Genomic DNA, 57,671 nt, shown 5'->3' on the forward strand with positions numbered 1-57,671 from the left:
GCCGCGAAAAGATATCTCGGCCTACGTCATCAGTGCCTAACAAATAGGACCAACTGCCACCATCCAGCCACGCTGGCGGCAACAGTAATGCATCACGCGCTTGGGCTGAAGGTGAATGTGGTGCCACTATATCGGCGAAAACCGCCATAAAACAGATCAAGACAATAAAGGCCAATCCAGCGACCGCGCCCTTATTGCTACTAAAATAATGCCAAAACTCTTGTATCGGTGTTCTTGGCGCTGGTGCTGATACGGTATTAGTCGTCATAAAGCGCCTCCTTATCGGTTGTGTCGAATGCGTGGGTTCACAACGCCATAAGCGATGTCCACTAATAGGTTCACGACAATAATAATGGTCGCAACAATCAAGATTCCGCCCTGAACTACTGGATAATCTCGACGGCTAATTGACTCGATAAGCCATTTACCAATACCGGGCCAAGCAAACACGGTCTCGGTCAAGATCGCTCCTGATAACAAGGTCCCCACTTGCAGACCAATAACGGTAATAACAGGAATCAGGGCATTACGTAACGCATGAATAACAATCACTCGCCACGGCGCAATGCCTTTCGCACGAGCGGTACGAATGTAGTCTTCACTTAGTACTTCGAGCATGGAAGAGCGTGTCATACGAGCAATAACGGCCATTGGGATGGTTCCCAAAACAATGCTTGGCAAAATCAGATGAGACACAGCCGATTTGAAAGCCCCTTCTTCACCCGACAACCAAGAATCAATCAACATAAAACCTGTGGTGTTATCAATCCAATAAACCACATCAATTCGCCCTGACACAGGCGTCCAGCCTAAAGTCACGGAAAACACCAACATCAGCAGTAATGCCCACCAAAATATCGGCATGGAATACCCTGTTAAAGAGAGGGTCATCACCGAATGATCTAACACAGTGCCACGCTTTACTGCGGCAAAAATACCGGCGGGCAAGCCAACGAGGATGGCGAATATAGCGGCACAGATGGCAAGCTCTACGGTGGCGGGAAACAGGGTTAAAAATTCATTCATGACTGGCTCACGGGTCACTAACGACTGACCTAGATCACCTTGTGCAATGCCGACCACATAATGAAAATATTGTTCATACAGAGGTTTGTCTAAACCCAGCTGAGCGCTTAACTCAGCATGACGCTCTGGTGACACACCACGTTCACCTGCCATCACTTCAATCGGATCCCCTGGGATCATATGAATCAAGGTGAAGGTTAATAAGGTGATACCGATAAAGGTAGGGATGACTAGACTCAAACGTCGGAATATAAATTGGAACATAAAGGACTGGCTCTCTTGCGATTTAACTCGATCGAGCGAATTACTCGGTCAGCAGAGTGCTTGCTTGCGTCCCAGCAAACAAACACTCTAGTAGGTCCGAATGGAACTTACTTCTATTTGCTTACGTTATAGAAGTAATGACCACCTAGTGGATCAATTTTGTAGCCTTTCACTTCCTTACGGATTGGCTCATAAACCACTGAGTTAGCAACAGGAATCCATGGTGCTTGATCATGGAAAATCACCTGAGCTTGTTTGTAGTAGTCACTACGCTCATCAATGTCAGAACTACGTTTCGCTTTCACTAACAAGTCGTCATAGGCCTTATTACACCACTGAGCATAGTTTGAGCCACCCACAGAGTCACAGCTTGTTAACACATACAGGAAGTTGTCTGGGTCACCATTATCCCCGGTCCAACCAATGAGAATCGTGTCTGGCTCACCAGATTTCGCACGCTTCAAGTATTCACCCCACTCGTAGGTCACTATGTTCGCCTTAACCCCTACTTTCGCCCAATCTTCTTGCATGATTTCTGCCATACGGCGAGCATTCGGGTTATATGGACGTTGCACTGGCATCGCCCAAATGGTGGTTTCAAAACCATCTGCATAACCCGCTTCAGCTAACAATTGCTTCGCTTTCGCTGGGTCATATGGGTAATCTGTAATGGCACTATTGTAAGACCACATGGTAGGTGGAATTGGGTTCTTAGCGACTTTACCTGCGCCTTGGAATACGGAATCAATGATTGCTTGCTTATCCGTCGCGTAGTTCAGCGCCTGACGAACTTTGACATCACCAAATGGTTTTTTCTCTACATTAAAAGCAAGATAGCCGACGTTTAAACCTTCTTGGCTCATCAAGTTAATGTTCGGGTCCGCTTTCATTTGCGCCAAATCAGCAGGGTTTGGATACGGCATTACGTCACATTCGCCGGCTTTTAGCTTGGCATAACGCACTGAGGCATCAGGGGTAATAGAAAAAACTAAACGGTCGATTTTCGCTCTGCCTTTCCAATAGTCTTTAAACGCCACGTAACGGATTAAAGAGTCCTTTTGATACTGAACTTTCTGAAACGGGCCGGTACCCACGGGTTCTTGGTCTAATTTTTCTGGCGTACCAGCTTTCAGGTATTGATCCGCTTGTTGTTTCGAAAAGATAGACGCAAAGTCCATCGCCAAGTTGGCAACAAAAGGGGCTTCAGGGTGGTTTAAGACAAATTTAACAGTGTAATCGTCAACCTTAACAATATCCTTGATCAAAGAACCCATCCCCATGTCATTGAAGTAACCGTAAGAGCCACCACCGACTTTATGGTACGGGTTACTGTCGAGACGCTGACGGTTAAAGGAGAAGAGCACATCATCTGCGTTAAAGTCACGTGTTGGCTTGAAATCTTTAGTCGCTTGGAATTTCACGCCTTGGCGTAGATGAAAGGTATATTCTAAGCCATCATCAGAAACGTCCACGCTTTTCGCTAAGCCTGGCTCAACCTGAGTGGTGCCCAGCTTAAACTCCATTAGACGATTAAAGATGGGCTTAGAAGAGGCGTCAAACGTAGTGCCAGAATAGTATAAAGAAGGGTTAAAACCTTCTGGACTGCCTTCTGAGCAATATACCAGTGTTGATGCCGCCTGAGCTGACGTGGAAATAGCGGCCGCGGCCATGACGGCAAACGGTAATGCTGCTAACCCTTTTTTCATTTTCATTCTCCATTAGCGTAATTATGATCGTGTTAAACACGTGGGAAGTAGAATCAAGGTGAATCGTTACTTTGTGATATTTGAGAGGCAAGGTGACACGACAATAGCTTTAAAACGACCCCACTTAGACAAGTATCTAAGTGGGGTGTCCTGCCTCATCCTTGAGCCCCCTTTGACTGTTAATTGCGCGCTAAAATGCGAACCCGCTCAAAACAGCCTCCTTGAAGACTACTTAAGCTTTCACAAATGACCAATCGAAATAACGATATGTCCCATACGTGTAATGAATAAGTAATTATCATGCATAGAGGAAGCACCCGAAATCAAAGGGATCGACGCTTTATTAGGTTTTTTTAGAGAAGATGAAAGTCAGCATTTTTTTAACAAATAAAATAAACAGCAGACAGATAATAGAGAAAAAGTCGTCTTTCACAGCAGACACATAAACAAAAAAGGCCACTGTCATTCCCTGACAATGGCCTAATTCACTGCGCACATTAGCTTAGTGCTTTATTATGATTCCGCGACTGACGGCTCAGCCCTTTTTATCTAATGCTTTAATAAGTACCGATGTATCTTGTCGGCTACGTCCGTCTGCCATTAAGTCTTGGTAATCTTCATCGACTGCTTTGGTCAGCGGAATAGACAATCCCATTTTTTCTGCTTGAGCCAAGCATAAGCTCAGGTCCTTATGCATCCATTCAATGGCAAAACCAAAATCAAACTCGTCTTTTGCCATTGTTTCACCTCGGTTTTCCAATTGCCAAGAACCCGCTGCACCGTGCTTGAGAGTCTCCACCAAAGTAGGGATATCTAAGCCAGCCCGTTGCGCAAAACTCACCCCTTCAGACAAACCAGATAAAATCCCACCGATCAGGATTTGATTTACCATCTTAGCTAATTGCCCATTTCCTACTGGGCCTAACAAGGTGGTCGATTTTGCATAACAATCTAATACCGGTTGAGCCAGCTTTAAATGCGCCGCCTCGCCCCCTATCATCACGGTTAATACGCCATTCTCCGCGCCTGCTTGGCCGCCGGAAACAGGCGCATCCAAAAACAGCAGACCTTTTTCCCGCGCAGCACAGTTCAACTCTTGCGCCACCTCGGCAGAAGCCGTGGTATGGTCAATAAAGAGTGTGCCTGGTTGCGCTTGCTGAAAAGCCCCCTCTTCACCGAGGTAAACAGCGCGTAGATCATCGTCATTACCCACACAGGTTAATACTATTTCTGCATCTTTAGCGGCGAGCGCCGGTGTTAAGGCAAAAGCACCGGCATACTCTTCACTCCAGGCCTGAGCTTTTTTTGTAGTACGGTTATAGACAGTGACATCATGGCCCGCCTTACTTACATGACCCGCCATTGGATAACCCATTGTGCCCAAACCAATAAAAGTAACCTTCATGATGACGCCTCCTTTGCTGAATGTTATATCGCTGTTTTTGATCATAGCGTGCCGCCATAAAATTTTGAGATACACAATTTAAAAAAACAAAGCATACAGAGCTGAAAAGTTAAAATTTCGCGCTAATATTACCTATTCTGTTTGTTTTTCGAACAGGAGAGAGCTTGTGGATAACTTTGTGAAAGCTTTTAATGATTTTGTCTATTTTGTACTTTAGCTATTGACATGCGACTCTTGGATTGATTTTTAAGCAATTTTTGCTATTTGGTCAGGATTGGTTAAAAAAACCGTTTAATGTCAAGGTAAGCAGGTGAAAAAAAGACTAAAAATACTGATATAACACTAACTTTTACTGCAAAAGAAAAAGCGTTTGTTAGCATCGAACTCGACGGATTATTTTTTATTCATTATAAATCAAAGACTTAAATAATATTAAATTTGATTTCTCGCAGTCGAGTCTCGTTCTCAAGAAGCTGCTAGGGATCAACAGTTAAAGACTATTAAACAGACTTATAAAAAAATCACAGGGAAACTTTTCGCTGTGCTTATCACCAGCTAATGGGAATCATCGGCATAATACGCGGGGCCAGAGAAAAGCATGGCCATTGGGGATAAAATAATTTCTCATGCTTTTTTGGCACCATTAACGTGCAAATTAACACTCACGTAAGTTACCTCAAAAATAATGCAATTTAGTAGCACGATGGGGGTCTTTTGTTTGTTCCCTCTGATGATTAGGCACTGAGTCATCATCCCAATATCATGTCTGTAAAGAATGCCCAGCCATTTTGGCGACTATGGAACCTTTGCGGCATCCCTCTGCAAACCCTGATAATTTGAAAAGAAGTCCGTACTGTAGAGAGCAACGATAACAAGCGGATTTACTTTATGAGTTTCAGTGTTCAAAAACTATTTGCTAAAAGCTTCTCCTATATTTTCTTTGTATTGGCGGGTTTGGTGGTTATCACCAGTTTTATTTCAGCGGCGGGTAATTATTTTAACGGTGAAGACATCACTCAAACTCTGATAAAAATCATCAACTCTAACATTATTGCGATTGCCGTTTTTGAGTTGGCCATGGTGATTAATAAAGAGTACGGCAATGATGATGAGCATGATGTCGTGGTTATGATGCGCCGTACTTTACCTCGCTTCATTAGTACTGTGTGCGTTGCCTTGGCGCTCGAAGGGCTCATTATGGTCATCAAATACAGCCAAATGGATATGGCGGGTAATCTTTATTACCCTGTGGCCATCGTCAGTTGTGCTGGCTTCCTATTAATCTCGCTAGGTATTTTCCTAAAACACGCCCCTAAAGAAATTGAATAATATCGAGCGGCTTAGCAAGCTGCTAAGCCGCTTATACGCTTTTTATGAAACGCTTATTAAATAGCCGCCGTTTTTACTTTAGTTTGGCTGGTTAATAAGGCGGCATAAACCAATGCGGCGACCAGCACTCCGATAACGGGAGGCAATACCGGAGTAAAATAAGCACAAAGGCACCCGATGCCATAAGACACCAAACCTAAGTAATTAAAATCAGCCAACTTGGCTTGTTCTAATACGGGGTAATGCCCTCGATGTTTGAGCCAAAAATCCGCCATAATCACACCGCCTAATGGCGGGATAAATGTCCCTAGTAAAATCAAATACGGGATCAGATAATGGTACATTCCACCTAAAGCTAATAGTGTGCCTATGCCTGCTCCTATCACAGTGACAAAGCGTCGCTTTTCGGTGCGAATCAAGTTACAACCAGCAACCGCAAAGTTGTAAATAGTATTGTCTTGGGTGGTCCATAGGTTAAGAAACAACATCAGTATGGCGAGTGAAATAGAGCCTTGCGCTATCATTACATCGACGATATCCGCTTGCTGATATAGCAAGCTGCCTAGGGCACCAGTGACCACCATCAAGCCATTACCTAGCACAAAAGCAAGTAAGGTTGCCCAAACCGCTACTTTCCCAGACTTCGCAAACCGGCTCCAATTTGTCGCTTGGGTGCCACCGCTAATAAATGTGCCGATAATAATAGTGATGGCCGTTGCCATACTCATCGTCGTGGTTGGTGTTTGCCCAAATACATCGCCTGCATCGGACAGATCCCCCATACCTTGATAAAAACTGATCAAGATGAACAGCAGCATAGCTGGCACGGCGAGTCGAGAAAGATAATCAAGCCCTTTGTAGCCGATCATGGCCGTGATACAAAAAGCAAAACCGAAGAAGATAATCAGAAGAGGTTCTAAGCTAGGCGTTAGCTCCAGAGTTTTGACCAGCACGATAGCAATAGTCGCGGTTCCCCAGGCATACCAACCTATTTGCGTGAAGCCTAAGATAAAATCAGACAGCTTACTGCCCTTCTCCCCAAAGCAAAAACGCCCCATTAAGATCGCATTTAAGCCGCTTTTATAGGCGATATAGGCTAACGCTGCGGCATAAATGCCGAGTAATAGATTGCCAATCACAATGGCTATCATCATCTCAGTAAAACTAAAGGCACTGCCTATTTTACCTCCGGCAAACATTGTGGCAGTAAAAAACGTAAAACCAAGCAGCACAATACTCGTTGATAGCAGACCTTTGCGATCGGTCTCTGGCACTTCGGTTAAGGGGTAATCGTTGCTTCCCATCTTGTATACTCCTAGCGTCTGGTGTTTTTTTAACCAAGCAAGGAATAAGCCAACATGAGCTTTATTGGCTGTGAGGACGCTCTGCGGATAAAACCGCTATCAAAGTAAGGCATAAGCTTGCATCCAAATTGGGGCATGCAAGCTTATCCGCACCAAGCTTTATACGACGGGGATTTCGCGATGCATCGCTGGGCGTATGGCCGCTCGTTCCCAATCACCATACTCAATCAGATCGACATGTTGGAAAGGTTGATTGTAAACATAGATCCAGCCTTTGCCATAAGGTGATTGCACCTGTTTTCTGACAAACAGTGAGCGCTCAACAGCATTCGGATCGTATTCTTCAAGACGATCCATTGCTTCCAATGTGCTGTCCGTCACTTTATACCACTCGACTCGCACTCGATGATTATGTTCATGGGTAAAAACCACACCTGGGAAGTCACCAAAATTACCCATTCGATAGCCTGTTAGCCAACCTTTTCCAATGGGCTGGCTGTTCGCTAATAATTCGTGATTATCAAAACCTGCTCTAAAAGAGCCATAAACGGCCACTATATTTGAAGACATTATCATTTCCACCTTGCCACATTATTTGCAGAGGATCCCCTTACCCACTCCTTATTTCAAGAGCAGAACCAAGCCCAACGCAATAAATTAAACTTTCATGACAAAGAGCAAAGACAACCTTTAACTTTTTGATAAAACCGTTACTAATGGTGCTTATCTTAAAGGACATCACACCTATACCTTAAGAAGACAGCCCTTACCGACCAAGCTTATTTTAATGCGAGTAACTCTTTCATTTTTTAATCAAATAAACGTATCTTTTTACGCCTCTTTGGCTCTAAAATCGCGGCCTATTTGGCCATTGATTATTGTTAAATGAACCTCATCTCTTTCGATGCTTTGCGCACCTTACATCTGCCGAATGTGCGCTACATAAAACCTGAATCTATGTATGATCACCTTGACGAGATTCAACAAGCAGACTGGCTCTTATTTCCGCAGTATTGGCAGCTCAATGCCTTAATATACGGTTTAAAAAAACGTATATTTCCAAGCATTGCATCTTATCGAATCGGTCATGACAAAATCGAGATGACGCGGACCTTTCGAACTATAGTTCCGAATCAACACCCTTATACCCTGATTACGGCCAACACGCCGTACGAGGCGGATAAAATTTGGGACACCATGGCATCACCTTTTGTTGCCAAAATACCGAAAAGCAGTATGGGTAATGGGGTCTTTTTAATCGAAACCTTGGGGCAATGGCGCGAATATCTGAGCAAAAGTGACGTTATATACGTTCAGGAATATTTACCAATAGACAGAGATCTGCGGATTATTTGGGTCGGCAATAAAGTGGTCAGTGGATACTGGCGCTTACAGTCCGATAACGGCTTTCATAATAACATTAGCCAAGGCGGTCAGGTCGAAGTCGCGTTAATTCCAAAAGAAGCCCAAGATCTCGTAACTTACGTCGCGCAGACCTTAGATATCAATCATGCGGGCTTCGACATCGCCATGGTAGGATCACAGCCTTATATTATTGAGATTAACCGTATCTTTGGCAATCAAGGCATTGCCAGCATTCAGAGCGATGTGAATACTGAGCTATTGAACTACTTAAACGAACAACACTTGCTGTCTATCACTCAGCCTATTGAACCTCTCAATCACTTTTTATAAATGTCATGGGGGTTATCGTCGCGGTCTAAAACAAGAATCTTTAGACCGCGATTAAAACAGTAACGCCTTTGTCATTTTTCTCTTCTATGCTGTGCAAAATTTCTGACAAGACAATGCAAACAAAACAGCAGAAGTCCTGTCACATTCGATTTAGATAAATCAATAAATAACCCTAAGCTTATGTTATTTATTGGTTTTTTCTATAAAAAGAGCAAGTAACAAAAGCCAATTATCATTTTTGAGCGCTTGATAGTTGGCTTTTCCTTATTGGACTACCTCATCCACAAACCTCTATCCTTGTCCTGAAAATACATTGGGCATAGAAAAAAGGATATTAGTATGAGATTCACCAGCAAAATCATTTGCCTCATTGGCTGTGTGTTAGTACCGACTCTCTCTTTCGCCAAAGGGGAGCAAGCAAACCATAATGCCGCTTGTTATAACCAGAAAATAAACTGTCAGACAAACAAGCATTCAACACACAAAAGCGTTTCACCCGCAGCTAAAAAACACCAAACAACGAGCCACGAAAAGAAAGCCGTTAGCAAGCATCAGAAACAACAGACAAAAAGAAAACCGACGGTCTTCCATAGCGGGCCACATATTGTGACGAGTAAGCAGCTTAATATGCGTGCACAACCTACCACCAACAGCCCAATTATTGGAACTTTACACCACGGTGTGAAGGTCAAAGTGATTAGGCAACACGGCGCATGGCGTGAAATTGTCTTTCACCAGAAACATGTTTGGGTCTATTCCGCTTACCTTAAAGCTTTAAGGTAAGCTTCCCTCCCCTTAGCACAACACTAAGGGGAGTATTATTCTGCTGTTCAGGAGTGTCGTTATAACCAGCCACGATGTTTAAAATACCAGTAAGGTGCAAAGCCAGAAAATACCATTAACCCTAATGCTCCCGGATAACCAAGACTCCAATTCAGCTCAGGCATGATATGAAAGTTCATACCATAAATGCTGGCGACTAAAGTAGGTGGCAAAAACACCACAGACGCAATAGAAAAAATCTTAATGATTTTATTCTGCTCAATATTAATAAAGCCTTGGGTGGAGTCCATGAGAAAGTTGATTTTGTCGAACAAAAAGGTCGTATGTGACATTAAGGTATCCACATCTCGCATAATGTCGCGCAAGGTTTCTGAATAACCCTGTTTACTGATTAAATGGCGTAATAGAAAAGAAATATCCCGTTGTGTATCCATCAAGCACAAGCGAATTTTACCATTGCTGTCTTCTAAGCGTGCTAACTTGGCAATGATATTATCCAGCTCCGTTTCATTTTCTTCCAACACGAGATGGCTTACTTCTTCTAACTGACGATGCAAGTCTTCTAGTATGTCGGCGTGGTTTTCAACCTTATGCTCAAGCATGGTCACCAATAACTGTGCTGGAGAATCTGCGGCAATTTGGCCCCCTCTTGCACGCATCCGTAACAAACGGAAATCGGCAATTTCCCCTTCTCGCACTGTCACTAATCGGTCTTTTTGTAAGATACAAGCCACGGTAGCCGTTTTATGGCGGCCTTCCGTTTGAGTCAAAAATAAAGAGTGAACATGTATTCCAACTTGGTCCACAAAACAACGTGCTGAAGCTTCGATTTCTTCTACATCATCCGACTCTGGTAAATCCGCACGCAGTAACATGCGCAGCTGCTTACGCTCTTCTTCGTCCGGCTCAATAACATCAATCCAATCGGCTTCGGCTTGCCGATGAGCAAGCGTGCCTTCACCCTTAGGGATTTCCTTGATTAAGCCATTATTAATTTTAAAATATTTTAACATTGATACCCCTCTGTAAACCGCTATCTCATGGGCCCGATTACGCTCAGGACCGATACTTTGCTTCAGCTTACCTCTGATTTATGGCAATTATTGTTACCCCTAGAATCGGGGCGAATGGGTTTGCTCAGTCTTTTCTAGATACTGAGTCACGACGCCGCTTTGGCTGGGTATTTCGACAAGAAATGAATAACAAAGCAAGATTCTAACTGACTTCTTAGAATTCGAGTGGTAAAAAGAGGCTCGTTTAAACAATAGCAAGGAAGTAGTCATGCCCCAGTCTTCCCATAGCGGCATATTTTATGCTCTTACGGCGTTTACTTTATGGGCCATTGCGCCAATTTATTTCAAATCAATGTCGTTCATTCCAACCACTGAAATACTCGCTCATCGGGTGATTTGGTCTTGTTTAATCGTGTTGATTCTTATTGTCGTGATGAGCAAAACAGCCAAGCTGAAGCAGGTATTTAGTGCTAAGAGCACCCTAGCAGCTATGCTTCTTTCAACCCTGCTGATTGGTACTAACTGGGGCGTTTTTATTTGGGCCATTAGCCATAATCAACTGCTTAGCGCGAGCCTAGGTTACTACATCAACCCATTAATCAGTATTATGCTGGGGATGATTTTCTTTAAAGAGAGACTCGATCCTATGCGCAAAGCGGCCGTTGCCTTATGCTTCGCCGCAGTGGCGTTTGAAGTGATCCAGTTTGGTTCATTACCTTGGGTGGCTTTGGCGCTAGCGCTAACCTTTGGTTTTTATGGTCTAGTGCGTAAAAAAGTTGCCGTCGACAGCTTTACCGGCATGGCTGTCGAAACCCTCTTGATGTTGCCTGTGGCATTGATTTACATGTTCACCATACACTCTTCTACCTCTAATATGCTGGCCAACCCTAGCCTCACCAATTGGTTACTGTTCGCAGCTGGCCCCATTACCATGGTGCCGCTCATGTGCTTTGCCGCTGCAGCGAATCGTGTGAGCATGGTGACGTTAGGTTTTTTCCAATACATCGGGCCCAGCGGTATGTTTTTGCTGGCCGTGTTTTTATACGATGAGCCACTTAGCTCTGAGAAATTGATTACCTTCGGGTTGATTTGGGGCGCACTGGCATTGCTGATTTTTGATTCTATCCGCCAATTACGCAATACCAGAAGAAAACGCCCATTAGAAACCCTTACGAAAACAGAAAAAGTTTAAACGCGGCCATGCAAGACAGAATCCGGACTAACCACTTAAACTGGACCGGATTCACTTTCTTCAAAAAGTGATAACCAATAAAGGAACCAATCAATAAGCCAGGGAACGCCATGACGCTGATTTTAGCGGTGCTAACCGACAATAATCCCAAGCTGATATAAAGTGGCACTTTCATCAAGTTGATAATGAAGAATGCCCAAGCTCGAGTGCTCACATAGGTGGTTTTGTCGAGTTTTTGCTCCAACAAAAACAAACTAAATAGTGGCCCAGCGGCGTTCGCCGTTGTACTAACAACCCCCCCTAAAAAACCCATACCATATGCCATAATGGGCTTACGCATAAACCCAGCGGGACGAAAGTCCAAGTACAAGCCTAATAGAATCATGGCGATTACAATCACCCCCAAAATATAAACAAATTGGCTTGCATCGAGACCAGCTAATAACTTGCCGCCGACAAACACGCCAAGAAAAGCCAACGGCAACAGACGCCACAATACTGACCAATTAATATTTTTCCGATAGCTGAATACGGCCATCAAATCGGTGACCACATACAATGGCATTAAGATACCTAAGGCTTCTGGCCCAGGAAATGCAATCATCACGATTGGCAGAATAAGCAACCCCATGCCGCCAACAGAAAACTTCGAAAATCCCGTAATCAAACCCGCAATCAATAAGACAACGAATGATATATCCAACATTTTCTCCTTTTAAATAAATACAGTTTCATTTGATATAGGCTATGATAAGCCAAACAATGAACTAAAAATAATTTCGTTTTATTATTGAAATGATCAGGTATTTCTATCATGAAGTTAGATCAAATCAGGGCATTTATTGCCGTTGTTGAAACCGGTAGCTTTCGCTCTGCTGCTGAGGCTATCCATAAAACTCAACCCAGTATCAGTGCCGCGGTGAAAACCTTGGAGGCACAGTATGAGATACAGCTATTTGATCGAGACAGTTATCGCCCGACTCTCACCACCGAAGGCAAAGCGTTTTTTTCACAAAGTAAAAAGCTCATGTCACAAGTGCAACAGCTAGAAACGCTGGGGCACAATTTGGCACAAGGCACCGATGCACCATTACGCCTTTGTATAAGCCAGAGCAGCTTTTCTGATGATGCGATGCAAATGCTTAAACACTTTCAATCCGAGCACCCCGAATGGTCGATCGATATCACCACGGATCATCTCTATGGGGTAAGTGAGAACTTACAAAAGGACAAATCTGAAGTCGCAATCGGGCCGCGCTATGGGCTCGATGATCGACACGCTTTTATTGAGCTGTTTCGCATTGAGGTGATTACCGTGGTGTCACCTGATCTACTGGCGAGCCTAAACCCAAAAGGTAACCGTTTGAAGCCCCCTCAGCTCTATTCCACCGCCCATATTCTGGTCAATAATTCCGCAATAAATCAGAATGAAAGCGGCCATCGTTATCTGTTGCCGACAGGAAGGCGCTGGTATGTTAATGACTACTTTGCAAAGAAATCACTGCTAGTGAATGGTTTTGGCTGGGCGCGTATGCCGCGCTATATGGTAGAAGCGGAATTAGCCTCTGGTGCGTTAGTCCCTATCGAGATCGAAAACTTCATGTCGCATAACCAGTTACCCATTTTCATGATCAAACTCAGGCACCAAACATTAAGCTATCAAGCCAACCTTTTTTGGCAAGCAATGAAAGAAAACGCGCTAAAGCGAATGCCTTAGCGCGTTTCAGTTATACCTATCAGGGCGTATGGAAAGGCTTGGGTTAGCCGCGACGCCAGGTGTGATATTTCTCTATCCAGGCCAATGCTCGCTCAGGAGTGTGCGCTCGCTTCCATTCACCTGCTGCGTATTTATTCGACTCAGCCCAGGTCGGGTAGGTGTGAATCGTCCCTAGAATTTTGTTTAAGCCAAGACCATGCTTCATCGCCAACACAAACTCAGCCAGCAAATCGCCAGAGTGCTCTCCAACTATGGTGACGCCTAAAATCTTATCTTTACCAGGTACGGTTAAGACCTTAACAAACCCCTTAGTTGAACTCTCCGCAATGGCGCGGTCTAGATCATCCAGGCCGTATCGCACCATTTCATATTCGATGCCTTGTTCTTTCGCATCCTGCTCGCTTAAACCAACCCGGGCGACTTCAGGGTCAACAAAGGTCGCCCATGGAATGACTCGGTAATCCGCGCGGAACTTTTTAAAGGTACCAAACAAAGCATTTACCGCGGCGAACCAAGCTTGATGTGCTGCCACATGGGTAAATTGATAAGGTCCTGCCACATCGCCGACTGCAAAAATATTTGGAAATAAGGTTTCGAGATAGTCATTCGTCACTATAGTGCGCTTGGTCTCGACGCCTAAGTTTTCTAAACCATAACCTTCAAGGCGCGCTTGGCGACCCACAGCGCATAACAAGGCATCAAATTCAATGACACTTTCAACGCCGTCTTTTTCCACAATAAGACGTTTGATGTCGCCGTCTTTCTCACAACGAATTGCATTGTGTGAGGTGAGAATAGTCACGCCATCCGATTCCATACTCTGTTGTACTAAGGCTGATACTTCTTCGTCTTCTCGCACCATGATGCGCTCAGAACGCTCAACCTGAGTAACATTAGAGCCTAGACGCGCGAAGCTTTGCGCCAGCTCTGAACCGATCGGACCGCCGCCTAATACCACCAGACGTTTTGGCGGCTCGTCAAACTTGGCAAACTCGCCCCACAGGGTATCACTGGTGTAATAACCGACGTCATCTAGACCTGGTAAATCCGGCACAAATGGACGCGCACCTGTCGCTAAAATAATACTTCGAGCCGTCAGGCGCTGTGTGCCACCATCGTTTAGCTGGATTTCAACGGTCCAAGGATCAATTATTTTCGCGTAGCCTTGAACAACATCCACGCCCAAGTCCGTATAACGTTCAACACTATCGTGAGGCTCTACTTTACTAATAACATCATGTACGCGAGCCATGACCTTCTTAAACGAAAACCTGGGATCAACATTTTCCAACCCATAGTGCTCCGCCTGACGCATTTGATGGGCCACTTTCGCACTTTTGATAATAGCTTTACTTGGTATGCAACCGTAATTTAGACAATCACCGCCCATTTTATGGGCTTCAATTAAGGTCACTTTCGACTTCACTGCAGCGGCAATGTAAGCACTCACCAACCCACCAGCACCACCACCAATAACGATCAAGTTACGATCAAAACTTTTTGGCTTGCTAAAGCCGGCGTACACTCGACGCGCCTTGATCACATCTAATAGTTTTTTCGCCACCAAAGGGAAAACGCCCAATAACACGAACGAGAACAACAAAGAAGGCGACAAAATGCCAGACAAGCTTTCCAATTGGCCAAGCTGGGTGCCTGCGTTCACATACACAACGGTACCGACCAACATGCCCACTTGGCTAACCCAGTAGAAGGTAAACGCACGCAACGCAGTAAGGCCCATCAATAAGTTAATTAAAAAGAAAGGGAAGACTGGAACTAAGCGAAGGGTAAATAGATAAAAGGCGCCGTCTTTCTCAACACCTTCATTAAAGGCTTTCAAGCGACTACCAAACTTAGCCTGCACCCAGTCGCGTAATAAATAACGTGATACTAAAAAGGCTAAGGTCGCGCCAATGGAGCTTGCGAAGGAAACGATTACCGTGCCCCAGAACAAACCAAATAAGGTGCCGGCAGCCAATGTCATTATCACCGCACCTGGCAATGATAATGCCGTTACGACAACATAAAGTAATAAGAAAGCACTGCCTACTAGCAGTGGTGCTTCTGCACGCCAGACTTCAAACTGCACCAGTCCTGATTTTAGCCCCTCAAGAGTTAATAACCGATCAAGGTCGTAATGGAAAAAGCCCACCACCAATAATAGGATAGCGATTACTAACCCGATTTTCTTCATTGCGAAACTCCAAAATTACATTAAGTTGATTTGCCTACTAAGCGGAGAGGTCTCACCTCTCATTACGTCTATATCAGTAACAACATAGGCATAAGATTAAGGCTACTAATCGTTAGACGCGCCCAACTCAAAAAACTTACAATGAAGATGAATTATTTTTAAATCGTTTTGCGATCAAACTTAAGCCACCGCCACAAACACAAAAAACCAACACGAGCGCAACCAAACCTTGAACGCCAAACAAGCTCAACATGGTCGCAAAACTCGGAGGCCCTATAGTGGAGCCTAAATTACCAAGTTGCGCCACTAAACCATAGGTTTGTGCTTGTTCATTAGGGTTGCGTGCTATCGCAGGAATCATTGACATGGAAGCACCTGTTACCATACCCGCAGACAGCACCATAACAGCCGCTAGAATACAGAATAAAACCGGCGCGCTAGTAAAGAAACTCAGCATAATCGCACTGCCAGCAATAACAGAATAGGCCATAATCGCCACGTTCTGAGGGCGCATCAGGTACTGCGACAAAGTCCCCGCTAAAAAAGTTCCAGCAATACTCATTAAAGGCAAACAGGTTCTAATAATGGAACGCAAATGCTCGTCTTCGACTAAACGCGGAATATAGGTTAACAGCGACACAAACATACAGGTGTAAAACAAAAAGATTGCCGCGGGCAATATATTTCTGGGGTTACGGTAAACCTGTGACATCTGGGCGAGGAGCTTACTCTGTTGTGTATTGCTTTGATTTTCATACAAAGTATTATTCCGCTCTAAGCGGAAAAACAACACACAGGCAACGCCGCCAATAAACAGACCATGGGCGAAAAATAAGCTGCCCATGCCATAATGGCGCAAAATCATTTCACCAAATAACCCACTAATGGCAAAGGCTACCCCGAAGAATGTCCCCCATAGCCCCATGGTAATGGACCTATGCTGCGGCGCACTTAACCGAGCAATCATGGTCGGCGCGGCAACCACTACCCCCAACTGAGAAAAACCCTCGATCACACGGCACACCATCATCAGTTCGAAGTTTGGCATCAAGGATTCCAAAAAGGACATCATAGAACCGAGTGCTAACGCCCCAATCAAAGAACGCCGATAACCTACCCGGCCGACAATAACACCTGCCGAGACCCCAAAAATAAGACCAACTACCCCAACCACAGAAATCGCGGCACCGGTTAACGTAGCACCTTCTTGGTAGTGAATCAGAAGCGCATCATACGCGATGGAAAACTTGGCAAATTGCATCGCGACAGAAATGCCAGCGGCCCACAGCAGCATCACTTCTAGCCATGCTGTTTTTGTCTCATATGGTGAGGTATGTGCAGTCATTCAACGACCTTATCAATAAAAGCAATGAGTTAAATACATATTAATTGACCTTTCGGTCAAAGTTTTTCATGATTTTACTGTAAAAATCATCTCTGCGATGCTCAAACCATAAAAAAAGATCCGCTCTCACTAGGCTGTTTTATAGAACGCAACACCGCGTCCCTCGTTCGAGGACTTCCGACTTATTAACATTGTGGGATAATGATTCTCATTTATTACAATAACCAAATGAGTCGGAGAGTTAAATGAAGGTAAAAAGTATCGTTGCTTCAAGTGCGTTAATCCTAGCCAGCCAAATCGCGATGGCAGCGCAACCTGAGCGTATTGTGAGCTTTGATTATGGTAGTTTGGACACGCTAACAGAGCTAGGCTTAAGCAGCCAAGTTGTCGCGGTTCCTAAACAAACGTTACCGGATTATTTAGCGGAATATAACACAGACAAATACACGGATGTGGGCAACGCTAAAAACATCGATATTAAAGCTGCAGGCAGCGCAAATCCGACATTAATTATGATCAGTGGCCGCCAAAAAAGCCACGAAGAAGAGCTTAAGAAAATCGCCCCTGTTGAAAATGTGAGCTTTGATAATAAAGATTACTGGAAAAACTTTACCGCCCAAGTTGAGCATATTGGTCAACAATTTGGCGTAGAAGATAAAGCGCAAGCCGCACTTACTAATTTGCATACCAATATCGATAAGTTAAAAGCCAAAGTTGGCCCTGACAAACATTTTGTTTTAGTTCTGCATAACAATGGCCATTTGATTATGGGTAATTACCCTGTCGTTGAGCAGGTCATGGGGCTTACACCTGCGAAACTACCTGCCGGTGTAGAAACGAAGAAACGTGGTAACCGTAGCTTCACACCACTAACACCTGCGAACATTGTGGCGATGAAGCCAGATGTATTGTACGTAGTAGATCGCAGTGTCGCCATTAATAAGCCTGAAGAAGCACTAGACCTAGCAGCACTTAAACAAAAGCTAGTAGAACTGGGCGGCAAAGACATTAAAGTCAGCAACCTGAACCCTGCTTTGTGGTACATCTCAGGCAACGGCCTAGAGAGCGTTTATCTGCAAGCAAAAGAAGTCGCTAGCGCCTTCTAACTCACTGGCAAACAGACAAAAAATCAAAAATGGCGATAAGGGCAACCTTATCGCCATTTTTTTCTCACAACGGCCCATTATTGATTTTATGCCACTGCTATTGATAGAAGAGATAAGCCATTCTGTTATAAAAAGATATGAGCTACATTACAGAGGAAGTCATACCGATTAGAAATTAACCTATCCCGTCTCGCGCAATACACAAATAAAAATAACAGGGAGAAAATATGTTTAAAACATTGTTCATTGCCAGTTCACTATGTGCCGCTCTCATGACTACCCCAGTCATGGCGACAGAACGAATCTCTATTGGTACTGGCGGTACCGGCGGTCTGTTTTATGTTATTGGCGCAGGCATTTCTGAAATACTTAACAAGTACATGGATAACACCACTGCCCGTGCCGAAGTAACAGGAGCGTCAATCGAAAACAATCATCGTGTTGCTGCAGGCCAGATGACGCTAGGGCTATCCTCTTCTTCCACACTATTTGAAGCAAAAAATGGCTTAGGCCCTTTCTAAGCAAGTGGCCCCTTAGACGTTGCAGCGATTGCTTATTTATATCCTGCCGTGTTGCAAGTAGCGACGACCTCTAACACCAATATTCATAGTTTTGAACAACTTAAAGGAAAGCGTGTCAGTGTAGGGCCTCCGGGCAGTAATGCTGCGGTCTTGGCAACGCGTTTATTGCAAGAATATGGGGTTTTCAGTGACATAACACCACGCTTCTTATCTTATACTGAAGGGGTAAAAGCACTGATTAATGGGCAAGTAGATGCCACCGTCGTTTTAGCCGGTGCACCTACCTCTTCATTGATCGACTTGGACTCACAAACACAGATGTCCCTACTTTCTGCCGCACCTGATAAACTTGAAAGTTTGATCGAGAAGTATCCTTTCTATCAAGCCTATTCATTGCCAGCCAATACTTACCCTGATCAAACCAAACCCGTCACTATGATTAATGATCCGGCTATTTTATTTACTCGTGGTAAAGAAGACCAATCAAGTATTTATCAGATCACTAAGACGGTTTTTTCTCACTTAACCGCATTAGGACAGATTCACCCTCAAGCTAAAGCAATTTCACTGACTACGGCAGAACACACCCCCATTGCTTTACACCCAGGAGCACAACAATACTTCGATCAAATAAACACAAAATAAATAGGAGTATCGGCCATGTGGAAAAACACTCTGCAAAGTTTGCTCATCCCATCACTAACAGCAGGAAAGCGGGAGAAGAACCTCGTTTCTTTGTTGTTTAGTCTTATTGCCATCAGCATTGCAGGGTTGGTTTTATATGGCGCTTATTATGGCGGTATTACCGCTTTACTATTGAGATCCTCTTTCTTTTCTCTTGTCGCATCTGCTGCTATGTTGCTTTATGGGCTGCGCTATCAACACGCTATTCAACGTAGTGTATTTTATCTGTTAGCTGTCATAGCTCTGATTCCTGGTCCTTACCTATGGGAACACTACATCGATATTATTATGCGCGGAGCTATGTCGATTGGGATGGATTTATGGATTTTTATCGCGCTCATTACCGTGATATTTATATTCGTTCGTATGGCGGTAGGCTGGGCACTAATTACATTAATGACGCTGGCTTTTCTTTATGCGTATTTTGGTTATCTCATACCAGGAAAATACGGCCATAGTGGTTATGACCTGAGTCGTTTAACCTCTACATTAATGCTCTCTACAGAAGGTGTTTACGGCGTGCCTATGGGAGTGGCAGTTGAGTATATTTTTCTCTTTGGCTTATTCGGGGCCATTTTAACCAAAATTGGCACAGGAGAAGTGTTTGTCGATATTGCACGAGGATTAACAGGCAGAGTTCAAGGTGGCCCTGGTTTATCTGCTGCTTTATCCAGTGCCTTACTAGGCTCTCTCAATGGCAGTGCCGTCGCGAACGTTGTCACAACAGGTACCTTTACTATTCCTCTGATGAAGCGAGTGGGGTACAGCGCGAAACTGGCTGGCGCGATCGAAGCTGCCGCCTCCTCGGCAGGGCAAATTATGCCTCCTGTCATGGGAGCGGCGGCGTTTTTGATGGCTGAAATGATCGGCATCCCTTACGCAGAAGTGGCTCTAGCGGCTCTGGTTCCTGCCCTTTTGTACATCCTAGCACTAATGATTTCTGTTCGTCTGGAAGCGGGTCGCCTAGGTTTAGAGCGCGACCCTGAAGCAGGCTGGAGGCTGTTACTCGCCACACTCAAAACGAAATTTTATCTGCTGCTGCCACTGGTTATACTGATTGCTCTCATGGTATCAGGAAAATCGCCAACCCAAGCCGCGGTGATGGGGATTATTACTGGACTGTTAGTCTGTCCATGGAAAAAAACTACTCGTCTGAACCTAATAGACCTCATTGCGGCCTGCAAAGAGACGCTTTTATCAACCTTACCTATTGTTGCCGCTGTTGCTGCAGCTGGCGTTATTATTGGCATATTGAATTTAACCGGCATGGGACTCATGCTATCTGGCTTGATTATTGAGCTAGGGGACGGCAACTTATGGGCCGTACTGTTATTAACCGCCTTAGCCTCTTTTGTTCTCGGTATGGGGTTACCCACTTCCGCAGCGTATTTATTACTCGCTGTCCTGGTTGCACCAGCAATGACACAGCTGGGAATGGCAACGCTTTCTGCCCATATGTTTATTTTCTATTTTGGTTTGGTATCAGCCATCACTCCACCAGTGGCTTTGGCGGCTTATGCCGCGGCGACTATTTCCGGAGCCAAGCCTAATGAAACAGCCATCGAATCTATGCGCTTAGGCTTTGTGAAATTACTGGTGCCTTTCTTATTTGTTACCATGCCCGGCATACTACTAATCGGCTCCACATCCAGCATCATTGCTGCTATCACCTTTGCGACACTGGCAACTGCTGCCATGAGTATCGGCTTTTCTGGTTGGCTGTATGAGCACTTAGCTTGGGGGGGTACGCTCTTTGTATATTAGCTCTGCCATTTTGATTGCGTGGCCTGCGGCCGCTACCGATGCTTCGCTTCTGGTTATTTTCGCACGCAGTATTGGTGTGACCATTTTGCTCGCATTATTGGTTAAAAACTATATAGATTCTAAGCTAAACCATTGCGCTAGAAACAGCCTAAACAACGCCAATACGAACGAAATATAATCTGCACTTTGCTGAGATCATTACGCTCTTGGACTTGGCGGTCTGGCGCCCACTAAGGTGGGCATAACTTCTCGGATGAGTTCAAAAAACTTTCTTAAGCGAGCTGGGTAATAGCTCGCATAAGGGTAAACAAGATAAACCGGTAACGGGTCGGCACGCCATTCTGGTAGCAGCTGTACGAGTTCCCCTGAAGCCAGATCATCATTGACCATCCAAGCTGATGAAACGCCAACACCAACCCCTGATAGCACAGTATTACGTAATGCATATAGGCTGTCTGTAACGAATCTGGGGGTAAATTCAAGGTCTCGGTTGATCCCTTGTGCAGCGCATTTCAAAGTGACCTTATTGCGATAAAAAGTACTTAGCGCTACCCAAGGCAATCTTGCTAACTCATCAACCGTTTTGACATCAGGATAATCAGCCAGTAACGCGGGCGACGCCACGACAATACGTGGCACTTCAGCTAATAAAATAGCCACCATAGATGAGTCGGTAATTTCACCCACACGAATGGCGCAGTCAATCCCATCATTAATAAAGTCAGGTGAATGGTCATTGAGCATCCACTCCACAGAAATTTGCCCATGCTCTGCAAGATAGCGCACTAAGGGAGCAATCAACTGATCTTGTCCGAACGCATGGGGAGCTCGAACTTTTAGCGTGCCAACCGGCTCATCATTGGCATTAATAAGGTCTTCTTCTAATGCATCCCAGCTTGCGATCAGCTGTTTTGCATGCTGATAACAACGCTCTCCATCGTCGGTCAGCTTCATCGCATGCGTTGTACGCATAATCAACTTAGCGCCTAACCTAGCTTCCAAAGATTTTAGACGACGGCTGACCGTTGGTTGTGTGGTATTAAGTTGTAATGCCGCCGCTGACAAGCTACCGCTTTCCACGATACGAACAAAAGTTTGCATCATTTCTATACGGTCGATGCCACCTGATTTGATTTTTTTCATACGCTTAACGTATATCAGTTTTACCTTTGCTGTGGCTACCAATTTTTTCCTAAAAAGGCTAAAAATAATCGAATCCTAACCGCTTCTTATCAGAACGAGATCCTATTATGTCTTTGCAAACAAGCTCTATTGGAACTTCCCAGCAGGAAGAAGCAGGACCTTCACGCTCGCTTCTTTTCAGCCTAGCGGTCGGCGCAGGGTTAAGTGTGGCTGCGATTTATTACAATCAGCCTATGCTCGGTAACATTGGCCAAGACTTTCACGCCAACGTCAGCACAACTGGCCTGGTTCCTACCTTGACTCAGATCGGTTATGCGTTAGGCATTTTGCTGCTGATCCCATTAGGAGACCGCTTTAACCGCCGCCATGTTATTTTAGCCAAAGGTCTAATGCTCACCCTAGCGCTCATTCTATGTTCTTTTATGCCTTCTTTAAATGGCATGTTAGTCGCTAGTTTGATCATTGGTATTATGGCAACCATGGCTCAGGATATAGTGCCAACCGCGGCCATATTAGCGCCCGACGCGCAGCGTGGTAAAGCCGTTGGTACTGTCATGACAGGATTGTTAATCGGGATTCTATTATCACGAGTAGTAAGCGGCGTAGTCACAGAAGTTGTCGGGTGGCGTGTTATGTATCAAGCGGCGGCGGCCAGCATTTTGGCTATTTCCTTGGTACTTTGGCGGGTGTTACCAAATCTAGAAGTCCAAACCCGCGTCAGCTACTTCAAACTGATGCGCTCCATGCTAACCTTATGGATCCTTCACCCTACCTTGCGTCGAGCCGCATTTTCACAAGGCTTACTGGCCCTTGCCTTTAGTGCATTTTGGTCCACACTGGCGGTCATGCTCCAGCAGAATTATGGCTTTGGCAGTGCGACCGCAGGAGCCTTCGGGTTAGCTGGCGCAGCTGGTGCTTTGGCGGCCCCGCTGGCAGGCAGACTGACGGATAAACAAGGCCCTTCTCGAGTCACACAAGTGGGAGCCGCTTTGGTTGTGTTTTCCTTTGTGATTATGTTCTACCTACCCTATCTGTCGGTTAATGGGCAAATCGCGTTAATTTTAGTATCAGCCTTTGGTTTTGATTTTGGCGTTCAAGCGGCGCTCGTCTCTCACCAAACTTTAATTTATGGCATAGACCCGACGGCACGCGGCCGCCTTAACGCGTTATTTTTCACCTGTATGTTTATTGGTATGGCGGTGGGCTCTGCATTAGGCAGTCTGGCGTTGATGAGTTTAGGTTGGAGTGGTGTCGTATCATTAGCGACGATTGCTGGCATTTTAAGCTTAATCATTCGTATGACTGAGCGCTCTGAATAAACCCAAACGCCCATCTGGCTAAAAACCTTGTGGGCGTTGGCTTCATCCTAGCTTAGTCGCGCAGCTAGCGACTAAGCCCATGTCTGAGTTTCTTATCAGTTATTAATGACTCGACTTAAATTTCTCTACCATACCTTGCAAATCATTGGATAACTTATTCAATGCGGTTGCGGTTTGTGATACTTGCTCAGAGAGGTTATTCGATTTCACAGTACCATCATGAATAACAATCACATTAGTGTTAATTTCTTCTGCCACCAAATGCTGTTCTTCGGCTGATGCACTGATCTGAATCATCATGTCTTTGATACTCAAAACAGACGCTAAAATTTGTTCGAACACAGTGTAAGTCTGTGCGGCAAGATCCACCGATCCTTTCGCGACATCCACACTATGCGCCATTTTACCTGCCGATACGTTCGTTTGCTGCTGCAAGCGTGTGAGTAGCTTATCAATTTCATCCGTCGATTCTGCCGTACGACCAGCCAAGGTACGGACCTCATCCGCCACTACCGCAAAGCCGCGTCCATATTCTCCGGCGCGCGCCGCTTCAATGGCCGCATTCAAAGCAAGTAAGTTAGTTTGCTCGGCAATGGCTTTAATCGTATCCAGAATACTAACAATGTTATTGGATTCTTCTGATAATGCTTTCATTGAGTCATTCGAACTGAGCAATTCTGTTTCTAGACCTTTCAATGAATCCATGGTTTCTTGAATCAGTTTATTGCCTTCTTGAACTTGCTGTTCACTGCTTTCAGCCGCACTCGCCGCTGTACTGCAGTTCGAAGCCACTTCATTTGCCGTCGCTACCATTTCATTGAACGCGGTAGACACATGATCGACTGAGTTCACCTGATGGGAGACGACTGATGTTAACTCAGACGATAAATCGTCAGAGCGTTGCGCCACGTCGCTAATCTGATGACAGGAAGATTTTGCATGACTAATGATGCCATCAATGGATGCCACAAACTGATTAAACGCGGCCGCCATTTGTGCCGATTCGTCATTACCTTTTACTTCTAAGCGCTGCGTTAAATCCCCTTCGCCTTGGCTAATGTCTTCTAGACGAGCGGCCATCACTTTAATTGGTCGAATGACGATATTGGCAAGCACGGAGCCAATCACCACAAAAATGACAATCATGACTAAGGCAATCAGCAGCGTCATCATTAGCAAGTTATTGGCTTCGCCATAAACGACTTTCGCAGGCACAAAGCCAATCAATTTCCAACCTAAAACAGGCGATATATGAACCCGTGCAAACCAGTCTTGCCCATCAATTTGAATATGCTGAAGCTCCTCACTTGAGGTCAGCTCGCCATACGGAATGGAGGCCTGATCCAGTGCTTTAAAGTTATTTTCAGGGTCTTTTGGATCCGCTAGGATGGTACCTGTGTCTTCCACCATCACGACATAACCCTCACCACCAAAATTCACTGTGGACAATAACTCTGTCAGCTTTTGCAAGGTCACATCAACACCGACGGTGCCTTCGAAGCCATCTTTACCGTCAAACCCCTGTACATAATCCACCAGTGGCGCACCTGTTGATAAATCCTTATAGGCAGGAATTCGTACGGCTTTATCCTTGCTATTAATAGAACGCTGATACCAATCTCTAACCAGTGGATTGTAATTATCAACACTGTTTCCTTTCGGCCACTGCAAATACCCCTTGTCGTTTGACCCTAACCAAATAAACTTCAAATCAGGATGGGTCTGGCCAAATGCATCCATTAAGGCAAAGGCTGCCTGCTCTTTTTCAGAGTTTTGATCTGGTGTCATTTGCTGTGATTTTTTACCGTAATAACTAGTAATGCTGCCTGGGGTAAGATCTGTCAGCACTTGGGTACGCGAAAAAAATGCGGCGTTTTCCGCTAGATTATTTAGGTACATGGAGAATAAAGAATCGACATGTCCCATTTCTAACTGGCTTTGACGCGAAAAGTCAGCCAGTGCATTCGAGCGGACGCTCCCTATAATTACCGCTGAAATAATAAACACAGGCAAAATTACTCCTGCCGCCACTAACGCAATAATCTTCGACCGAACTGTCATTGAGACCTCTCATGAACTAACCAAAAAGGGGGGGTAAGCTTTATAGAACAATCACTAAAGATCCAAAGACCCCCGGACTTTTTGCTGGAATAGAAATAAAGTTTGCGATTATCTCCCTTAATCGCTGACCGATTAACTTACTTATCGGCAACCTCTTTAATAGCATAAGGTAAAAATAATCGATTTTTTGCACATTGTCAGTTGATATTTACACTATTGAAAGAGAGACTCGATAAAGTTGGCGTATTCTATGCTTTCGGTTATCGTCACCCTGCTAATTTTTTATTCTCTTATTTGGAACCCACAAAACACCTTATGAAACGCACAGCTGCTTTTATATTAATAACATCGGCACTAACTTTTAGTGCATTTGCTCAAGCCGATCGTCTTGAAGAGATTCAGAAACAAGGCTATATCACAGTAGGAACAACGGGGGATTACACCCCTTTTTCGCATTACGACGGCAGTAAATTCACCGGTTATGACATTGATGTTGCAAAGTATTTCGCTAAAGAAATGGGTGTCGAAGTAAAGTTTGTTCAGACCACATGGAAAAACCTAGTTCCGGATCTACAAAACAACAAGTATGACATTGCAATGGGTGGGATTACACGCCGGACGTCCCGTCAAATGGCCGCGGACATTTCCCAAGGCTATATGACATTTGGTAAATGTTTCCTTGTTGCTAGTGGAAAACGCGACGCATTCGACACCCTAGCAGAAGTCAATCGCCCAGAAGTCAGAGTCGGCGTGAACATTGGCGGCACCAATGAAAAGTTCGCTGAGCAATACCTGCCTAATGCCACCCTGGTGCGCTTCGAAAACAATCTGGATGTACCCAAAGCCGTTGCGAGCGGCAAGGTCGATGTAATGATAACGGAAACGCCAGAAGCACTTTATTACCAAGTAACTAATAATAAACTAGAGGCGTCTCGGGCAGATAACCCATTCACAAAAAGCCAATTTGGTTATTTAATTCCAGCTGGTGAACAGCGTCTATTGAATACGGTAAATTTCATGATGGATGAAATGCAGTTAAAAGGCATTGATGAGCAAATAATGAAAGAAAACCATCTGCAATAAACGCGCTTTAGAACGCCTTTATTTGCTTTATATTGATTATAAAACCTAGTACCGCACTCTTTGCTTCACATAAAACTAGGTTTCTTAGTAGTATCCTTGCTCAATATTTTTTGTTTGCCTTGATTGATGTAAGGATACTCTTTTGGACTACAGCCTCTTCACCGTCTCGCTCTTGATCGGAACTGGATTTATTGCCGGTATTATTAATACACTTGCCGGTGGCGGCTCTAACTTAACCCTGCCCGCACTGATGGTCATGGGAATGCCGGCCGATATTGCCAATGCAACCAATCGGGTCGGTGTCTTCTTACAAAACCTCACTGCGGTAGCGGGTTTTAAAAAAGCGAAAAAGCTCGACAGTGCCGACATCATGCCAGTTATGATTCCGTCTTTACTGGGTGGCGTCGTCGGCGCATTTGCCGCCAGTTATGCCCCTGAAGCCTGGCTAAAACCTTTATTATTAAGCGCTATGATAGGCATGACCGTGATCATGATAGTGCGTCCCGCGTTAATCGCACCTCCTGCTGGCACAGTGCCTTTCAAAGTATCCGAAAAACCCAGCGCTTGGGTGGCACTATTTATTGCCGGTGTATACGGTGGTTTTGTTCAAGCGGGCGTGGGCTTTATTCTGATTGCAGCATTGGCTGGTACACTGCGTTATGACCTAGTGCGCACCAATGCGTTAAAAATGGTCTGTACTATCGGCTTTACTGCATTGGCATTAGGGGTATTTATTTGGAATGATCAAATCCTTTGGGTTCCTGGCTTGATCCTGGCCTCTGGCACCATGTTAGGCTCTCATCTCGCCGTTAAATTCGCCATTAAAGCCAACCCCAAACACCTTAAGTGGTTCCTGTTTGTAATGACTGTCTGTGGCAGTGCTGCGGCCTTGCTAAGTGACTAATACAGTAAGCTAAAGCCGCGAAACAAGCGCCGTCCCTTAGACGGCCCCTTTCTGCGCTTAAACACCAATCGTCCAAGCGAGGAAAAACATCGCCACCGCCACCACTAACGACAGCACCACCCCATACAACAAATTAGCACGTGCGAGCTGGAAATTATCCACAGCGTATTTACCAGCCACCGACAAATTAATCCCTGATAGTGGACTAATTGCCGTTCCCACCCCCCAAGAGCAAAGACATACAAAAGCCAGTAAGGTGTTATTCGCGCCTTCAGCGGGCACCAATGAACTCATTAAGGAAATACCCACAATCGGGTGCAAGCCTAATAAAGCGATGCCACAGATACCGATAAAACAAGCAAATGCCTCTACAAAACCAAACGAGTCAAACAAGGACCAACTCTCTCCAAGCGCACCAGCAAGTGCCAAACTCACCGCTTTCGTCAGCAAACCTGCAGATAAAAACAAAGACACTTCATTCGCCATATTAGGCAGGCGAATATGAATATGGTCTTCCAGCCTCTGTTTGGTATATCGAGAGCCACTCTTAACAAGCAACAGGGTAATAACCGAAATCGGGCTTAATAAGGTAACGATCGACAAAATAGCCAAATCAGGCATGATAAAATAATGAAACACCAACACTGAGCTGGCTAAACTAATAGGAAACAACAAAGCATGAAACGCCAAAGGAAAGCCCGCAAACTCTGCTAATGTGCCCTTCTTGTTAAACTCCCATAAAGAAATCAGACAAGACATCACTGCCATTGGCACACCAATAATGGCTAATTGGTGAAACTCCGCATTAGGCGCAACCGACAAGGCCACCGCCATAGAAGCAAAAAATGGTGACCAAAAGCCTGCACTGGTCAGGGCTCGTATCAATATAGAGTATTGTGGCTGAGACAAAGACCCCGTATTTCGTTGTAGTTTATCCCCTACCAAAAACACGGAAGACATATTAATAACAGCCCCTAACACATGCACACTAGACCAAGTGCTCAGCACGCCTTTTACACCGAGAATCGGCGTTTTTTGCTTAACCGAATCTGGTAATAACCCCAGTAAAGATACCCCTGAGAGCATGGCAACAATACCTAAATTACCCTCTATTAGGGAAAAGAAATCCAAATCTACATCATAAAAATAGGCGACAACCAGAGCGATAATAGCCACCCCAAGTAACAGCCTAATTTGCTTTTTATTACGAGGGTTTAGCCTTGGCCAAGCGATGATAAAAACAGACCAATAGCAGCAAGCAGATAACATATAAGCCCAACTTGCGCCTGGAATAATAGACACTAAAAACAAGCCGCATGCCAACGCAACACCATAGCCAGAAAGCTTGTGCAACAAAAGAGCGGAACCGTCTTGGTGACAAAACATAAGATGCCTTAATGAAAACGAGTAGGAGAAAATGCTAAAGCATTAATAAAAGTTGATTCGCCTGTCACCCTTCAGCCATGAGTCGCATGGCTGCAGCTAAAGCCACCTGCTGATGCCCAAAAGCACGCCAAATGACGGAATTGAGAACACTAAAGCTAAATGACAGGTAAATAATCAGGTAACGTCAGACGATGTCTCAGCCAAACGTGCCCTTCAACAAGTGGACCGAGTTCTGCCCCATCTTGTATAGACAATGCTACCTCTTCTCACTGAACTGGAGAAGCGAAAACAGCTGATTGAAACAAGGGCTTTTTCTAAAGCCTATGCAAAGGCAAAGTCTCTAATTATCACAGGCGAGTGTCCCTATATCAGATAAAACAGCGTAGTAAACAAGACCTGACTGAGGCGTTTTAGTTAGGCCGCTTTCTTTAAAGTCCTCTAGAGAGATATCAGGAGCGGTGAAATAGCCCCGAGATGAAATAGACGTACTGAAGTTTAATGCAGCCTCAAGCGCGATGTTCTGCTCGCTGGTTAATGCGTTTTTAAGCGATGCCAGCTCAGCAGGAGAGACAGCTAATGCGGCTTGTAAGGATAATGACGTATCTTGATTTGCATTATAGTAAAGCTCTTTGGCCGCCAATGTCATAGTCACAATCTTCATTCGCTTGTAACTTGGCAAATTCTTAAGCAGCTCTAACTCTTTACAAGAGCTTTGATAGCGCTCCAAAACCAGCCCATTAACAATCGTATAACCAGCGCTAGACCGCTCAGCTCCACCATTGGCTTTATTGTTTTCATTGACTACAGCTCCTGAAGTTAAGGTGTAGTTCTCTGACCAATTGTAAACCAGTCGATTCGGCAAGTTCATCAATAGCTCTACTTTACTTCTCGCCTCAATCAAATTCTCGTACGCCGTATTTTTCGCGACGCCCTTTTCTGCACAAGCATCTCCTCCTTGATCTTGTTGGCATTGGAGATCATTTAATACCGCTGTAGCGTATAGAACAGCTTGTGTTTTTTCTGTATTAACAGTGTTCATTAATTCCATGATGGAGTCTTTCGGAAGCGCCTCTTCAGTTATGGCATTCGAGTCCTTTTGCAGTGTTTTTACCAACTCAGCAGTAGGCTGGTAGACTTCTCTGTAGATCTTTCCTTCTCGTAATTGAGTATTGCCCTCTTCTTTGACCTCTTTATCTTCTTTGTCTAAAAACAAACTTCCAGCCAATAAGCAATTACTGTTAAAAGGGGAACGAAATCGACTTGCAATACAAACTTGTCCAGCGCGAACACCAAGCTGTCCATTCATGGACACATAGGTTGTCTGCAAAGGATGCTCTGTTACCATCCAACGAGAAGGCGTCATCAACACCCCATCATTTTTAGCTGCCACAGTGAGGCTGTCGACCACTGTTAGCTGCGTGTTTGAGCAAGCCACGAGAAAAGGAAATATAACAAGTATTGAATGCTTCATAATTGACGTCCATTTTATAGTGATCCATTCCCTTCGCCTTAACTCATTTTTGTTCAAACATTAATTCCAGTTTGAACAAAACAGCGGATGATCAAGAGAAGAAAGCTAATCATTGCCTTAGGCACTCACTGATAAGTGCCTACTGAGAAATGCTTGCTAAGGTTTCATTTTATCAACCATTTCAACAAACCTTTGTACGCCTTGCGTTATCTCATCTAACCCTCTTGAGACATCTGTAATACTCTCTTTTCCATGTAAAGCGATACCAGATACAGAGCCGAGAATTTGATCCATTACGCTGATCAACTCATGGTTTCGCTCAACAACCTTTGCGATTTCAGCGGTCGCTTCGGAGGTGTTGCTGGCTAAGTGACGAACCTCATCGGCGACCACCGAAAAGCCTCGCCCAGCTTCCCCTGCTCTGGCCGCTTCAATGGCGGCATTGAGTGCTAGTAAATTAGTTTGGTCAGCAATAGATCGAATGGTTACCACTATTTCGGCGATGCTTTTAGATTGTGCTTTGAGCTCTTCTCCAGTCGTTGTTGCACTGCTTACTTTGTCTGCAATATCAATGGAGGTTTTTACCGACTCATTAAGCACTTGCACCGCATTTGAAGCCACTTGGCTGGTTTGCTCTGACGTTGCGGCCGCTAAGTCGATCGCATTGAGTGCCATGGTCACTCGCTCCGTGATATCAGAGGCAAATTTAATGACTTTATAAACTTTTCCTTGTTCATCAAAGATAGGGTTGTAAGTCGCTTCCAACCAAATGAGTTTACCGTTGCCATCAAACCGCTTAAAACGCCCAGAAAAATGTTTGCCATTCGCTAACTGCTGCCAAAAATCAGGGTTATCTTTATAAAAATGCTCATCACAGAAGATTTTATGATGCTTACCTTTAATGCTCTCTAAGTCGTAGCACATGGCCTGCTGAAAGTTTCTATTTGCGGTTAAAATAGTGCCATCAGGAGAAAATTCGATAACAGCTAAAGAACGATCCAATGCACTCAATACAGCATCCTTGTTGTTCAGGTCTGCTTGGGTGTCGGTCACATCATTGGCGATCTTGATGATTTTAGAGACTTGTCTATCTGGCCCAAGAACAGGGAAATAGCTCGCTTCTAAATACACAGGAGTTTGGTTTTTCTTAAAACGTAGAAAATTACCGGTAAAGGATTTGCCCGCCTTTAAATCATCCCAGAAGATTTTATATTCAGGGGATTTTACATACTCTGGCCCGCAAAAAATTCGATGATGTTGGCCGACTATCTCCTCTAATGAAAACCCCATTGCCTCAAGAAAAATAGCGTTCGCATCTAATATAATTCCGTCAGCGCTAAAACTAATGTAAGCCGTGTTTGATTTAATCGCATTGAGCTCATCTTGAACCTGCTGCTGTGCCCCTTCAGGGGCGTTCAATGGTTCGGATTTTACTGTTGCTTTCCGTGTTCCGAATAACATTCCTGTTGCTCCTATTGCCTCTGCATTAATCTACCGCAACCTGAATGGCAACGGCTTAAATCTCCTTTTCAAACTTAGTAAATGAATGCACTAATTGCGAGCAGCTGAAACGACATTGATAACCGAATAGGCGATTTCGCCATGGCTATTACTTCTGCTAATATGAATCAACGACGACCAAGTAGGGACTCAGTATGCTGGCGCTTCGACCAAATTGTGAATGCTGTAATAAAGACCTTCCTCCATCCTCTACTGAGGCCATGATTTGCTCTTTTGAATGCACTTTCTGCTCTGCTTGCGTCGACACGGTATTACATGGGGTATGCCCGAATTGTGGCGGTAATTTTGCCCCTCGCCCGATTCGCCCTGCCAATAAACTTAAGACCAATCCCGCTTCGATTCAGCGCATCCATTCCGCCTGTTAAAGCACTAAATTCACTGTGACTGCAGCGAAATCAAACAAAGCGCATTTTTCACTTGAGAAATCCTTATTAAGGCCATATTCTCCCGATCCATCATCTAATAAAGATATTTGTTAATTTTGGTAACTCGTCCAAAGCACACCACATAAACAGTGCCCAAATAACATTTGGCCGTCTTTATTACTGACTAATTCTCACGCCATCACAACATCAGGAAGATACTGTGTTCAATAAAATGACGCTCAAAACGCAATTTGTTTCTATCATCGCCATTCCCTGTGTCGCTTTACTATTGGTTAGCTGGTGCAGTTTAAGCGGCTTATCCGATATGCAAGATCAAGCAGAGGAGCTCGCGGATAATACCAATATTCCAATGCGCTCTCTGGCTGAAGTGGCTTCACGCATTCCTCGGATGCGCGTCGGTATTGATGTCATTTTGCTGCAAGAAATCTCAGCCATGAAAGACACAAAAGGCGTACAAACCCGCGTTAATGAGACGCGTACTGAAGACATTCCGGAAATGGATCAGGCGCTCCAACAAGCACTAGGCGCCCAGGTTGACCCGCAGATTCAAGCCAAGGTACAAAGCTTAATTGACACCTTTGCCAAGGTGAAACGCAATGAACTGGAGCCTATGCTAAACGCCATAGAAAATGGGGATTTAGCCACGGCACAAGGCATTTATCGCAATCAATACGCCAGCAGCTATGGCGTGATGCGCAAAGCCGTTAATGAGCTTTTAGACCAGCTATTAGACCAAAGCCAAGCCAGCTATTTGGCAAGCAGCAGCAAATATAAAGTCACCCGTAACGAACTCATTAGCGTCATCATCATTGCTTTGGCAGCATCGATATTGCTTGGCTTGATCATTTTACGTAGGTTGAATAAGCGCGTCCGTCATCTACAACAACATATCACTCAAGCCAGTGACAACCTTGATCTAGGCTCTACCATTGAGCTGCTAGGTGACGATGAATTGGCAAACATTGGCCGCCACTTTAATACATTTTCGGACAAAATCCGCAGCGCCATTGAAGCGGTTGCGGAGAACTCTCGACAACTTGCAGACACTGCAAACAATGTGGCTAGCAAGGCCAAAGAAACTCATGATAACGCATTAAACGAGCGCGATCGTACGACCCAAATTGCTACCGCGATTCATCAAATGGGGACCACGGTTGAGAGCATTGCGAGCAATGCCTCGGATGCAGCAAAAGCAGCACAAGAAGCTGACTCGCAAGCAAATCAAGGTGCCAGTTTGGTAGGTCAAGCACGCCAAGGTGTGGTCTCGCTGTCAGAGGAAATCGAACATATCAGTATCGACATCAACTCTTTAGCATCGCAAACCGACTCTATTGGCAGTATTTTAGACACTATACGGAGTATTTCTGAACAAACTAATTTACTCGCCCTTAACGCAGCGATCGAAGCAGCACGGGCCGGCGAACAAGGTAGAGGTTTTGCTGTGGTCGCAGATGAAGTTCGTAACTTAGCCAGTCGCTCTTCTGCCTCCACCGATGAAATACAAAAAATGATTGATCAACTGCAAGCCCAGTCCGCAAAAACGGTATCGACAATCAGCAGTGGCCAAGAGCAAAGTAATTTTGCAGTGGAACAAGCCGGCGATGCAAATAATGCGCTAGTGCAAATCACTTCTCACATTGGCAAAATAAGTGAGATGAACATTCAGGTGGCAAGGGCAACAGAAGAACAATCCCTTGTGGTGACGGAAGTAAGCCAGAATGTGGAAGAAATTAACCAACTTACGGCTGAAACGGCCAACATTGCCGACTCCTTAACCGCTGCTAGTCGCAACTTACAAACTTTATCAAACCAACTCGATAATCTAGTCACGCGATTCAAGCTCTAGGAAAGTTAGCCTATCGTTTAACTCAAACACCCCAAGGTGCTATGCCCTGATCGTAGGGTAAACCTCCTTGGGGTGCTTGCACTCCACTAGCTTGGTTGTTATCACCACGGGACAACTTATTTAATCAGGTCATGCTCAATCGCATATTTCACTAACCCAGCGGAAGAATGGATGTCTAATTTGCGTTTGATATTTTGGCGATGCGTCTCGACTGTACGCACACTAATATTTAAGCGCACGGCAATTTCTTTATTAGAAAAACCGCTCGCCACTTCAACCAACACCGCACTCTCTCTCGGAGATAGGGTTTCTTCTTCCGAAGGAATTTTGGCACTCTCTCCAAATAAGGCATCGGAGGCTTTTGAACTAAAATAGGTGCCACCTTGATGCACCATATTAATCGCCTGAACCAGCTCTTCAGACGACACATCTTTTAGTACGTATCCATTGGCTCCCGATTGAATCAACGACAAAATATATTCTTTATCATTGTGCATGCTGAGCATCAGGATTTTAATATTGGCTTGTTCACTACGAAAGCGCTTGGTTGCTTCAAGTCCATTCAAGACCGGCATAGAGACGTCCATTAACACCAAATCTGGCTGCAATTGCTGTGCTTTTTCAAGCGCCTCAAGCCCATTAGATGCGGTGCCAATAACCTCAATATTTGCTTCCATTTCCAACCGTGCTTGCAGGCCATCTAATACCAACATATGGTCATCCACCAACAACACACGTATTTTCAATGGCTCAATTGTCATTCCAATCTCTCTTTTTATTATGTGTTAGTCCATTATAGGGGAGGTGATCGATAAAATGGCACTGACTTTCGTCCCTTTCTCTTTTTGAGATTGAAAAACAAAGTCACCACCCACTAATTCAATACGCTCACGCATGTTAATTAACCCAATACCTGGCGACAAAGTCGATTGATGAGAACAGCCTCTGCCGTCGTCTAAACATTCAAAAATAACACGCTGCTGCGACTGCCAAACTTGCAGTATGACATTCTTCGCTTGCGAATGTTTTTCAATATTCGTTAACGCTTCTTGGGCAAACCGATATAGGGCGATTTCAATTTCGTCAGGTAATTCGTCTATTACTTTAAAGCTGTACTTTACCTTGATGCGGGTTCTTTCTTGAAACTGGTCTATCAGGCCTTTCAAACCCGTTTCTAAACCAAGGTCATCCAGTACCGTAGGGCGAAGGTCGTGGGAGACCTGACGAATATCATTGATGGTTTGATTGATTAAGCCTTCAGCTTTGATCAACTCCTCTTTAACTACCGCTTTATCATCATCCCGTTGTAACTTGTTGCCCGCCAGCTCTATTCGAAACTTACAAGACACCAGCATTTGATTGATTCCATCATGTAACTCACGCGATAAGCGGCGCTTTTCTAACACTTGCAAACGCATAAAACGCTGCACTAAGGCTTTTAGTCGAGAGTCCGCTAGCTTATGTTCATGCAGGTTAATCGCCAAACCCAATAAAATCACACAAATCAAAGTAATACTCGCGACCACACTAACGAGAAAAAAGCTGCGTCGGATATTAGCATTCATCGTCGCCTTGGCTTTGGCCAACTCTTGATATACATCCCCTAAATAAAGCCCAGTGCCTAGCATCCAGTGCCAACGATCTATCATGATCGCATAGCCAATCTTTTCTTCTTGCTCCATTAAAGGTGGTTTTTCCCAAATATAACGATGAAAGCCTCCCCCGGTTTTGGCCACCGCCATTAAATGTTGAATCAAATAGTTGCCCGACGTGTCTTTAAAGAGCCATAAATTCTCCCCAACCAATTCAGGCTGAGTCGGATGCACTAGGTTCACACCATTACTGTCGTACACAAAAAAATAGCCGTCATCACTATAACGTAATCCCTTTAGTATCGATTTCACTATCTCTTGGGCTTCCATATCTCCTAACGAGTCATCTTCTAAAATAGGACGAATCGCACTCATGGCGATTTCGACATGACTTCTTAACGCTTCTTTTTTGGCATTGACCAAATTAAATTCATAAATAGACAGCTCATCGGCGGCCAGATCCCGCGCTGATTTCTGATTTAAATAAATAATAATGACGGTGGAAACTACTAGCGGAACAACGGCTAGCAGAATGATTTTTATTTTTAGTCCCACGGAAAAGCCTACTTATGATGATAAAAATTTGAATCGCACCCAAAAAAAAGCGGCGCTGCCATTTGCTAAGGCATCGCCGCTTGTTAATAACCAAATTTGGCGGTTATTAGCCCATGCCATACCACTCAGGGAAGATCATAAGACTCGCCAGTACCAAGACTTGAATCAGAATGAAAGGCATCACACCTTTATAAATATCTGTTGTCTTAATTGAACTTGGGGCAACACCTTTGAGATAGAATAAACTAAAACCAAAGGGGGGTGTTAAGAAAGAGGTCTGCAAGTTCATTGCAATCAGGATAGCAAACCACACCATATTGATTCCCAACGCTTCAGCCACCGGTGCCAAGATTGGAACAATGATAAAAGCAATTTCAACAAAGTCGATAAAGAAGCCAAGAATCAAAATAGCGATCATGGCTAAGATAATGAAGCCCCATTTCTCACCAGGTAAATTCAGTAACACTTCTTCAACGATTTGATCGCCACCTGTGTAGCTAAACGCCATGGAAAAGGCCGTCGCACCCATCAAGATAGCAAATACCATAGCAGTCACTTTGACTGTTTCCATGCTACTTGAATAAAGCATTTTCCAATTAAACTTACCGTATAAAAGAGCAAGAATAATCGCACCAACACCACCTAAAGCGGATGACTCTGTTGGCGTGGCAATACCTGAGAAAATAGAACCCAATACTACTAATACCAAAGCAAGCGGTGGAATAATCGCCTTTAACGCACTGATAATCTGCTCTGCGCGCGTTTCATCGTCTAGGTCTTCCGGCAACGCCGGTGCTAACTCAGGTTTAATAAAAGTCAGTATTAAAATGTAAACAATGTAACAGCCGATCAGTACCATGCCAGGCAAGATTGCCGAGTGGAACAAATCGCCCACTGGAATGCCCAATACATCACCCAAAATGATTAAGATGATCGATGGTGGAATGATCTGACCTAAGGTACCTGACGCACAGATGGTGCCGCAGGCAAGGGATTTGTTGTACTTGTACTTGAGCATAACAGGGAGAGAGATAAGCCCCATCGCCACCACACTCGCCCCTACAACACCGGTCGACGCTGCCAATAGGGCGCCTACCAAGATAGTAGAAATCGCCAAGCCGCCACGGACTCGACCAAACAGCTTACCCATCGCTTCCAGCAATTGCTCAGCAAGCTGTGTTTTCTGTAACACAATCCCCATGAAAACAAACAAAGGCACCGCCATCATAGTGGTGTTTTCCATGTAGCTTTGAATCCTGAAAGGCATAAAAGCAAACATGTCAAAACCTTCAGCAAAGACGCCAAAGATCAGTGCAATACCGCCAAAAGTAAAAGCGACAGGGAACCCTAGCATCAACATAGCTAAGGCAACGAAAAACATAATAATTCCAATCATAAATGACCTATATGCAATGAGCTGGAAATGCGCTTAGTGTTGAATCGGTGGGTTCTTAAAGCCATCTTCGCTGATACCGCGAATGGCATTAATAGAACGAATCATCATACCCACGCCACTGATGGCCATGGAGAAAAAAGCAAATGGGATTACCGCTTTAATGATCCAGCGATAAGGAAGACCGCCAGGGTCACCACTGCCCTCGCCTAGGGCAAACGCTTCTTGCGCGTGGCCAACACCGTAATAACCGACTAATAACGTAAACGGCAGCATGAGGAAGGCACAACCTAATAAATCGATCCAAGCACGCTTTTTAATGGACAAATTTTCATAAATTAGATCCACACGAACATGACCACCATGCTGGATACCGTAAGGTATGCCTAATAAGAAAATCGTTGAGTACAGATGCCACTCAAGCTCTTGCATTGCAATCGACACGTCATTGAAGGCATAACGCAATAAGACGTCATAAAAAACATTACACAACAAGGCGATAAGCAAGATAGTTGAAATACTACCAAGCAGGTTAGAGAAACGAGTAATTCCTCTCTCTAGGTTTGTTAAAAACATGCAAAACTCCTAGAAAAGACGCACAACAAACAGGGTTTATTGTGCGTCGTAAGAGGGTTATTCAGAAATACTGTCTAAACTATCAAGGTAAGCACGATCAGAGATGTCCGTCCAAATACGAGCGGTTTTCAGGTACTCTTTTTGCGAGTCTAGAATCTCTTTCGTAAGAGGATCTTTTGCTGCCGCCTCTGCTAACAACTCGTCATTCGCTTGTTTCATGGCTTTGAGGACTGGCGTTGGGAAGGTTTTCACCTGAATATTTGGGAAGTCCGTTTTCATGGTCGCCCAGTTCACACCACTTTCATGGTAAGACTGAATATACATGTCGTAAGCAGACAATTTCATAGAAACACGAAGAATTTCACGTAGGTCATCTGGAAGACGCTTCCAAGTACGCTCGTTCACTAAGAACTGCAACTCAGTCGCAGGCTCATGCCAACCCGTGTAGTAGTAGGGTGCGATTTTATGGAAGCCCATGCGCAAATCAAGAGAAGGACCTACCCACTCCAATGCATCGATGGTGTTACGTTCCAATGCAGTGTATAGCTCACCAGGTGGAATATTGGTTGGTTTCGCGCCCAACTTAGCAAGCACTTCACCAGCAAACCCTGGAATACGCATTTTAAGACCTTTTAGGTCATCCACTGTGTTGATTTCTTTTTTAAACCAACCACCCATTTGCATGCCGGTATTACCACCTGGGAAAGACAATAGGCCAAATGGCTTATACACCTTTTCCATCAGCTTCATGCCGTCTCCTTCGTAGAACCAGCCATATTGCTCAGGGGCGGTCATACCAAAAGGCATGGTCGTGAAGTAAAGCGTGTTGGCGACTTTACCTTTCCAATAATAAGAAGCGGAGTGACCAATATCATATTGACCAGAACGAACCATATCAAAGATACCAAACGGCGCTTTGTGTTTGTTCGCAGAGTCGATGGTGATTTTTAAACGGCCGTTGGACATTTCGTCTGCGATGCGTGCCATATTGCGCGGCGCATCACCAAAGATAGGGAAATTTGTGGTCCATGTTTCTGCCATTTTGAGTTTATATACTCGGTCAGCAGCCGTAGAAGTCATAGAGAAAGTTGTCATAGTCACTGCTGCCGCAGCCACTAATGTGGTGAATTTTAAAGAGTTCATCTTTATGTCCTGTTGTTTATTATTTTTAAAACGGGATCAAGCAGACTGGATAATCGCCTACCCTATCATTGTAAGCTATTCGTACGAATACGGAAAAAAACACATCACAATACGTATTAATACTTAGTACACAATTAAATCACAATAGCTAAAACCAAGATGCGGCGTAAAAACCGAACACTTAAAAAAGTAAAGAGAAGAAGAAAAGTAAGAACACCTAAAAGAGAAAACGACTAAAGTGTTTATTAATGTGTAAAAAACGCTGAGCAAATAAAGATAAGTGTTGTTTTTAACAAAAAACTTCGTATTTACACAAACTGCGCACATTTGTCACAAATATTTTCTATATTATTCGCGATCCCAGAGCCTAGGCTCAATATCAACTTTAAAATATTTGAGCTAGACATCTAATGCATAGAGTTTCTCAACCAGCACCCTCTTTTTTCACTCTGCCGAAGAAAATGCATTGGATGGCATTACTGTCTGGCTTATTGGGCACCATACTCACCATTTGTGTTGTTCATGTCGTCATTATAAGTCACGAAAGAGAATTTCTTCTGGAGTATTCTGAGGCTATCTTGAGTCGGGCACTTAAGGCCAATAAAGAAAGCCGTCTATCGTTAAAGTTTGCTAGTCAATCTCCCTATCCTCAATGTTCTCCACAAGATATGGGATACTTACGTACGGGGCTTTGGGATTTTGACTTTATTCACGATATAGGAAGATTAAAAAACGGTGCGATCGAGTGCTCAGCAGGTTGGGGATTATTAACTCATCAAAGAAACTTACCTCATTCCAGTGAACTAACACCGGATGGTTATCAGTTTTGGAAACAACTTAAAGATATTCCAAAGGAAGGCATCAGCAGTGATGCTGTTGCCCAAGGAAACAGCATTGCCTTTGTTTCCCATTATGTTTTTACCAATTTACCTCGTGTCCCTGAATTTATTTCTGCTGTATTGACCACAAAGCGCAGTGATTACATTTACCAAACATTCGGTGACATCAATAAGCAGCAAACAGTGGCGCTACTATCAGGGGAGCAAGATCCTTTTTTCTGGCTGCCAATAGAAGGAAGAAAAATACATACTGAACTCTGCTCACAAGGCAGCACGGTTGTCTGTACAACAGCGGTAGATTCTCAGTTAGGTATTTTTGGGATCTCATATCTTTATCACACCGTTATTATTGTCATTGGCTTTTTATTTGGCGGCATTACTTCTTTACTCGTCTCTTTTGCCCGTTTGCGCAAACATTCTCTAGGCTCTCATCTGAAAAAAGCCATTGAGAAAAAGCTACTGCATGTTCAATATCAGCCCAAAATACAGTTACAAACAGGTGAGGTTGTAGGCGTTGAAGCCTTGGCACGCTGGAATGACGATACCTATGGGGCGGTTTCTCCTGATGTGTTTATTGCCTTAGCAGAACAAAACAATCTTATTAAGTCGTTAACCAAAGTTATCGTAGAAAAAACATTAATGGATATGCGTGACTATCTTGTTAATAATGAATCCTTCTTTGTCAGTATTAACCTATCCATTCAAGACCTGACAGACACCCAGTTCCTCTCATTCATAGATGACTTGGTAGAGCGTCATGGAATTAAGCAAGAGCAGCTTATTTTTGAAATAACAGAACGTTCAGCTGCCGATCAAGAAGCGATGTCGAACACCACTAAACAATTTATTAAAAAAGGCTATCAAGTATCGTTGGACGATTTTGGTACCGGCTACTCTAACCTTTCTTGGTTAAGTGCTCTTGAAGCAGATGAAATTAAGATAGATAAAATGTTTACCCAAGCCATTGGTACTGACTCTATTAACCAAAACATGCTTAATGGTATTTTTCAGCTGATTGAAAATCTAAAAATGCATGTGGTTTTCGAAGGTATCGAAGATCAATGTGCCGAAGACTATATTCTTGAACGCAGCCCAGATGCTATCGGTCAAGGCTGGCTTTACTCGCGACCTGTAAACGCTGAAGCAATCGGCCAACTACTCACCACCCAGCCGCTTAGAAAAGACAGCAACGAATAACCCCCACAGTGGCACTGTGGCAAAACTCATCAAAAAAGCCGCGTCTAAACAGACGCGGCTTTTTTGCAAAAACACATGGCTCTTACTATTAACGCTGCGCCGCACGACAAGCGGCGGCGGTAAACAACACATCGGTCGAGCTGTTCAGTGCCGTTTCTGCAGAATCCTGCAACACACCAATAATAAAGCCCACAGCCACGACTTGCATTGCCACATCATTTGGGATGTTAAATAAGCTACAGGCCAATGGGATCAACAACAGCGATCCACCAGCTACACCAGAACTGCCACAAGCAGACACAGCCGCTATAACGCTCAGTAAAATGGCCGTGGCAAAATCCACTGGGATACCTAAGGTGTTCACCGCTGCTAGAGTTAATACCGTTATAGTAATAGCAGCCCCTGCCATGTTGATGGTGGCTCCAAGTGGAATCGATACAGAATAGGTGTCTTCATCCAGCTCTAAGCGCTTACATAGATCCATATTTACCGGAATATTCGCTGCGGAACTACGAGTAAAGAACGCGGTGACACCGCTCTCTTTTAGGCATTGAAAAACTAATGGATAAGGGTTTTGACGAGTGCTCAAAAATACCAATAGAGGATTGGTTACTAAAGCAATAAACAACATAGAGCCAATCAGCACTAACAACAAGTGAGAGTAACCTAATAAAGCACTAAAACCTGTGGTTGCAATTGTATTCGCCACCAGACCAAATACGCCAAATGGCGCTAATCGGATCACGAAACCCACTACGGTAGTCACACTATCCGCTAGGTTTTGCAGTAACTCTTTCGTCATTTCAGAAGCGTGACGTAGACCAATACCAAAACACACAGCCCAGGTTAAGATACCAATATAATTACCTTTTACTAAGGCATTCACTGGGTTATCAACCATGTTGAAAAACAAGGTGTGTAATACTTCTGCAATGCCCTGTGGTGCTGAACGACTCAGGTCGGCGGTCACTAAATCCAATTGTGTTGGAAAAGCATAACTAAACAACACAGCAACAAACGCAGCAATTAGTGTACCGGCACCATACAAAACCAACACAGGTCGAATAAAGGTTTGCTCATTTTGCTTATGATTAGCAATCGATGCCATCACCAAAATAAACACCAGAACAGGCGCTATGGCTTTCAGCGCTTTAACAAAAAAGCCACCAAGCAAACCAGCTGACTGAGCAGCACTTGGTAACGCATACGCTAGTGCGATACCACATACGACACCAATGATAATTTGCAGAACCAAGCTGCCTTTCATATAGCGTTGAAACAAGGAGGGGGTCAGATTTGAAGTCATGGGAAAGGATCCATCAAATTTTTTAAGTGGGGCACCATAAAACATCACGCCCCATAAATGAACCATTTGTGGGCACTTTCTTTCCCTATTTTGCAATTTTAAGGATAAATCCTCTTTACTTGACCGATCTCCTCCGCTTCTGGCTCTGACAAATCAGCCCTTCAACACCTAATATTAAGCCTCATGATCACCTCTCTCTTTGGCGATAAGTGCTAATAAACAGCCCCTTCTCTCACTTCCCCTCTGCGCTAGTAAACCACCATAGGCAGTGACCGAGTTCGGCATAAAACAATCAAACTTTGCCCATTAGGGAAACTAAACACACTTGCACTGTGGCGGCACAAGGCGCCAAAATTGCGGATGAACCCACAAGGAGTCAGATGATGCTGAAATACATTGGAGTCATGTTCGTAGCACTATTGCTCAATGCCTGCTCTAACAGCGATTGGCAAACGGCAAGTCGTGAGCCGGCAGGTATCGCGCCTGACCCAGAAACCGACCAAGAGGCCGTTATTGAAGTTTACGCGGCGGATGCATTCAGTTGGCGAGGCTGGTTTGCGGTGCATACTTGGATTGCCACAAAAGAGCAGCATGCAGAGAAATACAAAGTATATGAAGTGGTTGGCTGGCGTTTAAAGAGCGGGTTACCTGCGCTCCATGAATATCAGACGAAAACGCCGGACCGCTACTGGTACGGTGCTAAGCCAGAAAAACTACTATCGATTCAAGGGGAAAAAGCGCAGCGTTTAATACCTCAGATAACGCAAGCTGTTGCTCACTATCCATGGGCGGATCAATATACCGTGTTTCCTGGACCGAATAGCAACACCTTCCCGGCTTGGGTTGGTTTAAAAGTCCCAGAGCTTGGGCTCAAGATGCCTTTTAATGCCATTGGTAGCGGTTACGCAGACTGAGAAACATCGCTTTTTTAGCCACAACAGGTAGCCAGCGTGATCCATAAAAAAACGGAGTCGTTATCTAGGACTCCGTTTTTACAAAAGCGCTATAGCATAAGCTTTAACACAAAAGACAATCAGTGCTTCGTCATTCCAGGGTTTGGAATAAAGTTGATCACCACTTCTTCAGCCTCTGGCGCGCCGCTGTGGGGAGTATTTACACGGGTTGGGATTTCGGTTGGTTGCGCTTGAACCACGGTAGACTGCTCATCCGTGTAACCACACGAAATACACTCACGGTATTGCTTCTCTGCGTCATCATCACGCCAAGCACGAATTTTATCCATTTCACTACAGCGAGGGCATACTGCCCCTGCGATAAAACGTTTTACTGTCATAATATTGCCTATTCGCTTCGCTAAAAAAGCAGCATTAAGCTGCTTTTTTATTGTCGTTGTTAGCCGCGCTCGCGATGCGGCATTCTACAGCTAGGCTGCAATACCACTGTGTCTTAATAAAGCGTCGGTACTTGGCTCGCGACCACGAAACTCAGCAAATAATTCTGCTGCTGGACGAGAGCCACCATTGGCTAATATGGTATCACGGAAGCGGGCTCCCGTGTCTTTATTGAAAATGCCATCCTCTTCAAATTTCGAAAAAGCATCCGCTGATAACACTTCAGCCCATTTATAGCTGTAATACCCTGCCGCATAGCCCCCAGCAAAAATGTGCGAGAAACCGTTCTGGAAACGGTTAAACTCGGGTGGCGTTGTTACCGCAACGTCACGACGCACTTCGTCAATAACGGACTGAACAGAAATGCCTTGCTGGTATTCGCGGTGCAAACGGAAATCAAACAAAGAAAACTCCAATTGACGCACCATTTGCATACCTGATTGGAAGTTTTTCGCTGCTAACATTTTATCTAACAGCTCAGTCGGCAATGGCTCGCCTGTTTCATAATGACCCGCAATGTGCGCTAAGGCTTCTGGCTCATAACACCAGTTTTCCATAAATTGGCTTGGTAACTCAACCGCATCCCATGCCACACCGTTAATACCTGAAACGGACGATACATCCACTTGAGTAAGCATGTGATGCAAACCATGACCAAACTCATGGAACAAGGTTGTCACTTCATCGTGGGTTAATAACGCTGGCTTATCGCCAATTGGCGGAGTAAAGTTGCACACCAAGTAGGCAACAGGAAGCTGCAGACGATTGTCACTCAAACGACGGCGCGTGCGGCAAGAATCCATCCAGGCACCACCACGCTTTGCTTCGCGAGCATAAGGGTCTAGATAGAAACGAGCCATATCTTCTCCCTCTTTGCTGATGGTAAATAATTGCAAATCTTTGTGGTAACTATCGAATACTTTCTCTTCGCGGATATCCACACCGAATAAAGTTTGTGCCACGTGAAACAAACCAGACAACACCTTATTCATTGGAAAATAGGGACGCAGCTCTTCTTGGGAAATACTGTATTTATGCTGACGTAATTTCTCTGCGTAGTAGCCCATGTCCCACGCGTTTAACTCTGCTACACCATTTTCGTCTTTAGCGAACGCGGTTAATTGAGCAAGGTCTTGTTCTGCTGAACTTTTCGACTGCTTCGCTAAGGTTTGCAAGAAGTCGATTACTTGCTGACCGTTATCGGCCATCTTGGTCGCCACGGACAACTCAGCGTAGTTATCAAAACCTAGAATGTGAGCCATTTCGTGACGTAGCGCTAGAATTTCATCGATCAAAGGCGCGTTATCAAACTTGATATCCCCCCCTTGATCAGAAGCGCGAGTTGCAAAGGCGCGATACATCTCTTCGCGTAACGCGGCGTTATCCGCATAGCTCATCACCGGCATGTAGGAAGGGAAATCTAGGGTAAACAACCAGCCTTCTTTATCTTTCGCTTCTGCCATTTGTTTCGCTTGCGCTAATGCAGATGCAGGCAATCCAGCCAACTCACTTTCATCTGTGATTAACTTGCTCCAAGCTTGAGTCGCGTCCAATACATTTTCGCCAAATTGACTGCTCAATTCAGACAAACGCTGACTGATTTCGCCATAACGTTTTTTGGCGTCGCCCTCTAAGCCAACCCCGGATAACTCGAAATCACGGATGGTTTGCACCAAGGCTTCTCTTTGTGCCGCGGACAGCTCATTTGCCGCTTCACTTTCTGCTAACGTTTTGTAAGCTTGATAGAGTGCTTTATTTTGGCCTAGGTCTGTGTAGTACTGAGTTAATTTCGGCAAACAAGCGTTATAGGCTTCGCGCAGCTCTGGGGTATTTTTAACAGAGTTAAGGTGACTAATAGGCGACCAAAAATTAGCCAACTCATCATGCAGCTGATCCAATGGCAGCACTAGGCTTTCCCAGGTCGGCTCGCTGTTTTCGTTCACGCACGCATCTATCGCCGCTTGCGTATCTCGCAAACGCTCTGTCAATTCCGCTTCAATACTGGCGACATCAAGCGTAGAAAAGGTTGGTAAGCTGGTCGCATCCCATACGGACTGTGGCATATCATGGTATCCTTCTATGCGAAAAACGCGCTAAGACCATCATGGTTACTTGTGTATCGCGTTTCATAAAATGGTTAAGGCAACTATTTCGCGGCCTTATGAAAAGTAATCTATGTGTAATAAGATATGTGGTGTTTGGTTTTTTTCAATGATGCTATCGCTATCATGTCGATAGTTCACCTTTACTGCACACAAAAACACCCATAAAAGAGAGGCTCTATGGTGATGAAATCGTTTCGTGGTAAGACTCCACAATTAGGTGAACGCGTTTGGGTTGACGACAATGCGGTGATTATCGGCGATGTCACCATAGGTGACGACAGCTCTGTTTGGCCGCTGGTCGCTATTCGAGGAGACATGCATCATATTCGCATTGGCGCCCGCACTAGCATCCAAGATAACTCTTGTCTGCACATCACCCACGCCAGTGCCTACAAGCCAGAAGGTCACCCTTTGTCTATCGGTGACGATGTGACTATTGGGCATATGGCTATGCTACACGGCTGCCAAATAGGCAATAAAGTCTTAGTGGGTATGGGCACCACCATTTTAGATGGTGCTGTCGTCGAAGACCAAGTCATCATTGGTGCAGGTTCTTTAGTCCCCCCTGGCAAACGTTTAACATCCGGTTTTTTGTATCTAGGTTCGCCCGTGAAACAAGCAAGACCTTTAACTGAAAAAGAAATCGAATACTTTCAGTATGCTGGCCTTAACTACGTTAAGTTAAAGGACGAATACCTCGCAGAAGCTGCCCAACAGGCCTAAAACATAACGAGAAAATACCGAATGAAACGTAAAAATAACTCTACCGCCGCGTGGATTTTTACTCTTATCGCCGTCGCTGGCATTCTCTGTGGACTAAGCGAAAGTTTTCGTAATTATTTCGAAGAACCGCACTTATCAGCAGACCAACTGGCCGAGTTACATATTCAGTTACTGCCTGAAGCAAGAGATTTACCGGACTTATCCACGCTGAGTAAGGTTAAAAAACATCAGTGGTATGGATTATTAGTACAACCTAAGCTCTGTGACGCAATCTGCCAAGGAGAAATGTCGACCTTTGAAAGCAATGGTCAAGCGGTCCTTCGCCCTGGCGATACTTCCTATGCACAAACCTTATCCTTACTTAATAAAGTAGGCGACAAGGCTTCTCCAGGCCTACTGCTGTTAGTTAACAGGCATAATCAGCTGGCTGGCAGCATCACACCACCGTACAGTGTGAATAAGATCAACCAAACCTTTACAGCGCTTAATCAATAAGCGCTGTTACCTTTCTTAGCAAATCTTTTCCTATGCAGCGAACATTCACGCGTTTCGGCAGTCTACAATGGTAATAAATTATCCGTAGAGGCTTAAATGACAAACGCCAGTATCTCATCCGACCCAACTCCTCCTAATGCCGCTGGCATTTTCCTCAACGCGGACTTTATGAATGATCTGCGGCAACAAATGCTCAAATTCGCTCGCCTACAAGTCCGTGATGACCAACTGGCTGAAGACGCGGTTCAAGAAGCCATGTTGTCCGCCTATAAGAATATAGATCGCTTTTCGCGCCAAGCAGCACTAAAAACATGGGTTTTCTCGATCCTGAAAAATAAGCTAATCGACCTATTACGCAAAGAAAAGCGCTACACAGCAGCCAGCCAATTAGAAGAGGGGCCGAACGTAAATGGCGAAGAGCTGATTGAAGTCTTATTCAACAAACACGGTCATTGGCAAAAAAGTGAACGTCCTCAAAAATGGGATACCCCAGATCACGGGGTTGAAAACGCACATTTCTGGCGAGTATTTGACGCCTGCCTAAACGCCCTCCCCGAAAAATACAGCCGCTATTTTATGATGCGGGAATTTCTTGAAATGGACACCACAGAAATTTGCCATAACGAAGATCTCACCGTCACCAATCTCAATGTCACCCTTTATCGTGCTCGCCTACGCTTAAGAAAATGTTTAGAGGATAACTGGTATCAAACGGAGAAAACATCATGATGAACTGCCAACAAGCCACTCAGTTGTTGTCTGAAAAGTTGGATAGACCACTCGATACTAAAGAAAAAATATCCCTTGGCGTACATACTACCCTGTGCCCACCCTGTCGTCGCTTTGCACAACAAATGGAAGAATTGCGTTCTATTTCAAAGCGTTACACAAAAGACCCTGACGACAAATGATTTTTTTTAGTTTTTTAAATAATTTGTGTAAGAAAACCCATTTCCCCCTCGTCAAAGATGGGTAACACAAGCAAAGCATAAGGCATTGCTTGTTATCCCTTTGACATACTAATTAATAGAAAATGAGGTTATCACCATGAAAAATACAAAAGCATCTCTAGCCCTAGCACTTGGTACTGCCGTTGCAATCTCTGCAGTATCTGTTCCTGCTCAAGCTGCTGGTAAAGAAAAGTGCTACGGCGTAGCACTAGCAGGTCAAAATGATTGTGCTGCAGGCCCAGGTACATCTTGTGCAGGTACATCTAAAACGGATTACCAAAGTAATGCTTGGAAAATTGTCCCAGCGGGCACTTGTGTAGAAATGGAGTCTAAGACATCCCCAACTGGCCACGGCCAATTGAAAGCTTTCTAAGTAAACGGACTCACATTCTCATGTCTCGTTTCACACCAAAAGTCGAAGATGCAACACTTGCTTCTTCGACCTTTTCATCCCTCTCTGGTATCAGCTTAAAACCTGCTTATTATCACAGCATATTAGCGGATCTACCTGAGGTAGGTTTTTTTGAAATTCATGCCGAAAACTATTTAAGTAACGGCGGACCTGCGCGCCATTATCTGCATAAAATCCGCGAGCATTACCCTCTCACCGTACATGGTGTTGGGCTGTCCATTGGTGGTGAAACTCCCCTAAATATCGAACATTTAAAGCGCGTTTCCAAACTGGTTAACGAGCTTCAACCTGTTGTTTTTTCAGAACATTTGTCATGGTCGACACACCATAGTCAGTTCTTAAATGATTTATTACCAGTACCCTATGATGGCCCAACATTAGACCGTGTGTGCCGACATATTGAGCAAGTTCAAGAGTATCTACAAAGACAAATTCTGCTTGAAAATCCATCGACTTATTTTGAGTTCACACGCAGCAATATGAGCGAAACGGATTTCATTCGTGAAATTGCCAAACGCACTGGCTGCGGCTTATTACTGGATGTGAATAATGTCGAAGTATCTTGTTTTAACAATAGAACCAACCCATACGACTACCTCAATGATTTCCCACTAAATGCCGTGGGGCAAATGCACCTTGCTGGTCACACCATAGACAGCAACACCACATTGCCATTGAAAATAGACAGCCATGATGAGCCTGTGTCCCAGGATGTATGGGCACTTTATCAATATACCTGTGTTCAGCTAGACGCTCTTGGTCAGGCTTGTCCAACACTGATTGAACGCGATGGTAACCTTCCGCCATTAACGGAACTGCTTGCAGAAGCACGCTATGCCGACACGATTCGCCAAACGGCATTAGAGGGCAATTCCTATGAACAACGAATTTAAAGCTGCTCTATTGTCTGAAGACACTCGTTTTTATAGCGAAATAGACGCCCAGACCCTGCAAGAAAAAGAAATCCGACTGAACGTTTACCGTAACAATGTTGTGGTCTCATTGATCGATGCATTGTCCGATATATTCCCTGTTACTCAGGCATTGGTAGGGGATGATTTTTTTCGGGCTATGGCAAAACAGTACTTGCTGGTATCGCCACCAGAATCCCCTATTATCAGCGAATATGGTCACCTTTTTTCAGACTTCATTCGTCAATTTGAAGCCGCCCAGAGCCTGCCATATCTCGCTGATTTAGCCGCCCTCGAATACAGTTTATTGGCACTCACCCATGACGTAGAACACGCCACACTAAACCATGAACAAATAGCAGAAGCCTTTGCTCAAGTAGACGACCCCTCTGCGCTGTATTTAAGTTTACCTCCCACCTCGCTATTACTGGCGTCTCCTTTTGCGATCGGCTCACTCTACCATGCACATCGTAATGATGGAGACCTGCGCTTGAATCAGGTTGCCATTCAGGAAGGCGAATATTTACTCCTTGCGAAGTCGCATTTAGTCGCTCAATTACATGTGATTAGCTACCAAGAAGCATGTTTCTTCAAACAGTTATTACAGAACAAAAAGTTGGAAGAGGCGCTACCAGACTCAGACGAGTTCGATCTAGGGGCTGTTTTGGCAAAATTAATAGAGTGGAAATTAATTACCACCATTTCTGATCAGCCATTAGCCGCTGAATAACGGTAAACAGTGAGGTAAAAAATGTTGTCTTTAATATTATCTAAAAGCGATGCTTTGTTTCGTCGAATCCCCGAGTCACTGGTGCTCTTTATCGCAAGGTTTGCGATCGCGGCGGTCTTTTGGAAATCAGGGCAAACTAAAATAGAGGGCTTTGCACTTGATATCATTAGTGGCAATCTACAATTAGGATGGCCTCATTTAAAAGAGTCCACCTTGTTTCTATTTGAATACGAATATAGCCTTCCTTTACTGTCTCCTGCACTTGGCGCCCTACTGGCTGCCACGGCAGAACATGTTTTACCTATTCTGATTTTAACTGGATTCTTTACTCGCTTCGCTGCACTGGGCCTGGCTGGCATGACCTTAGTTATTCAGCTTTTCATCTATCCAGATGCTTACCCTACCCACACCACATGGCTCACTATTACTTTACTACTTATGTATCGCGGCGCGGGAGTCCTTTCCCTAGACCACTGGTTATTTAAACGCTAAAACAAGCATTTAACGAGCAGGCAAAGTAAAGATAGAAGTCGCTTCTCTAGTCTGCTCTGCTGAATCAAACAGCTCGTCGGTTAGTTGACTCAAACGCAATGAGGTCTGTCCATTATTCTCAGTGACCTCAGCAATCAAGGTTGTATGGTTGGCAATATCTTGCACTTCATTGGCTTGTTGCTGAGCCAACTGAGACAACTCATCAAGGCTGTTTAGCGACACCGCAGAGTCTGCTTCTAACTGGCTTAATGGTGCGACAACTTCCTCGATATGCGTCACGCCTGCACGCATTTTTTCTTGGCCCTTAGACATTTCGTCCGATAACTGAATCGATAAACCGCTAATGTCAGTGATGACTTTATCTATGGATTCCGTTACTTCTGCGGTACTAGTGGCAAGGTTTCTCACTTCGTCAGCAACCACGGCAAAACCGCGGCCGCTCTCACCCGCTCGTGCCGCTTCAATGGAAGCATTAAGCGCCAATAAATTAGTTTGCTCGGCAACATTTCGAATGCTATTTACCAAATTAGACACAGTGGAAGTGCTTTCCTTTAACTTGGCAACAGAGTGGGATGTTTCTTCAATATAAGCAGCAACTGAGGTGATGTCCTGAGCCGCTGAGGTGATAACCGCTTTGCCTTGTTGTGCCAAATGATGCGCCGCTTCCGCTTGATTGCGTGAGACACTAAGGTGTTCCGCCATCACTTTCACCCCTTCAGACAACTCACCAACAGAGCCATGGATATCATTTGCCATAGTTTGTTGCTGACGAGAACCTTGCTGCACGCCTTCCATGCTGGTGCGAATATTTTTGACCGCAGCCACCACAGTTTGAGCACTGTCATCTATTTTCTCAATAACCCCCGCAAGACTGGTACGCATACTAGTCACACTCTCTACCAGCAGACCAATTTCACCCTTTTGCTTAATTCGAACATCATGGGATAAATCGCCTTTGGCAACACGATCCAATAACTGCACCACTTGCCCAAGTGGTTTCACAATACTGCGCGTAATCAAAATAGACATGACCGCACCTATGATAAGGGCCAATACACCTTGCCCAAGAATCAGCATAATGCCAGATTCAGTTTCCGATAAAATCTGTTGCTGTTTGGATTGAATCAGCGACTGCTGACGATCCGCAAAGACGGAGGTTTGATCTAAAAAGGTTTGTAAATCACTGCGCGTTTGCCCCGCCATTAAATTTTTGGCTTCTTCTAACTCACCAAGTTCAAGGGCTTCTACTGTTGCTTGAAGTGCTTTTTGATAAACCCCACGTTGGTTTTTTAAACGTTCGATAATCTGCTGGTCTTCTGGCAGTTGCACCAGGGTTTCCATCTTGGCAAGGCTTTCATCCATCATCCGGTTGCGGTCATCTATTTCTTTATAAATAGCGATCCGAGCATCTCTGTCTTCTAACACAAACAGCATCAATAAACGGCTCGCTAAGCTTTCCGCGTTCACATTTAACTCGCCAGTTAAATCTACCAAGGCGGCATTTTCACCAACAATTGTTTTGATATTATTGGACAAAAATTGAAAGCGCGTCACAGAAAAGAACAGCACAGATAACAATAAAATGAACAGAACCAGATAGCTGCCCCACAGGCGGCCTCTAATCGTTGAGAATCCCAGCATAGTACTTCCCCGCATTTAAAAGAAATTATGAAACCGTTAAAAGGCTCAGTCAGCAAAGGGACAAAAGGGAAGCCCTATCTTGGCCTAAGCACCGTCTAAACGTTACAAGATAAGACGTTACAAGATAAGGCTTTATTACAGATATCAACAAAAAAGAGAGAAGCCTGATCTGATCGGTTGATCAAATCAGGCTTAAGCAGGAGTCATGGCGTTTAATTAGCCAATGCTAAGCAATGCGACGCTTTAGCGGTGAGGTATACGCGATCAAGAAAAGTAACGCAGCACAAACCACCACGCTTGGTCCTGTTGGCGTATCCCAATGGTAAGACGCCCAAACGCCACCACACACAGCCAAGCAACCAATCACACTAGAAATCGCCGCCATTTGTATTGGTGTGCTAGACAATTTTCGAGCCGTTGCCGCTGGAATAATCATCAAAGAAGTAATCAACAAAACCCCAACGATCTTCATCGCTACGGCGATGACTAACGCCACCAGCAGCATCATTAATAAGCGAATCGCTTCTACTGGGTAACCTTCCACTTTCGCTAACTCTTCATTGACCGTTACTGCCAGTAAGGGCTTCCAAAAAGCCACCAGCAAGGCCAAGACCGCTAACCCGCCACCATAAATCCAGTAAAGGTCCGTTTGGCTTACAGCCAACAAATCACCAAATAAATACGCCATCAAGTCGATGCGAATATTGTCCAGAAAACTCACCGCGACGAGCCCAAGAGACAAAGAAGAGTGTGCCAAAATACCCAACAAAGTATCGGTCGCTATGATGTGCTTTTTTTGCAACGTAACCAGAACGGCTGCCAAGCCAACACACAACACGACAATCGCAAGGTTTAAATTAATATTGAATAAAAAGCCCAGTGCGACCCCCAGCAAGGCAGAATGCGCTAAGGTATCGCCAAAATACGCCATCCGTCGCCAGACAACAAAGGCGCCTAATGGACCGGCCACTGCCGCCACGCCTAAACCACCAAGCAGGGCTCTGATTAAAAATTCTAACATGTTAGCGTTTGCTCCAAAGCTGACGATTAATGATGAGTGCAATGCGTATGTGCATCGCCATCTTCAGACAAAATAGACCCATGTTCATCATGTACATGATCGTGTTGGTGGGCGTAAATCGCGATCGACTCATCTGCGCCAGGAATACCAAACAAAGCTTGGTACGCCGGATGCCCTGTGACATGTTGCGGGCTACCGGAACAACACACATGTTGGTTGATGCACACTACGGTATCGGTTTTTGCCATTACCAAATGCAAATCATGGGACACCATCAGCACACCGCAGTTTAGTTCGTTTCGGATGCCTTCAATCAAGTTATAAAGCTCTACCTGACCGTTCACATCTACCCCTTGAACAGGCTCATCCAAGACCAACAAATTAGGCTTATTCAATAAAGCTCGTGCCAATAAAACACGCTGTGTTTCACCGCCAGATAAGACGTGTACTTGGGAATGAATAAGATGTGCAATGCCTACTTTTTCCAAGGTCGGCACAATTTGTTTTTTATCCACTCCTCGCACCAAAGCCAAAAAGTGCTTAACGGTGAGCGGTAAGGTGGGATCGATATGCAATTTTTGGGGCATATAACCGATACGCAATGATTGATTACGGATGATTTCCCCTGTCGTGGCCATCTGAAGTCCCAATAGAGTACGAATCAAGGTGCTTTTGCCACTGCCATTGGGACCAATCAGCGTTACGATTTCGCCTTCATTAATGGTCATATCGATATTGTTTAATAAGGCTCGCCCACCAAATTCAATACCGATTTTATCAAAGGTGACTAATCGTTGGCTCATAGGGAAGCTCCTGCTTTTTTACAGGCAGAACACAGTCCAGTAAGCTCGATGGTTTCTGATCGTAATTCAAAATCCTGTTCTGCGGCTCTGGCTATCAGTGAAGCATGGATGTCTTGATAATCAAATTCCATGACATTGTGACACTCATCACAAATCAAAAAGTAGCCTTTATGGGCTTTATCTGCGTGAACACAACCTAAAAATGCATTCATTGATTCAACTTTATGAATCAAACCTGCCGCCAATAGAAAGTCCAAGGCCCGGTAGACGGTTGGTGGCGCCGAGTTAAAACCCTCTTCGGCCAATTTTGCCAACAACTGATACGCGCCTAAAGGGCGATGGCTTTCCCAAATAAGCTCCAATGCTCGACGACGCACCTTAGTTAAACGCTGCCCTTGTTCAGCACATAGCTGTTCTGCTGTTTCAAGCGCAGATTCAATACAATCGTTATGGTTATGACCCGTATGTGGGTGATGCTCTTCACTCATTAGAAGACCCTTCCTGCATTACTGCTGTAACTCCACATCATTGAGATGCTGATAATGATCAATACTATTGCCGCAAAAAAGCCAAAACCACGGGACAGCCTTTGTCGCCATATGCCTTGTTTGCCGCCCATTAAATAACTACTGTCACGGATAATTACGCTGACCGCTGCAAGCCCAGCCACCGTGATGGCTGTGCCTAAAGACATCGCCAGAGTGGCGAGAACCCCCCAATGGAAAATGCCTGCACTCATGCTAAACAGCAACACCAGCACCGCGCCACTACAAGGACGAATACCCACAGCTAACACCATAGCGAACCAACTACGACGGTCTGCCGTTTGCTCTTCTTGCACCCTGCCCAACTGGCTATGAGCGTGGTCGTGGTCGTGGTCGTGGTCGTGGTCGTGGTCGTGGTCGTGAGAATGATCATGACCACAACTGGATTTACCTCGCATTAGACGCCATAGCATCCACAGCCCGATCGCCCCCACCGCAGCAAAACTCGCCAATTCAAAAAAGCGGCTAATTTGGGTCGCTTTTCCAGCTAAAGAAAAAAGCTGTCCAACGACAATAATCAGCAAGATGGCCATTAACCCTTGGGCGGCAGCACATATAAAAGACAACACAATGCCACGTCGTAAGGGGGCTTTACTGGCCAGCATATAAGCAGAAATAACCGCTTTGCCATGGCCCGGTCCCGCGGCATGAAAAATACCGTACAAAAAGCTCGCTGACACCAAGCTCCACAACACAACAGGGCTACCATCTTGGCTTAGCTTTTGTACAGCCCCCGCTAATTCTCGATGCAAACTGACTTGCTCGAAAACAACCCAATGAATAAACGCATCGTAGCCAAACAGGCTCGTTGCCGCATAGACTGGAGTAATGCAAAACAGGCAGGATAAACAGAAAAGAAAGGCGTTTCTCGCCATAACCTACTCACTTCAATAAAGATTCAACCTGTTATACTATAACAAAATAAAATCAAGAAGAAGCAGAAACGAAAAAACACCTTTTTAGGCTTAATTCAGCGTTCAATCTTCACCACAAAACCGAATCACTGGCCAATAACAGGCTGTAGAAACCCCATTAAACCGCTCATAAAAATTTGCGACGCCATGGCGGCCAAAATAAGCCCTGTGATTTTCGATAGTACATTCAACCCGGTGCGACCCAGTAAGCGCTCAATCAAAGAGGCAGAATACAATATCAAGGTCAGACTCGCTAAGGCCAATAGCAGACCACCCAGCCCTAATGCCATTTCCCAGCCATGCAGCTCTGCACCATAAACCAGAATAGTACCAATGGTTGCTGGACCAATAATAATAGGCACAGCTAACGGCACAACCGAAACATCTTCACGCTCTTCACTTGGCATGCCGACCGCATGATTTCGAGTACCGTCCCTGACTAGGCTTAATGCCGATAGGAACAGCAATACGCCAGAACCCAAGCGGAATGCATCCAAGGTAATTCCCAACACAGCAAATAAACTGCCACCGAAGAAAAACAATATCAATGAAATCACCACAGACGAGATAATGGCTTTATTTGCCACTTGTCGACGCACTGCAGAGGTTTCGCCGCGGGTCAGTGCCAAAAACATCGATAGCACAAAGAAAGGGGCAAACAGGAAAAAGAATTTAATCCAAGTTGAGATCAATAAGCTCATTTAGGGGAATACCAGAAGACGTCATCAGCACCTTTGCTGATCACTAATTTATCGTTTAAGCCTTGCGAGATCACCGCTGTGGCCTGCCTCATTTTATGCGCTTGTGACGCATTGAATATTGCGTCTAGAAGAGTCCTTCTAAGACGCGACAATTCTAGCAAAAACACACTGGATATCGATGCACAAATAGGTGAATAAAAAAGAAAAACCGGCACAAAGTTCTGCTTTATACCGGCTTTGAAAATGAGGTTTAACGTTGGGTTAACGCGAGCTTAGCACCAAAACCTAACAGCAATACTCCAGTCACGCTATCTAGTGTCTGTGCGATTCTTGGTCGCGCTAGCCAAACACGCGCTTTATGCACCATAAGGGCAAGAAACGTCTGCCACACCATCGCGATCACAAAGTGAAGCGACGCCATAAACAAAGACTGCGCTAAGGCAGAATGGCTTGGGTCAATAAACTGCGGCAAAAAAGCCATGTAGAAGATAATCGGCTTAGGGTTTAATACATTAGACAAAATACCTTGACGAAAACTGCCCCAGCCAGTCAATGCCTTGCTCGGTTTAGTATCGTTAAATGACATACCGGTGGGCTTCATTGCGCTGCGAATCGCTTGCACACCCAAATACACTAAATACGCTGCACCTAATAATTTAAACCCCGTAAATAAACTGGCTGAGCCTAACAAAATCACCGATAACCCCAACGCCGACAAGGTCGCATGAGCAAACAAGCCCATACATATTCCCAAGCTAGTGAGAAAACCCAAACGCCAACCACCCGCTGCCGCATTGCGCATCACCAAAATGGTATCCACACCCGGGCTCATAGTTAGCACCGTAATCGCAGCCAAAAATGACAACCAGTGAAAATGCTCTAGCATCCAAACGCTCCTGTTTTAAAGGCAAATCTAAAGGGAATATCGGTTAACTGGCCTGCCTTTATTAAGGTTGGCAACTTAAAGCGACCCAGGTTTCTATACCTAACTCTTTGGCATCCTGCTCCATTGGAGTACAGCTTTCCGCAAGGCTACCTGACAATTCAAGCAAGCCGACTTCCAGTGGCACCATAGCAAAATAATACTCAGGGTCACCAAATGCCATT

53 protein-coding genes and 1 pseudogene (2 of these 54 only partly in view) are annotated in these 57,671 nt (G+C 44.7%); 23 read left to right on the forward strand and 31 right to left on the reverse strand.

Translation table 11 applies throughout. The annotated features are described in order from the left end of the window. The 4 genes from dppC to DFP81_RS08705 all read right to left on the reverse strand — a co-directional run. Positions 1 to 268, reverse strand: the start of a protein-coding gene (gene dppC, locus DFP81_RS08690; protein WP_115897386.1) for a dipeptide ABC transporter permease DppC. The gene continues 623 nt to the left of window position 1, outside the view; the window shows 268 of its 891 coding nt (coding positions 1-268); its start codon is at positions 266 to 268; the stop codon falls past the left edge of the window. 11 nt (positions 269 to 279) lie between these two features. Then, positions 280 to 1,290, reverse strand: coding sequence for an ABC transporter permease subunit (locus DFP81_RS08695; protein ID WP_115897387.1), 1,011 nt, complete (start codon positions 1,288 to 1,290; stop codon positions 280 to 282). A gap of 113 nt (positions 1,291 to 1,403) precedes the next feature. After that, the gene (locus DFP81_RS08700; protein WP_115897388.1) at positions 1,404 to 2,996 is read right to left on the reverse strand and encodes an ABC transporter substrate-binding protein; all 1,593 of its coding nucleotides are present in this window, start codon (positions 2,994 to 2,996) and stop codon (positions 1,404 to 1,406) included. Positions 2,997 to 3,531: 535 nt separating this feature from the next. Then, positions 3,532 to 4,401: an NAD(P)-dependent oxidoreductase gene (locus DFP81_RS08705; protein ID WP_115897621.1), complete on the reverse strand. Its 870-nt coding sequence runs from the start codon at positions 4,399 to 4,401 to the stop codon at positions 3,532 to 3,534. 888 nt (positions 4,402 to 5,289) lie between these two features. Between DFP81_RS08705 and DFP81_RS08710 the strand changes: the two genes are divergently transcribed. Then, a complete protein-coding gene (locus tag DFP81_RS08710; protein ID WP_115897389.1) occupies positions 5,290 to 5,730 on the forward strand; it encodes a hypothetical protein in 441 nt (146 codons plus the stop codon). A gap of 56 nt (positions 5,731 to 5,786) precedes the next feature. Here the strand turns inward: DFP81_RS08710 and codB are convergent, their stop codons facing one another. Then, positions 5,787 to 7,034 carry a cytosine permease gene (gene codB, locus DFP81_RS08715; protein ID WP_115897390.1) on the reverse strand — a complete coding sequence of 416 codons (1,248 nt, stop codon included), beginning with the start codon at positions 7,032 to 7,034 and terminating at the stop codon, positions 5,787 to 5,789. A gap of 159 nt (positions 7,035 to 7,193) precedes the next feature. Next, positions 7,194 to 7,604 (reverse strand): gamma-glutamylcyclotransferase family protein, encoded by a 411-nt coding sequence (locus tag DFP81_RS08720; protein ID WP_245959123.1) that lies wholly within the window; start codon positions 7,602 to 7,604, stop codon positions 7,194 to 7,196. A gap of 315 nt (positions 7,605 to 7,919) precedes the next feature. Between DFP81_RS08720 and DFP81_RS08725 the strand changes: the two genes are divergently transcribed. Together DFP81_RS08725 and DFP81_RS18615 are read left to right on the forward strand one after the other, a co-directional pair. Beyond that, positions 7,920 to 8,729, forward strand: a complete 810-nt coding sequence (locus DFP81_RS08725) for an ATP-grasp domain-containing protein (protein ID WP_115897392.1) — start codon at positions 7,920 to 7,922, stop codon at positions 8,727 to 8,729. A gap of 627 nt (positions 8,730 to 9,356) precedes the next feature. After that, complete coding sequence (locus tag DFP81_RS18615; RefSeq protein WP_425453666.1) at positions 9,357 to 9,512, forward strand: SH3 domain-containing protein; 156 nt, start codon at positions 9,357 to 9,359, stop codon at positions 9,510 to 9,512. A 59-nt stretch (positions 9,513 to 9,571) separates the two neighbouring features. Here the strand turns inward: DFP81_RS18615 and corA are convergent, their stop codons facing one another. Then, positions 9,572 to 10,525 (reverse strand): magnesium/cobalt transporter CorA, encoded by a 954-nt coding sequence (corA, locus tag DFP81_RS08735; RefSeq protein WP_115897394.1) that lies wholly within the window; start codon positions 10,523 to 10,525, stop codon positions 9,572 to 9,574. Between the two features lie 268 nt (positions 10,526 to 10,793). Here corA and rarD point away from each other — a divergent pair, with 268 nt between their 5' ends. Then, on the forward strand, positions 10,794 to 11,717 hold the full coding sequence (rarD, locus tag DFP81_RS08740) for an EamA family transporter RarD (RefSeq protein ID WP_115897395.1): 924 nt from the start codon (positions 10,794 to 10,796) through the stop codon (positions 11,715 to 11,717). Here the strand turns inward: rarD and DFP81_RS08745 are convergent. Then, the gene (locus DFP81_RS08745) at positions 11,695 to 12,423 is read right to left on the reverse strand and encodes a sulfite exporter TauE/SafE family protein (RefSeq protein WP_342769964.1); all 729 of its coding nucleotides are present in this window, start codon (positions 12,421 to 12,423) and stop codon (positions 11,695 to 11,697) included. The genes rarD and DFP81_RS08745 overlap by 23 nt on opposite strands. A gap of 108 nt (positions 12,424 to 12,531) precedes the next feature. On the opposite strand from DFP81_RS08745, the gene DFP81_RS08750 reads away from it, so the two are divergent. Then, a complete protein-coding gene (locus tag DFP81_RS08750) occupies positions 12,532 to 13,434 on the forward strand; it encodes a LysR family transcriptional regulator (protein WP_115897396.1) in 903 nt (300 codons plus the stop codon). Between the two features lie 43 nt (positions 13,435 to 13,477). Here DFP81_RS08750 and DFP81_RS08755 read toward each other — a convergent pair whose 3' ends face one another. Next, positions 13,478 to 15,628, reverse strand: coding sequence for an FAD-dependent oxidoreductase (locus DFP81_RS08755; RefSeq protein WP_115897397.1), 2,151 nt, complete (start codon positions 15,626 to 15,628; stop codon positions 13,478 to 13,480). Positions 15,629 to 15,764: 136 nt separating this feature from the next. Then, positions 15,765 to 16,973: an MFS transporter gene (locus DFP81_RS08760; RefSeq protein WP_115897398.1), complete on the reverse strand. Its 1,209-nt coding sequence runs from the start codon at positions 16,971 to 16,973 to the stop codon at positions 15,765 to 15,767. A 245-nt stretch (positions 16,974 to 17,218) separates the two neighbouring features. On the opposite strand from DFP81_RS08760, the gene DFP81_RS08765 reads away from it, so the two are divergent. The 3 genes and pseudogenes from DFP81_RS08765 to DFP81_RS08775 all read left to right on the forward strand — a co-directional run bounded on the left by DFP81_RS08765 (position 17,219) and on the right by DFP81_RS08775 (position 21,048). After that, positions 17,219 to 18,079 (forward strand): ABC transporter substrate-binding protein, encoded by an 861-nt coding sequence (locus DFP81_RS08765; protein ID WP_115897399.1) that lies wholly within the window; start codon positions 17,219 to 17,221, stop codon positions 18,077 to 18,079. 287 nt (positions 18,080 to 18,366) lie between these two features. After that, positions 18,367 to 19,245 (forward strand): annotated as a pseudogene (locus tag DFP81_RS18340) (TAXI family TRAP transporter solute-binding subunit). Between the two features lie 15 nt (positions 19,246 to 19,260). Then, entirely contained in the window at positions 19,261 to 21,048 is a 1,788-nt protein-coding gene (locus DFP81_RS08775) for a TRAP transporter permease (RefSeq protein WP_115897400.1), read from the forward strand. Positions 21,049 to 21,246: 198 nt separating this feature from the next. Here DFP81_RS08775 and DFP81_RS08785 read toward each other — a convergent pair whose 3' ends face one another. Continuing rightward, positions 21,247 to 22,191, reverse strand: a complete 945-nt coding sequence (locus tag DFP81_RS08785) for a LysR family transcriptional regulator (RefSeq protein ID WP_115897623.1) — start codon at positions 22,189 to 22,191, stop codon at positions 21,247 to 21,249. Positions 22,192 to 22,298: 107 nt separating this feature from the next. Between DFP81_RS08785 and DFP81_RS08790 the strand changes: the two genes are divergently transcribed. Beyond that, entirely contained in the window at positions 22,299 to 23,510 is a 1,212-nt protein-coding gene (locus DFP81_RS08790) for an MFS transporter (protein WP_115897402.1), read from the forward strand. A 102-nt stretch (positions 23,511 to 23,612) separates the two neighbouring features. Here the strand turns inward: DFP81_RS08790 and DFP81_RS08795 are convergent, their stop codons facing one another. Next, positions 23,613 to 25,571, reverse strand: a complete 1,959-nt coding sequence (locus DFP81_RS08795) for a methyl-accepting chemotaxis protein (protein ID WP_115897403.1) — start codon at positions 25,569 to 25,571, stop codon at positions 23,613 to 23,615. 315 nt (positions 25,572 to 25,886) lie between these two features. Between DFP81_RS08795 and DFP81_RS08800 the strand changes: the two genes are divergently transcribed. Further along, entirely contained in the window at positions 25,887 to 26,654 is a 768-nt protein-coding gene (locus tag DFP81_RS08800) for a transporter substrate-binding domain-containing protein (protein ID WP_115897404.1), read from the forward strand. A 142-nt stretch (positions 26,655 to 26,796) separates the two neighbouring features. Then, on the forward strand, positions 26,797 to 27,558 hold the full coding sequence (locus tag DFP81_RS08805) for a sulfite exporter TauE/SafE family protein (RefSeq protein ID WP_115897405.1): 762 nt from the start codon (positions 26,797 to 26,799) through the stop codon (positions 27,556 to 27,558). A 57-nt stretch (positions 27,559 to 27,615) separates the two neighbouring features. Here the strand turns inward: DFP81_RS08805 and DFP81_RS08810 are convergent, their stop codons facing one another. The 3 genes from DFP81_RS08810 to DFP81_RS18515 all read right to left on the reverse strand — a co-directional run bounded on the left by DFP81_RS08810 (position 27,616) and on the right by DFP81_RS18515 (position 31,876). Further along, on the reverse strand, positions 27,616 to 28,944 hold the full coding sequence (locus DFP81_RS08810; RefSeq protein WP_115897406.1) for a hypothetical protein: 1,329 nt from the start codon (positions 28,942 to 28,944) through the stop codon (positions 27,616 to 27,618). 340 nt (positions 28,945 to 29,284) lie between these two features. Next, positions 29,285 to 30,415: a hypothetical protein gene (locus DFP81_RS08815; RefSeq protein ID WP_115897407.1), complete on the reverse strand. Its 1,131-nt coding sequence runs from the start codon at positions 30,413 to 30,415 to the stop codon at positions 29,285 to 29,287. Positions 30,416 to 30,571: 156 nt separating this feature from the next. Then, positions 30,572 to 31,876 (reverse strand): methyl-accepting chemotaxis protein, encoded by a 1,305-nt coding sequence (locus DFP81_RS18515; protein ID WP_115897408.1) that lies wholly within the window; start codon positions 31,874 to 31,876, stop codon positions 30,572 to 30,574. Positions 31,877 to 32,070: 194 nt separating this feature from the next. Here DFP81_RS18515 and DFP81_RS08825 point away from each other — a divergent pair, with 194 nt between their 5' ends. After that, positions 32,071 to 32,301 carry a DUF1272 domain-containing protein gene (locus tag DFP81_RS08825; RefSeq protein WP_115897409.1) on the forward strand — a complete coding sequence of 77 codons (231 nt, stop codon included), beginning with the start codon at positions 32,071 to 32,073 and terminating at the stop codon, positions 32,299 to 32,301. Between the two features lie 220 nt (positions 32,302 to 32,521). Continuing rightward, a complete protein-coding gene (locus DFP81_RS08830) occupies positions 32,522 to 34,168 on the forward strand; it encodes a methyl-accepting chemotaxis protein (protein WP_115897410.1) in 1,647 nt (548 codons plus the stop codon). Positions 34,169 to 34,284: 116 nt separating this feature from the next. On the opposite strand, the gene DFP81_RS08835 is transcribed toward DFP81_RS08830, so the two are convergent. The 5 genes from DFP81_RS08835 to DFP81_RS08855 all read right to left on the reverse strand — a co-directional run bounded on the left by DFP81_RS08835 (position 34,285) and on the right by DFP81_RS08855 (position 39,427). Next, positions 34,285 to 34,929, reverse strand: coding sequence for a response regulator transcription factor (locus tag DFP81_RS08835; RefSeq protein WP_115897411.1), 645 nt, complete (start codon positions 34,927 to 34,929; stop codon positions 34,285 to 34,287). 24 nt (positions 34,930 to 34,953) lie between these two features. Continuing rightward, positions 34,954 to 36,315, reverse strand: coding sequence for a cache domain-containing protein (locus tag DFP81_RS08840; protein ID WP_115897412.1), 1,362 nt, complete (start codon positions 36,313 to 36,315; stop codon positions 34,954 to 34,956). Positions 36,316 to 36,421: 106 nt separating this feature from the next. Continuing rightward, positions 36,422 to 37,711 carry a TRAP transporter large permease gene (locus tag DFP81_RS08845; RefSeq protein WP_115897413.1) on the reverse strand — a complete coding sequence of 430 codons (1,290 nt, stop codon included), beginning with the start codon at positions 37,709 to 37,711 and terminating at the stop codon, positions 36,422 to 36,424. A gap of 33 nt (positions 37,712 to 37,744) precedes the next feature. Then, positions 37,745 to 38,284 carry a TRAP transporter small permease subunit gene (locus DFP81_RS08850; protein WP_115897414.1) on the reverse strand — a complete coding sequence of 180 codons (540 nt, stop codon included), beginning with the start codon at positions 38,282 to 38,284 and terminating at the stop codon, positions 37,745 to 37,747. A gap of 57 nt (positions 38,285 to 38,341) precedes the next feature. Further along, the gene (locus DFP81_RS08855) at positions 38,342 to 39,427 is read right to left on the reverse strand and encodes a TRAP transporter substrate-binding protein (RefSeq protein WP_115897415.1); all 1,086 of its coding nucleotides are present in this window, start codon (positions 39,425 to 39,427) and stop codon (positions 38,342 to 38,344) included. 410 nt (positions 39,428 to 39,837) lie between these two features. On the opposite strand from DFP81_RS08855, the gene DFP81_RS08860 reads away from it, so the two are divergent. Next, positions 39,838 to 41,463 (forward strand): EAL domain-containing protein, encoded by a 1,626-nt coding sequence (locus tag DFP81_RS08860; RefSeq protein ID WP_115897416.1) that lies wholly within the window; start codon positions 39,838 to 39,840, stop codon positions 41,461 to 41,463. A gap of 88 nt (positions 41,464 to 41,551) precedes the next feature. On the opposite strand, the gene sstT is transcribed toward DFP81_RS08860, so the two are convergent. Beyond that, entirely contained in the window at positions 41,552 to 42,769 is a 1,218-nt protein-coding gene (sstT, locus tag DFP81_RS08865) for a serine/threonine transporter SstT (RefSeq protein WP_115897624.1), read from the reverse strand. A 380-nt stretch (positions 42,770 to 43,149) separates the two neighbouring features. Here sstT and DFP81_RS08870 point away from each other — a divergent pair, with 380 nt between their 5' ends. Next, positions 43,150 to 43,683 (forward strand): DUF3750 domain-containing protein, encoded by a 534-nt coding sequence (locus DFP81_RS08870; protein ID WP_245959124.1) that lies wholly within the window; start codon positions 43,150 to 43,152, stop codon positions 43,681 to 43,683. Between the two features lie 119 nt (positions 43,684 to 43,802). Here DFP81_RS08870 and DFP81_RS08875 read toward each other — a convergent pair whose 3' ends face one another. Together DFP81_RS08875 and prlC are read right to left on the reverse strand one after the other, a co-directional pair. Continuing rightward, entirely contained in the window at positions 43,803 to 44,063 is a 261-nt protein-coding gene (locus DFP81_RS08875) for a YheV family putative zinc ribbon protein (RefSeq protein ID WP_115897417.1), read from the reverse strand. Between the two features lie 90 nt (positions 44,064 to 44,153). After that, positions 44,154 to 46,184, reverse strand: a complete 2,031-nt coding sequence (prlC, locus tag DFP81_RS08880) for an oligopeptidase A (protein WP_115897418.1) — start codon at positions 46,182 to 46,184, stop codon at positions 44,154 to 44,156. A gap of 219 nt (positions 46,185 to 46,403) precedes the next feature. Here prlC and DFP81_RS08885 point away from each other — a divergent pair, with 219 nt between their 5' ends. From DFP81_RS08885 to DFP81_RS08920, 8 genes are all read left to right on the forward strand, one after another. Then, entirely contained in the window at positions 46,404 to 46,949 is a 546-nt protein-coding gene (locus DFP81_RS08885) for a gamma carbonic anhydrase family protein (protein WP_115897419.1), read from the forward strand. 21 nt (positions 46,950 to 46,970) lie between these two features. Further along, positions 46,971 to 47,444 (forward strand): hypothetical protein, encoded by a 474-nt coding sequence (locus tag DFP81_RS08890; RefSeq protein ID WP_115897420.1) that lies wholly within the window; start codon positions 46,971 to 46,973, stop codon positions 47,442 to 47,444. A 96-nt stretch (positions 47,445 to 47,540) separates the two neighbouring features. Then, a complete protein-coding gene (locus DFP81_RS08895; protein WP_115897421.1) occupies positions 47,541 to 48,173 on the forward strand; it encodes an RNA polymerase factor sigma-70 in 633 nt (210 codons plus the stop codon). Continuing rightward, positions 48,170 to 48,355 (forward strand): anti-sigma factor family protein, encoded by a 186-nt coding sequence (locus tag DFP81_RS08900; RefSeq protein ID WP_115897422.1) that lies wholly within the window; start codon positions 48,170 to 48,172, stop codon positions 48,353 to 48,355. Before DFP81_RS08895 ends, DFP81_RS08900 begins: the two co-directional genes overlap by 4 nt. Positions 48,356 to 48,491: 136 nt before the next feature. After that, positions 48,492 to 48,767 carry a BufA1 family periplasmic bufferin-type metallophore gene (locus DFP81_RS08905; RefSeq protein ID WP_115897423.1) on the forward strand — a complete coding sequence of 92 codons (276 nt, stop codon included), beginning with the start codon at positions 48,492 to 48,494 and terminating at the stop codon, positions 48,765 to 48,767. Positions 48,768 to 48,787: 20 nt separating this feature from the next. Next, the gene (gene bufB, locus DFP81_RS08910; RefSeq protein WP_115897424.1) at positions 48,788 to 49,699 is read left to right on the forward strand and encodes an MNIO family bufferin maturase; all 912 of its coding nucleotides are present in this window, start codon (positions 48,788 to 48,790) and stop codon (positions 49,697 to 49,699) included. Then, a complete protein-coding gene (locus tag DFP81_RS08915; RefSeq protein ID WP_115897425.1) occupies positions 49,683 to 50,447 on the forward strand; it encodes an HvfC/BufC N-terminal domain-containing protein in 765 nt (254 codons plus the stop codon). The genes bufB and DFP81_RS08915 overlap by 17 nt, the downstream gene beginning before the upstream one ends. A gap of 21 nt (positions 50,448 to 50,468) precedes the next feature. Beyond that, entirely contained in the window at positions 50,469 to 50,939 is a 471-nt protein-coding gene (locus DFP81_RS08920) for a DoxX family protein (protein ID WP_115897426.1), read from the forward strand. A gap of 9 nt (positions 50,940 to 50,948) precedes the next feature. On the opposite strand, the gene DFP81_RS08925 is transcribed toward DFP81_RS08920, so the two are convergent. The 8 genes from DFP81_RS08925 to DFP81_RS08960 form a co-directional block, all read right to left on the reverse strand. After that, the gene (locus DFP81_RS08925; RefSeq protein ID WP_115897427.1) at positions 50,949 to 52,580 is read right to left on the reverse strand and encodes a methyl-accepting chemotaxis protein; all 1,632 of its coding nucleotides are present in this window, start codon (positions 52,578 to 52,580) and stop codon (positions 50,949 to 50,951) included. A gap of 226 nt (positions 52,581 to 52,806) precedes the next feature. Then, on the reverse strand, positions 52,807 to 53,601 hold the full coding sequence (znuB, locus tag DFP81_RS08930; RefSeq protein ID WP_115897428.1) for a zinc ABC transporter permease subunit ZnuB: 795 nt from the start codon (positions 53,599 to 53,601) through the stop codon (positions 52,807 to 52,809). Positions 53,602 to 53,627: 26 nt separating this feature from the next. Next, positions 53,628 to 54,404 carry a zinc ABC transporter ATP-binding protein ZnuC gene (gene znuC, locus DFP81_RS08935; protein WP_115897429.1) on the reverse strand — a complete coding sequence of 259 codons (777 nt, stop codon included), beginning with the start codon at positions 54,402 to 54,404 and terminating at the stop codon, positions 53,628 to 53,630. Further along, a complete protein-coding gene (locus DFP81_RS08940; protein ID WP_115897430.1) occupies positions 54,401 to 54,892 on the reverse strand; it encodes a Fur family transcriptional regulator in 492 nt (163 codons plus the stop codon). The genes znuC and DFP81_RS08940 overlap by 4 nt, the downstream gene beginning before the upstream one ends. Continuing rightward, complete coding sequence (locus tag DFP81_RS08945) at positions 54,892 to 55,824, reverse strand: nickel/cobalt transporter (protein WP_115897431.1); 933 nt, start codon at positions 55,822 to 55,824, stop codon at positions 54,892 to 54,894. Before DFP81_RS08945 ends, DFP81_RS08940 begins: the two co-directional genes overlap by 1 nt. Before the next feature lie 125 nt (positions 55,825 to 55,949). After that, complete coding sequence (locus tag DFP81_RS08950) at positions 55,950 to 56,564, reverse strand: MarC family protein (RefSeq protein ID WP_115897432.1); 615 nt, start codon at positions 56,562 to 56,564, stop codon at positions 55,950 to 55,952. Between the two features lie 250 nt (positions 56,565 to 56,814). Further along, the gene (locus tag DFP81_RS08955; protein WP_115897433.1) at positions 56,815 to 57,450 is read right to left on the reverse strand and encodes a LysE family translocator; all 636 of its coding nucleotides are present in this window, start codon (positions 57,448 to 57,450) and stop codon (positions 56,815 to 56,817) included. 61 nt (positions 57,451 to 57,511) lie between these two features. Further along, positions 57,512 to 57,671 carry the 3' end of a DUF1007 family protein gene (locus DFP81_RS08960; RefSeq protein ID WP_115897434.1) on the reverse strand. Its footprint extends 407 nt past the window's final position, so only the last 160 of its 567 coding nucleotides appear in the window; the start codon falls outside the window, past its right edge; it ends in the stop codon at positions 57,512 to 57,514.

This window comes from Marinomonas pollencensis, assembly GCF_003387375.1.
GTDB lineage: Bacteria > Pseudomonadota > Gammaproteobacteria > Pseudomonadales > Marinomonadaceae > Marinomonas > Marinomonas pollencensis.

Bases quoted from the DNA above. Each gene is read 5' to 3' on its own strand.
- DFP81_RS08790 (WP_115897402.1), top strand. From the start codon at position 22,299: ATGTCTTTGCAAACAAGCTCTATTGGAACTTCCCAGCAGGAAGAAGCA.
- znuB (WP_115897428.1), bottom strand. From the start codon at position 53,601: ATGTTAGAATTTTTAATCAGAGCCCTGCTTGGTGGTTTAGGCGTGGCG.
- DFP81_RS08945 (WP_115897431.1), bottom strand. From the start codon at position 55,824: ATGGCGAGAAACGCCTTTCTTTTCTGTTTATCCTGCCTGTTTTGCATT.
- DFP81_RS08795 (WP_115897403.1), bottom strand. From the start codon at position 25,571: ATGACAGTTCGGTCGAAGATTATTGCGTTAGTGGCGGCAGGAGTAATT.
- DFP81_RS08700 (WP_115897388.1), bottom strand. From the start codon at position 2,996: ATGAAAAAAGGGTTAGCAGCATTACCGTTTGCCGTCATGGCCGCGGCC.
- DFP81_RS08755 (WP_115897397.1), bottom strand. From the start codon at position 15,628: ATGAAGAAAATCGGGTTAGTAATCGCTATCCTATTATTGGTGGTGGGC.
- DFP81_RS08815 (WP_115897407.1), bottom strand. From the start codon at position 30,415: ATGAAGCATTCAATACTTGTTATATTTCCTTTTCTCGTGGCTTGCTCA.
- DFP81_RS08950 (WP_115897432.1), bottom strand. From the start codon at position 56,564: ATGAGCTTATTGATCTCAACTTGGATTAAATTCTTTTTCCTGTTTGCC.
- DFP81_RS08875 (WP_115897417.1), bottom strand. From the start codon at position 44,063: ATGACAGTAAAACGTTTTATCGCAGGGGCAGTATGCCCTCGCTGTAGT.
- DFP81_RS08810 (WP_115897406.1), bottom strand. From the start codon at position 28,944: ATGTTTTGTCACCAAGACGGTTCCGCTCTTTTGTTGCACAAGCTTTCT.
- DFP81_RS08915 (WP_115897425.1), top strand. From the start codon at position 49,683: ATGAACAACGAATTTAAAGCTGCTCTATTGTCTGAAGACACTCGTTTT.
- corA (WP_115897394.1), bottom strand. From the start codon at position 10,525: ATGTTAAAATATTTTAAAATTAATAATGGCTTAATCAAGGAAATCCCT.
- DFP81_RS08745 (WP_342769964.1), bottom strand. From the start codon at position 12,423: ATGTTGGATATATCATTCGTTGTCTTATTGATTGCGGGTTTGATTACG.
- DFP81_RS08765 (WP_115897399.1), top strand. From the start codon at position 17,219: ATGAAGGTAAAAAGTATCGTTGCTTCAAGTGCGTTAATCCTAGCCAGC.
- prlC (WP_115897418.1), bottom strand. From the start codon at position 46,184: ATGCCACAGTCCGTATGGGATGCGACCAGCTTACCAACCTTTTCTACG.
- DFP81_RS18515 (WP_115897408.1), bottom strand. From the start codon at position 31,876: ATGTTATTCGGAACACGGAAAGCAACAGTAAAATCCGAACCATTGAAC.
- DFP81_RS08705 (WP_115897621.1), bottom strand. From the start codon at position 4,401: ATGAAGGTTACTTTTATTGGTTTGGGCACAATGGGTTATCCAATGGCG.
- rarD (WP_115897395.1), top strand. From the start codon at position 10,794: ATGCCCCAGTCTTCCCATAGCGGCATATTTTATGCTCTTACGGCGTTT.
- DFP81_RS08835 (WP_115897411.1), bottom strand. From the start codon at position 34,929: ATGACAATTGAGCCATTGAAAATACGTGTGTTGTTGGTGGATGACCAT.
- DFP81_RS08750 (WP_115897396.1), top strand. From the start codon at position 12,532: ATGAAGTTAGATCAAATCAGGGCATTTATTGCCGTTGTTGAAACCGGT.
- DFP81_RS08785 (WP_115897623.1), bottom strand. From the start codon at position 22,191: ATGAAAAAAATCAAATCAGGTGGCATCGACCGTATAGAAATGATGCAA.
- DFP81_RS08940 (WP_115897430.1), bottom strand. From the start codon at position 54,892: ATGAGTGAAGAGCATCACCCACATACGGGTCATAACCATAACGATTGT.
- DFP81_RS08925 (WP_115897427.1), bottom strand. From the start codon at position 52,580: ATGCTGGGATTCTCAACGATTAGAGGCCGCCTGTGGGGCAGCTATCTG.
- sstT (WP_115897624.1), bottom strand. From the start codon at position 42,769: ATGACTTCAAATCTGACCCCCTCCTTGTTTCAACGCTATATGAAAGGC.
- DFP81_RS08800 (WP_115897404.1), top strand. From the start codon at position 25,887: ATGAAACGCACAGCTGCTTTTATATTAATAACATCGGCACTAACTTTT.
- DFP81_RS08760 (WP_115897398.1), bottom strand. From the start codon at position 16,973: ATGACTGCACATACCTCACCATATGAGACAAAAACAGCATGGCTAGAA.
- znuC (WP_115897429.1), bottom strand. From the start codon at position 54,404: ATGAGCCAACGATTAGTCACCTTTGATAAAATCGGTATTGAATTTGGT.
- DFP81_RS08725 (WP_115897392.1), top strand. From the start codon at position 7,920: ATGAACCTCATCTCTTTCGATGCTTTGCGCACCTTACATCTGCCGAAT.
- DFP81_RS08890 (WP_115897420.1), top strand. From the start codon at position 46,971: ATGAAACGTAAAAATAACTCTACCGCCGCGTGGATTTTTACTCTTATC.
- DFP81_RS08845 (WP_115897413.1), bottom strand. From the start codon at position 37,711: ATGATTGGAATTATTATGTTTTTCGTTGCCTTAGCTATGTTGATGCTA.
- DFP81_RS08905 (WP_115897423.1), top strand. From the start codon at position 48,492: ATGAAAAATACAAAAGCATCTCTAGCCCTAGCACTTGGTACTGCCGTT.
- DFP81_RS08775 (WP_115897400.1), top strand. From the start codon at position 19,261: ATGTGGAAAAACACTCTGCAAAGTTTGCTCATCCCATCACTAACAGCA.
- DFP81_RS08850 (WP_115897414.1), bottom strand. From the start codon at position 38,284: ATGTTTTTAACAAACCTAGAGAGAGGAATTACTCGTTTCTCTAACCTG.
- DFP81_RS18615 (WP_425453666.1), top strand. From the start codon at position 9,357: ATGCGTGCACAACCTACCACCAACAGCCCAATTATTGGAACTTTACAC.
- DFP81_RS08710 (WP_115897389.1), top strand. From the start codon at position 5,290: ATGAGTTTCAGTGTTCAAAAACTATTTGCTAAAAGCTTCTCCTATATT.
- DFP81_RS08695 (WP_115897387.1), bottom strand. From the start codon at position 1,290: ATGTTCCAATTTATATTCCGACGTTTGAGTCTAGTCATCCCTACCTTT.
- DFP81_RS08885 (WP_115897419.1), top strand. From the start codon at position 46,404: ATGGTGATGAAATCGTTTCGTGGTAAGACTCCACAATTAGGTGAACGC.
- DFP81_RS08900 (WP_115897422.1), top strand. From the start codon at position 48,170: ATGATGAACTGCCAACAAGCCACTCAGTTGTTGTCTGAAAAGTTGGAT.
- DFP81_RS08825 (WP_115897409.1), top strand. From the start codon at position 32,071: ATGCTGGCGCTTCGACCAAATTGTGAATGCTGTAATAAAGACCTTCCT.
- DFP81_RS08720 (WP_245959123.1), bottom strand. From the start codon at position 7,604: ATGTCTTCAAATATAGTGGCCGTTTATGGCTCTTTTAGAGCAGGTTTT.
- codB (WP_115897390.1), bottom strand. From the start codon at position 7,034: ATGGGAAGCAACGATTACCCCTTAACCGAAGTGCCAGAGACCGATCGC.
- DFP81_RS08895 (WP_115897421.1), top strand. From the start codon at position 47,541: ATGACAAACGCCAGTATCTCATCCGACCCAACTCCTCCTAATGCCGCT.
- DFP81_RS08855 (WP_115897415.1), bottom strand. From the start codon at position 39,427: ATGAACTCTTTAAAATTCACCACATTAGTGGCTGCGGCAGCAGTGACT.
- DFP81_RS08955 (WP_115897433.1), bottom strand. From the start codon at position 57,450: ATGCTAGAGCATTTTCACTGGTTGTCATTTTTGGCTGCGATTACGGTG.
- DFP81_RS08920 (WP_115897426.1), top strand. From the start codon at position 50,469: ATGTTGTCTTTAATATTATCTAAAAGCGATGCTTTGTTTCGTCGAATC.
- DFP81_RS08860 (WP_115897416.1), top strand. From the start codon at position 39,838: ATGCATAGAGTTTCTCAACCAGCACCCTCTTTTTTCACTCTGCCGAAG.
- DFP81_RS08870 (WP_245959124.1), top strand. From the start codon at position 43,150: ATGATGCTGAAATACATTGGAGTCATGTTCGTAGCACTATTGCTCAAT.
- bufB (WP_115897424.1), top strand. From the start codon at position 48,788: ATGTCTCGTTTCACACCAAAAGTCGAAGATGCAACACTTGCTTCTTCG.